Here is a 57,671-nt window from a genome sequence, read left to right on the forward strand (position 1 = left end):
CCGTCCGCCCGCGCCAGCATCACCGCCAGCGCCTGCAGGGTCTTGCCCAGTCCCATGTCGTCGGCCAGGCAGGCGCCGAAACCGGCTTCGGCCAGCGACATGGCCCAGCGGAAGCCGTCCTCCTGGTAAGGCCGCAACTCGGCGGCAAGGTTGGCAGGCAGCCGGGCATCGCCGTCGCGCGCCCGGCGCAGGCGCGCCACGCGCTGGCGGAAATGCGCGTCGGGATCGATGCCCGCGCCGGCCAGCACATCGTCCAGCCAGGGCGCCGCCATCAGCGGCACCTTGATGCCGCCGGGCACGCTGTGCGCCACGCTCGCGAGGTCGCGCAGCCGCGCGCGCAGGCTGCGCGTGAGCGCCACGTAGACGCCCTGGCCCATCGGCATGAAGCGCCCCGCATGGCTGCCGGCCCACGCCAGCAACTGGCCGAGCTGCAGCACCAGCCCCTCGGCCACGCTCAACTCGCCGACCAGCTTGAACCATTCGCTCTCGGTTTCGATATGCACCGCCAGTTGCGGGATGTCGGCGCCCACCACCCGTATTTCCTTGCCCCTGGGCCACTCCACCGCCAGCACGCCAGGCAGCCCGGGCAGCTGCTCGACCACCGACAGCGCTTCCTCCGGGTCGGCCAGGGTCCAGTCGTATTCGCCGCTCTCGGGCGAGCGCGGCACCAGGAAAGGCAGCGCGTCAAAGACTTCGGCCACGTGGGTCAGCTCGGACTTGAGATCGCGCACCGTGGCGAGGCTCTCCCCCTTGACCGCCGCCATCAGCCGTTCGCGCCCGCTGCCCGGCGCCAGCCGTGGCCCGAGCGGACCGAGCGGCGTCACCACCAGGCGCAGGGCCAGGCCCTCGCCCAGCGGCGACAGCTCGGCCCGCAGACGGCTCTCGGTCTCGAGTTCGCGGGCGCTGCCGTCGTGGTCAGAGTGCACCTGGAAATGGCCGGACAGCGCGCGCAGCGTGGCGTCGAGCTGGGCATGCGCTTCGGCTGGCACCGCCAGCCCGTCGGCGATCAGTTGCGCCGCGCCTTGCTGCGCGGGCGTCAGCCGGATCACGCGCAGGCGCTGCGAGCCTTCGCGCAGCACGGTGATCTGGCGCAAGGCCTCGGCATCCGCGCGGCTGCCGGCGGGCAGGAAGCTGTCCAGCGCCGGCGCCTCCCGCACCGGCGGCGAGACCCGCAGCGTATAGCGCCCGCCCTGGCGCACGACTTCCAGCGTGGGCGCCCCTTCCACCACTTCCAGCGTCTGCTCGGGCGCTTGCGCCAGCACGACGCCAGGATGCCCGACCAGGGCGAGCATGGCCGCGGCGCGATCGAGTACGTAGCGCCGGTGATAGGACTGGTCACGGCGGACCGCGCGGGCTACGCGGGCATCCCAGGGCTCCAGGCGGTCGTCCTCGGCGAGCCGGGCCAGCGGCAGCGGCCGCGGCTTGTTCCAGCCGCGCGGACCGCGCAGCTGCTCCAGCGGCTCGATGGTGCCGAGCGCGCCGTCGGCGTCCAGGCTGAGCGCCCACAAGATGCGGCTGGCACTGGCGCCGTCGGGCGCGCGCGCCTCGCCCGCAAGGGTCTGCAGCGCTTCGAGCGCCAGCCGCCAGCTCTCCTGGCGCTGGCCGGCGAAGAAGACGTCCGGCACCGGCTCGCCGGCCTCCAGCATCCGGGCCGCATTGAGTTGCTGCCCGAACCAGCGCAGGCCACAGGCTTGCAGACGGACATGCAGGCCGTCGATGGCTTCGGCGCGGGCCGCCGCTGGCTGGCGGCGTCCGCTGGCTTGCGCCACATCGCCCAGCCAGGCGCGCAGCATCACGCGCCAGAATTGCGCGAGCGGCGGCACTTCGGGACGCAACTCAAATGCGGCTTCGTCCAGGCGAGCGTCGCCGCGATGCACCGCGAGCGCATGACACCACAGCCCCCAGCGCCCGGTAGGCGCAGGGGTGCGCGAGCCGGCTTCCGCCTGGCAGAACTTGCGTGCCTGATCGAGGTGCGCGGGCGTGCGCTGGGCGAGCAAGGACAGCGGGTAGTATGGCGCCAGCGCGGGCGACAGCAAGCCGGTGCGCTGGCCGCGCTCGGTTCGCAGGCTCTTGAGCGCGGCTTCGAAACCGGCCTGGGCCCCCGCCCAGTCGCCATCCCCGGCATGCGTAAAGGCATGCAGCGCCAGCGCCTGGCCGCTGCCGGGCACCGTGGCCAGCACCGCCAGCGCACGCTGGCGCTCGCCGCCATACAGCAAGCCCTCGGCCAGCACCCCGCGTAACCGCCCCGGCACCGTGGCGAATTCGCCGTCGCCGCGTGCCTGCGCATCGGCCAGGTAGTCCAGATAGGGCCGCAGGGCCGGGTCCCAGTCCGCATACAGCGCATCCAGCACCGCGTGCAGCATGCGCCAGCGCCACGGCGATACCACCCGCGCCAGCGCCGCCGGCCCGCCGCTGCCCAGCGCCGCGGATACCAGCAGCCGGGGCAGGCCGGAACCCGTCTCCCATGGCGCCAGCAATTCGTCGATCTCCGCCTCCGGCGCCCCGGCGAAAAGCATCCCGCGCAGCCGTTCGGCGCGCACACCGGCAAGCGGATCGGAATCAGAGGCGGCGGGTCGTGATGATGGCGAAAGGGGCACGGGTGGCGGTGGCGGCATACACAATGTGACGATTTTAGACCCCCGCGAGCCCGCGCCCGCGTTGGCACAAGGGGTCCCGGGGTTTACAATGCCTCCTTTGCATTGCTGACGGCCTCACGGAGAAGAACCATGTCGATGGCGGATCGCGACGGAAAAATCTGGATGGACGGCAAGCTGATCGAGTGGCGCGACGCCAAGATCCACGTGCTGACCCATACCCTGCACTACGGCATGGGCGTGTTCGAGGGCGTACGCGCCTACAAGACGCCGGCCGGGACCGCGATCTTCCGCCTCAAGGAGCACACTCGCCGCCTGTTCAACTCGGCCAAGATCTTCCAGATGCAGATGCCGTTCGACGAGGCCACGCTGGCGGCGGCGCAACGCGAGGTGGTGAAAGCCAACCAGCTCGAATCCTGCTACATCCGCCCGCTGGTCTGGATCGGCTCTGAAAAGCTCGGCGTCTCGGCCAGGGGCAACACCATCCACGTGGCGATCGCCGCATGGCCCTGGGGCGCCTACCTGGGCGAAGAAGGCATGGAGCGCGGCATCCGCGTCAAGACCTCCTCCTTCACCCGCCATCACGTCAATGTCTCGCTGGTGCGGGCCAAGGCCAGCGGCTATTACATCAACTCGATCCTGGCCAACCAGGAAGCCACCAGCCTCGGCTACGACGAGGCCCTGCTGCTGGATACCGAAGGCTATGTGAGCGAAGGCTCGGGCGAGAACGTGTTCGTGGTGCGCAACGGCGTGATCTATACGCCTGACCTGGCCTCGTGCCTGGACGGCATCACCCGCGACGCGATCCTCACCATCGCCCACGATCTCGGCATCGAGGTGCGCGAGAAGCGCATCACGCGCGACGAAGTGTACTGCTCGGACGAAGCGTTCTTCACCGGCACCGCCGCCGAAGTCACGCCGATCCGCGAACTCGACGACCGCGTCATCGGCGAAGGCCGGCGCGGCCCGGTGACCAAGCGCATCCAGGATGCCTTCTTCGCCGCCGTCGGTGGCACCAGCGAACAATACAAGCACTGGCTGACCCTGGTCTGAACACCGGCCAGCCACTTACCTAGTCCTGACAAAAGACCAAGTCCATCCCCGCAACACCATGACGCAAACCGCATCCGTAATCGAAATCGGCGCAGAAGATCTTCCCCTGCACTGCCCCACCGGCAATACGCCCGCCTGGAATTACCATCCGCGCGTCTTCCTCGACGTGACCGACACCGGCGAGGTGAAATGCCCATACTGCGGTACCGTCTACAAGCTCAAGCCAGGCACCGTCATCAAGGGTCACCACTGACACGGCTCGCGTTTCACCGCACCACCCCGATGCTCCGGCCCGCCAAGCGGCGCGCCGGAGCGTTGGCGTGCGTGGCGCGCGCAGACCGCGCCACGCCCATTCTTCCGGCAGCGCCCCATTCATGAAAAAAGCCCTCGTCATCGCCCCCAACTGGATCGGCGACGCCCTGATGGCGCAGCCGCTCTTCGCGCTGATGAAAGCGCGCCATCCGCGCCTGCAGATCGACGCACTCGCCCCCAAATGGGTGGCGCCGGTGCTGGCACGCATGCCCGAGATCCACCAGGTATTCCCCAGCGAACTGGCGCACGGCAAGCTGCAACTCTCCGCACGGCTGATGTTCGCCCAGCAGCTCAAGAACGAAGGCTACGACGCGGCCTACGTGCTGCCCAATTCGCTCAAGTCGGCCCTGATTCCCTGGCTGGCCGGCATCCCGCTGCGCGTGGGCTATCGCGGCGAAGCGCGCTTCGGCCTGCTCAATATCCGCCACGGCAACCCGCCGCGCGACCACCGCCCGCCCATGGTCGAGCACTACGCGCGGCTGGCGCTCAAGCCAGGCGCGCGCCTGCCCGAAGACCTGCCCGAGCCGCGCCTGCGCATCGACCCGGTGCGCATGGCCAAGACCGCGGAGCGCTTCGGCATTGCGCCGCAGACCCGCCTGATCGCCTTCTGCCCGGGTGCGGAATTCGGCCCGGCCAAGCGCTGGCCGGCGGCGCACTTCGCGGAACTGGCGCAGATGCTCAAGCGCTCGTTCCCGTATGCGCAGATCATCACGCTTGGCTCGCCCAAGGATGCCGCGATCGCCGACGAGATCGTCAAAGGCGCGCCGTTCGTGCGCAATCTCTGCGGCCAGACCTCGCTCGACGACGCCGTCGACCTGCTGGCGATGGCCGAAGGCGCCGTATGCAACGACTCCGGCCTGATGCACGTCACCGCGGCGCTGAACCGGCCGCAGGTGGCGGTGTTCGGCTCCAGTGACCCACGCCACACTCCCCCGCTGTCGCAGGCTGCGAGTATCATGTGGCTGCAGCTCGAATGCAGTCCGTGCTTCAAGCGTGAGTGCCCCCTCGGACACTTGCGGTGCCTGAAGGACATCGAGCCCGAAATGGTGTTTGTGGAGCTGCGCAAGCTCCTGCACCGGGCCTGAAGCGCTGACCCGCCGTTCGTAATCATCCGGCCAACGAATCCCTGAGCCCAGTCCACCATGCCTCGTTTTGCCCGCCTGTTCGATTCCGCCGAAGACATCGTAGAAGCCTTTCGCGAGGCCATGAAGCTGCGCGATGCGGACGGCGCCCTGCGCCTGTGGCTGGATGAGGATTCGGTAACGTGCGTGATGCCCGACGGCCAGCGCCTGATCGGCCACGAGCACCTGCGCCAGGCCTTCGCGCAGTTGCTGGCCTTGCAGCCGGTGCTGATCGACGTGATCGAGACCAGCAGCCACACCTCGATGGGGGTCGCCATCTTCGACGTGACCGAAGCCCTGCGCTTCGGCGACGACCGCATCGAAGCCGACCTCTACGTGCACACCACCTATGTGCTGATGCAGAACCACGAGGGCTGGCGACTGGCGCATATCCATTGCAGCCCGGCCAACGCCAGCCAGGTCGCCACCGTCAGCACGGCGCCGGGCCAGGCGCTTCACTAGCGGGATCCGGCGCGGCGCCACGGCCCGGCAGCCCGCCAGCTCCAAGCATCCAGGCATGAGCCAGCTTCCGCCATCGCACCACAGCCCCCCAGGGGCGGTGTCACCCGTTCCGGGCGCCTCCTCGTTCGGCGGCGGCCGCCGCATGCCGTGGTGGCTCTCCGGCGGCCACGCCCAGACCATCATCCCGGCGCGCTTCACGCAGCGCCCTGCGCGCGTGGCCTTCAAGCGCGAGCGCTGGACCGCGCCCGACGACGACTTCGTCGACCTCGACTGGACCACGCACCCGGTGGCGCCCGATACCCCGCTGCTGGTGATGTTCCACGGCCTGGAAGGCGACTCTGGCAGCCACTACGCGCAGGCCATGATGCATGCGCTGGCCGCGCGCGGATGGCAGGGCGTGGTCCCGCACTTTCGCGGCTGCTCGGGAGAGCTGAACCTGGCGCCGCGTTTCTATCACTCCGGCGACTCGGAGGAGGTCCACTGGATCCTGGAACGGCTGCACAGGCAGTATTGCGCGCATGGGCGCAAGCTGCTGGTGGTCGGCATCTCGCTGGGCGGCAATGCCCTGCTGCGCCTGCTCGGCGAACAGGGCAGCGGCGCGGCCTTCATCGGCGCCGCGGCGTCGGTGTCGGCGCCGCTGGACCTGGCCGGCGGTGGCGCGGCGCTGTCGCAGGGCTTCAACATGCTGTACACGCGCATGTTCCTGCAAACCCTCAAGCGCAAGTCCCTGGCCAAGCTAAAGCAGTATCCCGGCCTGTTCGACCGGGAAGCCATGCTCGCCAGCCGCGACCTGTACGCCTTCGACAATATCGTCACGGCGCCGCTGCATGGCTTTCGCGACACCGACGATTACTGGGCGCGCGCCTCCAGCAAGCCCGTGCTCGACCGCATCGCCGTGCCCACGCTGGTGCTCAACGCGCGCAACGACCCCTTCCTGCCGGCGCGCCACCTGCCGGGCCCGGCCGACGTCAGCCCGCAGGTCTGGCTGGAGCAGCCAGAGCACGGTGGTCACGTCGGTTTCATGACGCCGCGCGAAGATAAGCTGCGCGTGTTGCCGGTACTGCCCTATGCGGGGCATATCGAGTGGCTGCCGGCGCGCATCCTGCGGTTTTTCGACGCCGTGGCTTAGCGCGCCGGCGCAGCCCCGCACACCCGTTGCGAACGGATGGCAAACCCGGGCGGCCACCTGAATGAATGCGAGCGGGATGCCCTTCATGGACGGCATGAACGGCCCCGCAAGGAGACAGCGACGATGGATGACACAGTCAAGCAAGCAATGGCCCGCTGGCCCAACGTCCCCAACTGCTACGGCTGGCTGGCGCTGGACCGGCGCGGGCAATGGCGCATGCGCAACGAGTACGCCCAGCAGCACGGCCTGTCCGGCGACCCGATCCGGCACGAAGCGCTGATCGCGTTTATCGAGCGCAACTACCAGCACGACGAGCGCGGTGCCTGGTACTTCCAGAACGGCCCGCAGCGCGTGTTCGTGTCGCTGGCCTACGCGCCGTGGATCGCGCGGCTGCATCAGGGCCAGCTGCGGACCACATCGCAGCACGCCTTCGCGCTGCGCGCCTGCCATGCGGACGAGCATGGCAATGTGCTGCTGGTCGGCGAGGTGGAAGGAGAGAGCGGGAATGCGGGCAAGCCGCAGGTCGCGCTGCTGCACGACCATGACCTCGATGCCTTCAGCAGCGCCTGCACCTGGCACGGTGAGGCGTGCGGCGGCAATCTCGGCGTGTTTCATTTCAACGGTACCGACGTGGCGATCGAACCGATTGTCGAAGACGAGGTGCCGACGCGCTACGGCTTCGTGCGCCAGCCGCTGCCGCCCGCGGGCGAGCAGGCCGCCTGAGCGGCGGCGGCGGGAACAGCGGTAGCGGGCGTGGCCGTCAGTTAGGCATGCTCTTGCTGTCCTGCTTCTCTTCGCGGAACTGGCGCTCCAGCTGGTGCAGGCGCGCATCGACCTCCGACAGCGTGTAGAAATCGCCATCGCCCGCCTTGCGCGCGATCTGCAACTGCTCGATGGCGGCCTGGTAGGCGCCATCGACCGCATACTTCTCCGCCAGCGCCTGGTGCTGCTGTACACGCCGGCCCTGCGCGGCATAGGCCCGCGCCAGCATGTCCCACCACTCGGAACGCGCGACCTCTTCGCGCGTGCGTTCGCGCAGGAAGGTCACCGCCTGGTCCGTCCGGCCGGCACCGAGCAAGGTCGCCGCGTAGCTCAGCGCCACCGCGTGCGACAGCGGAAACGCCTTCATCGATACCATGGCCTGATTCAGCGCATCCTGCTGCCGGCCCTGCGCGCGCGCCAGCTCGATCGCCATCACATCGAGCATGGCGCTGCCGGAAGTGGCGCCGGGAATATTGCCGTACAGCCGGCGGGCTTCGGCCAGGAACTGCTCCGCGGCAGCGTTGCGGCCCAGCCGCTGCTCGGCGAAAGCCATCCCGTAATACAGCGCCGGCAAGCGCACCGGTGAAGCTGCCGCCAGTTGCGTCTGCAGCGCGGCACGCACGTTCTGCAGGTCGCTAGGCGTGGTTTCCTGGATGATGCGCGCACGCATGCGAGCGAACTCGTATTCCGGGGTATTTGGCACCTTGCGCACCGCCACATGGCTTACGCGGTCCTGCATGTCGGCGATCCGCTCCGAGGTGAGCGGGTGGGTGCGCACGTAGGCCGGCACCGAATTCTCCGAGATGCCCATCACCCGCTGCAGCCGCTTGAAGAAGTCAGGCATGCCCTGCGGATCGAAGCCGGCGGCGGTCATGATCTGGAACCCGACCCGGTCGGCCTCCCGTTCCGCCCCGCGCGAGAACGACAACTGGTTGGAGATGGCGGCCGCCTGCCCGCCCATGGCCAGCGCCGCGGCCGCATCGCCGCTCTTGGTGGCCGCCAGTCCCGCGAGCACCATCGATGCCAGCGCGATCCACATCGACTGGTCCTGCGTGGTGATGCCGCGCGCGATATGCCGCTGCATCACGTGGCCGATTTCGTGGCCGAGCACCGAAGCCAGCTCGGACTCGGTATCCGACTGCACCAGCAGGCCGGTGTGCACGCCGATGTACCCGCCCGGCAGCGCAAAGGCATTGATGGTACGGTCGCGCACCGCGAACAGCTCGAAGCCGGTCGCAAAGGTGCCGGCACCGTTGGAGCCGGAGATGTTCTGCCGGCGCGCCGCCTGCACCAGGCGATAACCAAGCATGTTCAGGTAATCGGCCAGCAGCGGATCCGACACATAGTCCGGATCGCGCCGGATATCGCGCATGATGCGATCGCCCAGGCGCTTTTCCATATCGGGCGTCAGCGACGCCGTGGACGGGTCTCCCAGGTCGGGCAACTGCGCGCCGTTGGTCTCTACCACCGTGTTGTTGCTGCGCAGCCCGAATTCGGACTTCTGCCCCGCCTTGACGCTGCGGTTCAGGTTGTCGTAGACCTGGTCGCTGCCACCGCCATCCGTCCCCGTGGTGGCGGCTGCGGCGGTGCGCGCGGGATCGTTCAGCAACACGCGCTGCTGGGGCCAGGCGGGTAACGCCATCGTCAGCGCCAACAGTGCCGCCAGCGAACGGCGCGCAAAGCGCCCCGGTTTCGCGGACGCGCGCAGGGGTACGGCCGCGGGAACGGCATCGGCATGGCGCACGGGGCCCATGCGAGATTTGAGGCGCGCCTGTCGGGCGGGCGAGGAGAGCGCTCCGGCGAGCGTTTGGTTCTTGCGCATATTGCTATGATAGCGGCCTCCGGAGGCCATTCCCACCGGGCATCGCCCGGTCTTGCCACGCCCTGCCCCGGCTAGCGCGGCAAATGCGGCGGACGCCTCCGCCACGCTTTCCTCTCGACTCCGCAGGTCCATGCCATGAGCCAGCTCACCCATTTCGATTCAGCCGGACAAGCCCATATGGTAGACGTCGGCGCCAAGGCCCATAGCCACCGCGTGGCCGTGGCCACCGGCACCATCACCATGCTGCCCGCCACATTCGCGCTCGTGCGGGACGGCACCGCCAAGAAAGGCGATGTGCTCGGCATTGCCCGCGTGGCCGCCATCATGGCCACCAAGCGCACCTCCGACCTGATCCCGCTATGCCACCCGATCTCGCTCACCAAGGTAGCGGTGGACTATGCGCTGGACGAAGCCAGCGGCACCATCCGCTGCACCGTGCGCACCGAGACGCACGGCCAGACCGGCGTGGAGATGGAAGCGCTGACCGGCGTGCAGGTGGCCCTGCTGACCATCTATGACATGTGCAAGGCGGTGGACCGGGGGATGGTGATGGGGGATGTGAAGTTGCTGGAGAAGCATGGGGGGAAGTCGGGGGACTGGGTGGCCGGCGACAGTTAAGCGATTGTTTTATAAGCCTTAGCCTGACGCACGTCATCACCCGCCCTGCTGACCAATTGCCTCATTGCCTTGACGGCAACGGATGCCATGGAGTGACGCAGAATCGATTTTGACCAAATTTTCTCCAAATGGTCACGGGAGATGGAATCGATGCGGCATTGGGAACAAGCGGCAGGCACGGGTTTCGCGCAACGGATTTCCACCGGAAGCAACGACTTCGATCGCGCCCAATTCGTTGAAATTCCCGCTGTCCCCAAGTAATGGTCTCCATAAGTGCTATTTGCCATCGTGCTGGTAAGCAAATCACGGCAACCTATACTCCAGACGGATGAATGGGCAATCGATCCTGTCCCGGGGATGTTGCCGCCCCGTTGCATCGGCAATCCTGTTCGGAGATGACATGATGCCGAATGTAAAGCGGACGAATTTCATTTTACGCTGGGTTGTCCTGGCGGCACATGGAATTGCATTCTCGATTTTTCTCCCCACCGTGGGTCACGCACAATCGGTGGACAACGTCAGATACGCCATGGTGCTGTTGAAGATGAAAGTGCTCAATTTGGGCGCACCGGCGATCAAAGGAGAAGAAGCCGTTGCCGGAAAACCCGCACCGGCCTTGTATTTTGGCGCTAACAAGATGAACAATAACTTTGCCGTGGTTGACGATGTGAAAAACACGGTGGGCGGTACCGCAACGCTATTCGTGAAGAGCGGTGAGGAATTCATCCGTGTGGCAACGAATGTGCAGAAAGACGATGGGTCGCGCGCCATTGGCACCGTACTCGATCCCAACGGCAAGGCTATCGCGGCAATTCGCGGCGGTGGCGCGTACTATGGCGATGCCGACATTCTCGGAAAGTCCTATATCACAGGCTATGAACCGATACAGGATCCCCTTGGCAGAGTCATCGGCATCTACTACGTAGGTTATCTCAAGGCGCAGTGAGTCTGCGTAGGCTCTACTTTATACCCCGCGTCGCCACCCCGGCGACGCGGGGCCCCGAAAGCCCGCTCACAGTAGGCGACACTACCGGCAATGGTCTGAACACTACTCCGAAAAAGCGCTATCCACGATAGCTTTCGGCCAAATTCCCAGGCATTCCGAATAGCACACTAAGCCTTGCTTCTACTTAAGGCACTTCCACCACACTTTCCCCTGACCAGCAATCTATTTCCAGATTTTGTCGGGATGCGCGCGACGCCATTATGGTCCGACGAAATTCCCTTATCAAATCCAAGAACCATCTCCTTGGACGGATCCGATCGAACAATGATTTTCCTGGTATCCAGTTCGATGCCATCAAAATTACCAACAACATCGGTTATCCCCAAGACACAAACGATTGACGGACCGCAGGAGCCCGTTACGTTCTTGGTTTCGACTTCATCCAGGGATTTCTCCCCTCTGCGCTTGCAGGGCGGGCGGTGGCCCACAGCAATCAAAGATGGATCCCGCCGGATCTCTGGCGCGCGCCTGCAAGTATCCGATCCGCATCACAGCCCCCCGCCTCTCTTATCCGCCATGACACACGCTTACGCCGTGGCCCCTTCCGCTGTAACAAGCGTAACGCCGCATTTCGCCAGCAGGGGGCACCGCRCCACATGCGTCAAATTGGTATTCAATGCAGTTAAGGGGGTGCAGGTGCAGCCCCGCGGGACATCGTTCCGCGTCGATCCAGGGTGAGCAACATGAACGGGCGTAGGGTTGGCCAGCTTTTGCTGGTGTTGGCGGCGCTGAGTGCGGGCGGGACGGCCCTGGCAGGCGGCGGCCACGGTGGAGGCGGCGGCGGCGGACATGGCGGGGGAGGCTGGCACGGGGGCGGCGGCTGGCACGGCGGCGGTGGCTGGCATGGCGGCTGGCACGGGAGCGTGGGGATCTATGTCGGGCCCGGCTTTGGGTATGGATACGGTTGGGGCTACCCCTACTCCCCCTACTACTACCCTCCTGGCTACTACTATCCGCCCGCGGCAGTGGGAGTGCCGAGTTCTCCACCGCAATACATAGAGCAGGGCCAGGACGGATCGTGGGAAATGAACAGCGGCGCTGTCGCGGCACCGGCGCCCCGGCAGGAGGCGTACTGGTATCACTGCGCCAGGCCGGATGGCTACTATCCGTATATCAAGGCGTGCCCCGGCGGCTGGCAGAAGGTTCCAGCGCAGCCACCCGCCTAGCGCCTGGAGCGCGCGTTTCCAACCTGCGGCGCGCAGCACCGCTGTGTGCGATGTTTCGATGACCGAGGTACCGAGGTGCCGAGATGAAAGCCTTTGACCGTCCCAGCTTGCCTGGACTCCCGATCTTGCTGAGCCTGCCGCTGGCAGCGCTTGTTCTGGCCGGCTGTGCCGTGATGCCCAGCGGTCCCAGTGTGATGGTGCTGCCAGGCACCGGCAAGAACTTCGACCAGTTCCGGGCCGACGACTATGCCTGCCGCCAGTTCGCCTTCGGCCAGGTGGGCGGCGTGACCGCAAACCAGGCGGCAACCAACAGCGCGGTCGGCAGCGCCGCGGTCGGCACCGCGCTGGGAGCGGCAGCGGGTGCGGCGTTCAATGGCGGCTCCGGCGCGGCAGTGGGTGCGGGCATCGGCCTGCTCACCGGCGCGGCGATCGGCTCGAGTAATGCCCAATACGCCGGCTACGGCAGCCAGCGCCAGTACGACGCTGCTTATGTGCAGTGCATGTACGCCAGCGGTCATCGGGTGCCGGTCTACGGCAATATGGCGGCGGCCCCGCGGCCTGCCGCCCCGACTTACTACTATCCGCCGCCCCCTCCGGGCTACTACCCGCCGCAGTAACCCTGCGAGCCCCGGCCCGGGGTGCCGCAGCCGCGTACGGGCAGACTCCGCGCGCCGCGATCCGCCCGCCGTGGAGCGCTTATTCCGGCTTGCCCTTGTTGCGCGCCTTCACCCAGTCGCAGAAATCGCGCGGCCGCGCCGCCGCGTCGACTTCGGCGCAGAAGCGGGCCAGTTCGGCGARCTGGTTTGCCTCGTCGCCAGCAAAGTAGAAATGCAGGCGCTCCAGCCATGCGCGGCCCTGAACGGGATCGCCGCTCAAGGCCAGCAGCCAGGCGGTGCGGGCAATCAGCGTAGGCGTGGGCAGCAGGTGGACGGCGGCGATATGGGGCGCCAGCAGCTGCGCTGCATTCTCCGGCGTGATCCTGGCATCCTCGGTCGCATCCGCCGCGGCGGCCTGGCGAAACCAGAAATGCGGCATCGGCAGCGCTTTCCGGTGTTCGTCACGCGCATATTCGCGTGCCTCGGCACGCCGGTAGTCCTGCCACATGGTGGCAAGGATGACGGTCGTAGCGCCGATGAACGCCCCAACGGCCAGCACGGCAAGCCAGCGCGGCGTGCGCACGCGGCCGAACCCCGAGGGCTCCAGCCAGCCCAGCATGAAGCAGAACGGCAGCATGAAATACAGGTAGTGCAGCGGGTACTCCAGCATCGAATGTGCGCATAGCATCGCCAGCCACGTGAGCACCACCACCGTCTGCGCCCGGTCCGGCCCGTCTCCAAGCCACAGCCGCCGGTGCGCTACACGCCATAGCCACGCCAGCAATGAGAGCACGACACCGGCGGTGCCGACCAGGCCCGTTTTCGCCAGCAGGTCCAGCAGCGCGTTGTGCGCATGCAGGGACATTTCCACCGTCACGCCGACTTGCGCCAGCTGCTGGAACTGCGCCCAGCCGAACTCGCCCCAGCTCACCCCCAGCCAGGGATGCGCGCGGAACATTGCCCAGGCGTGGGACCACAGCGCCCCGCGCGCCGACACCTGGTCGGCTTGCCCCAACTGCGCCAGCGTATCGAACAGGCGCCAGTCGAAGACGTGCCCGGCGCTCTTCATCAGCGGCTGCAGGATCACCAGCACCACCACCATCGCCACCGCGGCGAAGGCAAGCCCGGCTGGCCGGCTCATGGGGTTGTGACCGGCATGGCCCGGACGTTGCATCGCACCCGGCCCGTCCCGCCCTGCCCCGCGCGCCATCCATGCGGCGAGCAATGCGTAGGCCGAGGCCAGCCCGACATGGAGGACACCGGTGCGCGATCCGGACAACACGATACCGCTCTCCAGCAACAGCACCGCCGCCAGCCAGGCTGGTGGTCGCAGCCAGCCGCGCGCGGCCAGCCACACGGCTGCCGCAAGCGCCAGGCCCTCAACCGTGGCCTGGTGATTGGGCTGGTTGAGGTTGCCCCACAGGCGTCGGTTGTCGTCGTAGAAGTAGGTGGAGACCATCCCGAACGTGTCGGACTCCAGGCCGAAGACCTGGACCCACTGCGCCAGCGTGCCGAGCAATCCGGCCACCAGCCAGGCAATCGCGAGCGCATCGGTCATCGCCTGGCGCTCGAGCGGAGACGCTGTCCGGCCTTGCCGCCAGGCTGCCCATATCACTGCGGCGGCAAGCGCGAGCACGAGTTCGGTGATCAGCCGGCTGCCCGACAGGTCCCTCATGCCGGTTAGCCCTTGCGTGACGCCGGTGGCGATCAGCCAGAGGGCAAATACGACGATCCACGGGAACTGAGCGGGAACGTCCCGATAAGCGAGCCCCGAGGCTTGCGGGTTTGCCACGGCAGCAAGCGCGATGACGGCCAGCGCGAACAGCAATGCCGAGGCCCATTCGCCATAGAAAGTGGCAATGGGGAGCGTGTGACGGGAGACCAGTAGCGGCGCAATCAGTGCGACGGCGAGGAAGCTGAGAGGTATGGCTGACCGGGAGGGCAGCATGCGGGGCGCCTTGTTATGCCTTGTTGGCAAAAGGCGGATGATAGCTCGGGGAGCAGGCAAAGAAAAAGCGCCCGAAGGCGCTTTTTCTTTCCGGACGGGCCGCACGCTGCCGTGCGGCCCGTCCATCGACAGACCGTCTGCCGACGGACTATTGTCCGTCAGGCCGGTTGTACCGACCGTTTCTGCAGCAGCTTGCCCACCACCACCACCAGCGCCGCGCCGATTGCGCCAAACACCAGGTGCGCATGCGGCACATGCATCTCGAACCACGCGGCGTCCACCGGATCGCTCACCAGCATCTCGCCTGCCAGGTAGCCCAGCAGCGCCGCGCCCAGCACGATGATGATGGGGAAGCGGTCCATGACCTTGAGCAGGATGGTGCTGCCGAACACGATCAGGGGAATCGACAGGCCCAGGCCAACGATCAGCAGCATCAGCTGGCTGCCTTCCGGCCCCTTCTGCGCCGCGGCGGCCACGGCCACCACGTTGTCGAGCGACATCACCAGGTCGGCGATCAGGATGGTGCGGATCGCGGACCAGATATTGTCCTTGGCGTCGTGGCCGTCCTCGTCGTCTTCGCCGGTCAGCAGCTGCACGCCGATGTAGACCAGCAGCAAGGCGCCGACGATCTTCAGGTAAGGCAGGCTCAGCAGCTTGACCGCGGCCACCGTCAGCACCACACGCATGATGATGGCGGCGGCACTGCCCCAGAAGATGGCTTTCTTCTGCTGGGCGGGCGGCAGGTTGCGGGAGGCCAGTGCGATCACCACGGCGTTGTCGCCGGAGAGCACGATGTTGGTCAGGATGATGGATCCCAACGCGATCCAGAACGCAGTGGAGGACAGCAGTTCCACGGTAAAGCTCCTCGAGTTTCTAAATTATGATTCGAACGCCACATATGTACCGATTATCACCGGTGCTTACGGAATTTCGGATGTCTGAGTCTTCAGACATGAAGATTTACCGTATCAAGCTTTCGATTCGGTTTCAATCGGCATGTCGCGCGCCTCCGGAGATACCCTAGGTGACTGGCGCTCCAGAATGAGATGCCCCCGCACGGAGGCGGGGGCATCGAGGTCCGATGTGCGGTTGCAGTCATGCAGCCGCACCGGCTCCGGCAATCTCTCCCGCCCGCGGGCGGAAAAGCTGCTGTTCGGTATTACAGGATCGACTTGAGCAGGCGAGCCATTTCCGACGGATTCTTGGTGACCTTGATACCGCAGGCTTCCATGATTTCCAGCTTGGCTTGCGCCGTGTCGGCACCGCCCGAGATCAGCGCGCCGGCGTGGCCCATGCGCTTGCCCGGAGGCGCGGTCACGCCAGCGATAAAGCCAACCACCGGCTTCTTCATGTTTTCCTTGATCCAGTAAGCCGCGTTGGCTTCGTCCGGGCCACCGATTTCGCCGATCATGACCACGGCGTCCGTTTCGGGATCGTCGTTGAACATCTTCATGATGTCGATGTGCTTCAGGCCGTTGATGGGGTCGCCACCAATGCCCACTGCCGACGACTGGCCCATGCCCAGCGCGGTCAGCTGACCCACCGCTTCATAGGTCAGCGTGCCCGAGCGCGACACCACGCCGATGCGGCCCTTGCGGTGGATGTGGCCCGGCATGATGCCGATCTTGATTTCATCAGGCGTGATCAGGCCCGGGCAGTTGGGTCCGAGCAGCAAGGTCTTCTTGTTGCCCTTCACCATCTTGTCCTTGAGCTCCATCATGTCGCGCACGGGGATGCCTTCGGTGATGCAGACCACCAGGTCCAGGTCAGCGTCAACGGCTTCCCAGATCGCGGCAGCGGCGCCGGCGGGCGGCACGTAGATCACGGAAACGGTGGCGCCCGTCGATGCCTTGGCATCCTTGACGCTGGCGTAGATGGGAATGCCTTCGAAGTCTTCGCCGGCTTTCTTCGGGTTCACGCCGGCAACGAAGCAGTTCTTGCCGTTGGCGTAGTCGCGGCAGCCACGGGTGTGGAACTGGCCGGTCTTACCGGTGATGCCCTGGGTGATGACCTTGGTGTCTTTATTGATCAGAATCGACATGCTGTAATCCTTTGCTTGGCTCAAAGCAGCGCGCGAAGGCCTGGCCCCGGCGCGCTGCTGGCGTTCGTGTTCGCGTCTGGCTTACTTGCCCGCGGCAGCGGCCACGACCTTCTGGGCGGCTTCTTCCATGGTGTCGGCCGCGATGATGGGCAGGCCCGAGTCGGCCAGCATCTTCTTGCCGATCTCTTCGTTGGTACCCTTCATGCGCACGACCAGCGGCACGGACAGCGACACGGCCTTGGATGCAGCGATCACGCCTTCGGCGATCACGTCGCAACGCATGATGCCGCCGAAGATGTTGACCAGGATGGCCTTCAGGTTCGGGTTCTTGAGCATCAGCTTGAAGGCTTCGGTCACCTTCTCGGTGGTGGCACCGCCGCCCACGTCGAGGAAGTTGGCCGGCTCGCCGCCGAACAACTTGATGGTGTCCATGGTGGCCATGGCCAAGCCGGCGCCGTTCACCAGGCAGCCGATATTGCCGTCCAGCGAGATGTAGGCCAGGTCGAACTTCGAAGCTTCGATTTCAGCCGGATCTTCTTCGTCCAGGTCGCGGTAAGCGACGATTTCCGGGTGACGGAACAGGGCGTTGGAGTCGAAGTTGAACTTGGCGTCGAGCGCGATCACCTTGCCGTCGCCGGTCAGGATCAGCGGGTTGATTTCAGCCAGCGAGGCGTCCGTGTCCCAGAATGCCTTGTACAGGCCTTGCAGGGCCTGGCGGGCTTGCGCCACGCTTGCGTCGGGCACGCCGATCTTGCGGGCGATGTCGTCAGCGTCCGCGTCGAGCAGGCCGGCCGACGGATCGATGATCAGCGTGTGGATCTTTTCCGGGCTGTGGGCAGCGACTTCTTCGATGTCCATGCCGCCTTCGCTGGAGGCCATCAGGGCCACCTTTTGCGAAACGCGATCGACGACCAGGCTGACGTACAGTTCCTTCTTGATGTCCGCGCCTTCTTCGATCAGCAGGCGGTTGACCTTCTTGCCTTCCGGGCCGGTCTGGTGCGTGACCAGCGTCATGCCCAGGATGTTGCTGGCGTAGGTCTTGACCTCGTCGATGCTCTTGGCCACCTTCACGCCGCCACCCTTGCCGCGGCCGCCCGCGTGGATCTGCGCTTTGACGACCCATACCGGGCCGCCCAGTTGTTCAGCAGCCTTCAGGGCCTCATCGACCGAGAACGCGGGGATGCCGCGCGGAACCGGCACATTGTATTTGCGCAGGATTTCCTTGCCTTGGTACTCATGGATATTCATGCGTGTTTCCTTTCGGGTAGGCGTAAAAAGTGGAGATGGAATCTCGGCGGATAGCAGGCCGGCCTGGCTTAGCCAGAGGTGCCGGTAGGCCTGCGGGACGTGGCGCCGCCATCGGTGGCGGCGAGCGCCTCCGAAGGTTGCGCCGCCGGGATCGGCGACCCTTCGGTCTTGATCCTCGGCTTTGGCTGGTGACCATACCAGCGCGGGTAAAACTGGCGCACCACCTCACCTTCGAAATGCAGGGCATGGCAGCCGTGCAACTGGTAAGGCGGTTCGGGATTGGTGTCTTCGGTGCCGGCGTCACGGATATTGAACACGTCGCCGGCAAAGGCCTGGATCGCGGTGGTCGGCAGCACGCCGGCCAGCTCGGTCAGGTGGGTGCAGCCCGACACGCCGGACAGGCGCTCTTTCACCGCCTTGCGGAAACCCTTCATCAGGTTCAGGCCGATCAGCTTGCGATAGGCCGGGCCGATGGTGTCGCACTGGCCGGGATACGGTACCCAGTCGGAACAGGCGTCGGCGTCCACGACGTTCATGCGCAGGTCAATGGTGATGCGCAGCCACAAATCATGCAGCGGCTCGCCCAACGGGCGCACGCCACCACCGGCAAGCGGGATCTCGCGGGGCTTGGTGTCGGTCAGGCGCGCTTCGATATCCCATAGGCCATCGTCCCTAAGATAGGCCTCGGCCGTGATGGCACGGCGGTGGCGCAGGGCGCGATTGACGGGCGGGGAAAGCGGCATAACACCAGGCAGGAGCGGGAGAAAAGGACGGCTGGGCCGGAAAACCGCAGGATTTTAACATGCCGGACAACTTTGGCCGGGAACAAACTGCACCCAGGGCTGTTGCCGGGAATTGTCGTGTGACGGGCAAGCGCTGTGGAGCGTCAAAATGCGCGGATGCGCGGGACTGAACCGGTGCCCGGATCACATGCGGTCAGCGCGGAATACGCCTACTGGCAAAACAGGTATGCGCACCGCGCCGGTGCAAGACGCCATCGCGGCATCACTTCGGACCGCGATCCGGCAGGTCCGCCCACGGCATCAATCGCTGCCGTCCAGCCACTCATCCGCCCCCTTGATCACCTGGCTCACCACCGAGCGGGAAAAACCGCGCGCCACCAGAAAGCGGATCTGCCTGGCCTTTTCCTCGGGCGTGGCGGGTGGCGTGCCGAAACGCTTCTGCCAGACCGCGCGGCCACGCTCCAGTTCGGAGCCGCGCAGGCGCTCCTGCAGGTCGGCGAGCTGTTCGCCGCCGAGCTGGTGGGTGCGGGCTTCCTGCATGACGCGGGCGGCGCCATAGCGGCTGGCGCGCCGGTGCACCAGGCTATCGACGAAGCGCTCGTTGGACAGCCAGTTCTCGCGCTCCAGCGCATCCAGCAATTGCTCAAGGGCTTCGGGCGATTCGGCGTGCGGGGCCAGCTTGCGTGCCAGCTCCGCCCGGCTGTGCTCGCGCCGCGACAGGTAGCCTACGGCGCGGGCCTTCAGGGAAAGAGGGGGACGGGTGGCCATGAGGATGGAGCTCGGCAGTGTGAGCTCGACATCGAGCTGTGAAAATGCGCTTCAAAAACGCAAACCGGGGCGGCGCGCGTCGCTGCGCGTGCCGCCCCGGGCGGGGTTCGCGGCCGGGAGCGCCCCGGCCGGCGAAGCTCAGTCTTCGGCGGTGGCCACAGCGGCGGCCGGCGTGCCATTCATCAGCACCACGCCCAGCGATTCGCGCACCTTGTTTTCGATCTCGTCGGCGATATCGGGATTTTCGCGCAGGTATTCACGCGCGTTGTCCTTGCCCTGGCCGATCTTCTCGCCCTTGTAGCTGTACCAGGCGCCGGACTTCTCGACGATCTTGGCGTCCACGCCCAGGTCGATGATTTCGCCCTGGCGCGAGATGCCCTGGCCATACAGGATGTCGAAGAAGGCTTCGCGGAACGGCGGCGAGACCTTGTTCTTGACCACCTTGACCTTGGTTTCGTTGCCGATCACCTCGTCGCCCTTCTTGATCGAGCCGATGCGGCGGATATCCAGGCGCACCGAGGCGTAGAACTTCAGCGCATTGCCGCCGGTGGTGGTTTCGGGCGAACCGAACATCACGCCGATCTTCATGCGGATCTGGTTGATGAAGATCACCAGGCAGTTGGTGCGCTTGATGGTGCCGGTCAGCTTGCGCAACGCCTGGCTCATCAGGCGGGCCTGCAGGCCAGGCAGCGAATCGCCCATCTCGCCTTCGATTTCGGCCTTGGGCACCAGGGCCGCCACCGAGTCGATCACGATCAGGTCGACCGAGCCCGAGCGCACCAGCGCATCGGTGATTTCCAGGGCCTGCTCGCCGGTGTCCGGCTGGGAGATCAGCAGATCGCCAACCGCCACGCCCAGCTTGCTGGCGTAGTTGACGTCGAGCGCATGCTCGGCGTCGATAAAGGCGCAGGTGCCGCCCAGCTTCTGCATCTCGGCCACGACCTGCAGCGTCAGGGTGGTCTTGCCCGAGGATTCCGGACCGTAGATTTCCACCACGCGGCCGCGCGGCAGGCCGCCAACGCCCAGCGCGATGTCCAGGCCCAGCGAGCCGGTGGACACGACCTGGATATCCTGCTCGACTTCGGCATCGCCCATTTTCATGATCGAGCCCTTGCCGAACTGCTTCTCGATCTGGGCCAGCGCGGCCGCCAGCGCCTTCTGCTTTTCGGCGCTTACGCCAGCACTCGCCTTCTTGCCGTCATCCATGGTCGTCCTTCCGTCAATGGTGTATAAATAGGCCGCATGTGGCGCGCCACCCGCTTTTTTCGGGCAACCGCCCAGCCCGCGCCGCGCCGCGAACTCCTGATGACGATGAACCTGGCAGCAGGGGCAAACATTGGGGCGAACGTTCGGTAAAAAACCAGTACAAATTCGGTAAAGCCCGGTTTGCATCGGAGACAAATCGAATGCGACCGGCATAAGCGGGTACTGTATAAAAAAACAGTATGCTTGGCAAGTCCCGCCCGCGTCATTTGATGGAAAGGGGCGACACAGCCGGGCCAGGGTGGAGACAACCATGCGTATTCTGATCGCCGAAGATGACGATGTGCTGGCAGATGGCCTGACGCGCTCGCTACGTCACTCGGGCTATGCCGTCGACCATGTGGCCAGCGGGGTCGAAGCCGATTCCGCGCTGTCGACCCAGACCTTCGACCTGCTGATCCTCGATCTCGGCCTGCCGCGCATGCCGGGGCTGGAAGTGCTCAAGCGGCTGCGCACGCGCGGCGCCATGCTGCCGGTGCTGATCCTGACCGCGGCCGATGGCGTTGACGAACGTGTCAAGGGCCTGGACCTGGGCGCCGACGACTACATGGCCAAGCCCTTCGCGCTCTCGGAGCTGGAAGCGCGGGTGCGCGCGCTGGTGCGGCGCGGCACGGGCGGCGGCGCCACGCTGACCCACCACGGCCCGCTCGCCTTCGACCAGGTCGGCCGCATCGCCTACCTGAACGATCAGATGCTGGATCTCTCGGCGCGCGAAGTGGGATTGCTGGAGATCCTGCTCACCCGCACCGGGCGGCTGGTGTCGAAGGAGCAGCTGGTCGACCACCTGTGCGAATGGGGCGAGGAAGTCAGCAACAACGCCATCGAAGTCTACGTGCACCGGCTGCGCAAGAAGATCGAGGTGGGTGGCATCCGCATTGCCACGGTACGCGGGCTGGGCTACTGCCTGGAGAAATTCCAGGCCGCCGTGGCGCACGACTAGGAGTCGCCATTAGAATCGGAATCAGCAACAGAACCCGCGCCATCCTTGCTTCATTGCCTGCCGGCCACGCCGCCAGGCCCTGCCACACCTTTTCCCAATGAGCCTGCTGCGACTGCCCCGGCGGCGCCAGCGGCCCGCGCGCGCCGCCCCTCCTCCCTCCGCGCCTGACGAGATCGTCAGCGACGAAGCGCTGGCCGGGGCCCTGCCACACCTTGAAGACAGCGCCGGCCACCCGTCGCCGCGCTCGCTGTTCGGCGAGATCCTGGACTGGATGCTGGCGCCGCTGCTCCTGCTGTGGCCGATGAGCATTGCGGTGACTTACCTGGTGGCAAAATCGATCGCCAACGGCCCTTTCGACCGCTCGCTGGAAGCCAGCGCCATTGTGCTCTCGCAGCAGGTGCGCGAGGTCAACGGGCGCGTCACGCTGCAACTGCCGCTGTCCGCGCGCGAGATCCTGCGCGCCGATGAAACCGACAATATCTACTACCAGGTGGTGGGCACGCATGGCGAATTCGTCGCCGGCGACAACGACATGCCGCTGCCAGGCGAAGACGACCGCGGCCATGCCGGGCTGGTCTCGCTGCGCGACGACCGCATCGCGGGCAACGACGTGCGCGTGGCCTACACCTATGTCGATCTCGAGCAGGGCGGCGACGCGCAGCCGGTGTTGGTGCAGGTTGGCGAAACCCTCGACAAGCGCGCGCGCCTGGCCAACGAAATCATCAAGGGCGTGATCCTGCCGCAGTTCGTGATCCTGCCGCTGGCGGTGGTGCTGGTGTGGTTCGGCCTGACGCGCGGGCTGGCCCCGCTGACCGCGATCCAGCAGCGCATCCGCGCACGCAATCCCGGTGACACCAGCCCCATCGACGAACACGCCGCACCGCAGGAAATCACGCCGCTGGTGGCCTCGTTCAACGACCTGCTGGCGCGGCTCGACGTTTCCGTGCAGACGCAAAAGCGCTTTATCGCCGATGCCGCCCACCAGATGAAAACGCCGCTGGCCGGGCTGCGCATGCAGGCGGAACTGGCGCAGCGCGAACAGTCGCCGGAGGAACTGCGCAAATCGCTGGCGCAGATCGCCGGCAGCTCGGAGCGCGCCGCCCACATGGTGACGCAGCTGCTGTCGCTGGCACGCATGGAAAACCTGGCCGGCGCGGGCAACATGGCGCCGCTTGATCTGGCCGCCCTGGCGCGCGAAGTGGTCAAGGACTGGTTGCCGCAGGCCTGGGCGCGCCGCATCGATCTGGGCGTGGATGCCGACGACCACCCCGTGATGGTGCAAGGCAACCGCCTGATGCTGACGGAGATGCTCAACAACCTGATCGACAACGCCATCCGCTACACGCCCGCGGATGGCCACGCTACCGTGCGGGTCAGCGCCGATGCATTCGAGCCTTTCGCGTATCTCGAAGTGGAAGACACCGGGCCCGGCATCCCGGTGTCCGAACGCGAGCGCGTGATGGAGCGGTTCTACCGCGTACTCGGCACCAAGACCCAGGGCAGTGGCCTGGGCCTGGCCATCGTGCGAGAGATCGTGCAGCAGCATGGCGGCGACGTCAGCATTCTCGACCACGTCTACCAGACGGAGCCGCGCCTGGCCGGCGCCTGCTTCCGCATTACGCTGCGCCGGCCCTCCATCCTGGAGCCAGCATGAACGATCCCGATCACACACGCGGCGGGCGCGACCAGGCCGACCAGTCCGAACGGCGCGCCTGGCATCGCAACCTGCGCTGGATCGCCGTGCTGCTGTCGATCTGGTTCGTGGTCACCTTCGGCGTGGCCTGGTTCGCCCGCGAGCTGCGCTTCGATTTCTTCGGCTGGCCCTTCTCCTTCTGGGTCGGCGCGCAGGGGGCGCTGGTCGTCTACGTCCTGATGGCGGCGCTATATGCCTGGCGCATGAACCGCGACAATGACGAAGATGCCGACAACGGTGGCGCGCCCGCCCGGCAGCATGACGATGCTGCATAGCAAGAAATACAGACGCGCCCCTTAACACTGGTTCCGGTGCGATTTTCCGCGGCCGCGCGCGTCGCGGCGCAGCAATGCCAAGCCCGTTTTTTGCCTAGCGTATACCCCGAGCACTTTGCGGCGTACGGCGCGGAAATTGTCAGAACGCAGTAAGTTTCACCACCCACAATCCATTGCAACTTCGGAGGTAATCGTGCGTGCTAGAGCTGGAGCGCGCATGCGGCCCCGAAAGATTCCGATCACAAACGGAGGAGACAATGGCTAATGCACAGAACGTGGCGGTGCCCGGAAGCAGCGCCCAGAGCTCGGCAATGACCGCCGAAGAGAGGAAGGTGATTTTTGCCTCCTCGCTCGGCACGGTGTTCGAGTGGTACGACTTTTACCTTTACGGTTCGCTGGCGGCCATCATCGCCAAGCAGTTCTTCGCCGGGCTGGATCCGACCGCGGCCTTCATCTTCGCGCTGCTCGCCTTTGCCGCTGGCTTTATCGTGCGCCCGTTCGGCGCGCTGGTATTCGGCCGCCTGGGTGACATGATCGGGCGCAAGTACACCTTCCTGGTGACAATCCTGATCATGGGGGTCTCGACCTTCATCGTGGGCCTGTTGCCGGGCTTCAACACCATTGGCTGGGCCGCCCCGATCATCCTGATCGGGCTGCGCATGCTACAGGGCCTCGCGCTCGGCGGCGAGTACGGCGGTGCTGCCACCTATGTGGCCGAGCACGCGCCGCACGGCAAGCGCGGCGCGTACACGGCCTGGATCCAGACCACCGCCACGCTCGGCCTGTTCCTGTCGCTGATCGTGATCCTGGTGTGCCGCAACCTGACCGGTCCGAACTTCGACGTATGGGGCTGGCGCATTCCGTTCCTCGTTTCGATCCTGCTGCTCGGCGTATCGGTGTATATCCGCCTGTCGATGAGCGAATCGCCCGCCTTCCAGAAAATGAAGGCCGAGGGCAAGACCTCCAAGGCACCGCTGACCGAGTCGTTCGGCCAGTGGCGCAACCTGAAGATCGTGATCCTGGCGCTGGTGGGCCTGACCGCCGGCCAGGCCGTGGTCTGGTACACGGGCCAGTTCTACTCGCTGTTCTTCCTGACCCAGGTGCTGAAGGTCGACGCCACCACCGCCAACCTGCTGATCGCGGGCGCCCTGGTGATCGGCACGCCCTTCTTCATCTTCTTCGGCTCGCTGTCGGACAAGGTTGGCCGCAAGTGGATCATCATGGCCGGCTGCGCGCTGGCGATGCTGACCTACTTCCCGCTGTTCAAGGCCCTCACCCACTACGCCAACCCGGCGCTGGAACGCGCGCAGCAAAGCGCCCAGATCGTGGTGACCGCTGATCCGAAGCAATGCTCCTTCCAGGGCAGCCCGATCGCCCGCGAAATCGATTTCCGCAGCTCCTGCGACATCGTCAAGCGGACCCTGGCACAAGCCTCTGCCAGCTATGAAGTCGTGGAAGCCCCGGCCGGCACGGTGGCATCGGTGAAGATCGGCGACAAGGAGATTGCCTCCTTCAACGCCGCACTGGTACCGGCGGGCCACAGCTTCGACGACGCCAGCAAGAAACAGATCGCCGCGTTCAAGAAGCAGGTGGGCGAATCGATGGCCTCGGCCGGCTACCCGACCAAGGCGGACCCCGCGCAGATGAACACCATCATGGTGCTGGTGATCCTCGTCATCCTGGTGATCTACGTGACCATGGTGTACGGCCCGATCGCGGCCATGCTGGTGGAAATGTTCCCGACCCGGATCCGCTACACCTCGATGTCGCTGCCGTATCACATCGGCAATGGCTGGTTCGGCGGCCTGCTGCCCACCATCTCGTTTGCCCTGGTGGCCCAGAACGGCAACATCTACTACGGGCTCTGGTACCCGATCATCATCGCTGGCATCACCCTGGTCATCGGCTCGCTGTTCATCCGCGAAACCAAGGATGTGAACATCTACGCCAACGACTGATCCTGGCATCCAGGGCAACGAGCTCATGCACGACTGATCCGGTAATCAGTCGCTCCACCCGGCGGGCCACAAGGTCCGCCGGTTTTTTTTTGGGCGCGGCGAAGGCGCCTTGCACCCCCACAAAGTTTTTAGGAGAGGGTGTTGACAGGTCCAAATCCACATGTATAATAGCGGTCTTCGTTGGCGAATTAGCTCAGTCGGTTAGAGCGACGGAATCATAATCCGCAGGTCCGGGGTTCGAATCCCTGATTCGCCACCAGTATTTCTGTAGGAAATCAGTACTTGCCAGCCCCTTCAGGCCTCAGACCTGAAGGGGCTTTGCTTTTGGCCCTCCCGAAGTTTTCACTTTCGGAGCGCCAGCAATGATCAAGTTCTGCATGTTGTCCACCAAGGGCGGGGTCGGCAAGACCACGCTCGCCGCCTCCCTCGGCGGTCTGCTCGCCGATATGGGTCTGCGCGTCCTCCTCATCGACGCCGATATCCAGCCCTCCCTCTCCAAGTGCTACCCCGGATCCTGGAGAGCCGCCGGCACCTGCATATCGGCATGACCGCCAGCTACGTCGCCGACGATCTCATCCAGCCGCTGCGGCAGGGCCGTATCCTCGAGCTGCGGCAGACGCAGGCCGTGGTCGAGGACACCGCCACGCGCCGGCGCTGGGCCTTGCCCTATGCCGCGGTCATCGCCGATGCCACCGCTGCGGCCCAACCGTCACCGCAAACCTCTCCATCCCCGCCCCGTGCGCAACGTGCTGACTTCATGGTTGGTGACACGGTGGCCTTCACGGATCAGCACTTGCACGAGCGCATCGGCACCATCGTACGCATCAGCCAGAAGACTGCTTCTGTGCAGTGCAATCCCGATGAGGCCACTGGCGTGTCTCGTTTGCACTTCTGCACAAGGTCGTCGACCTCTGAGCTTCCAGCCTTCCATCAACATCTGTACGACAAACATGTCTAAACGCAAGATCGAGCCGGACCGCGAACAGCGAATCGAGATGGAGGTGGTCGTCGACGCCTACAACTCAGAGGAGCGGTCTATGGCATGGTACGACTACCTCGAGGAGCAACTCACCATTCCGTTTGAAGCTGAGGTTCGCAAGAGATCGCCAACCTCACCGCTCAGCCCCGGCGACCGGGCTCAGGTGATCGCAATAGCGCCGGAGGAAGTGTGCGAGACTGAAGCCTTCATGTGCATACGATGGAACAAGCGCAAGCTTGCTGTACCACTAGCGCAACTCGTGCCACTGGCGAGCGACGAGCTGACGCAGCAGTATTCCAAAGTCAACATGGGCTCTGCTGACGGATACGTTTCAATCGCAGATGACGCTGCATATGAGCCAGTGCCGGACAATCGATTTCACTGGCTACCTCGGGTATGGCCGCTTCCCATCTTCGAGGAATAGATCGATAAGCATCAGATTCAGAACAGACGGAAGGTCGCCGCGCCCCACACTGCATCAATCCGGGACGCGCAAATGCGGCTTAATTTGTAGCCGATGAGCCGCCGTTTGGCTCGATGCGACTCAATGAACGTCCACGGAAGACTCTGAACTTCGATACACCGGCTGAACGATTCCATCAATCCGTTGCATCGACCGGTTGAATCCTCAGTCCAAGAGCCGTCATTCACCGCTATGTTCGCCGGCCCCGCAGCCGGTACGCCCGGTGCGCCAGGGCCTGCCTTGCTTTGTKGCCGGTGGGCGCCGCAAAGCGCAAGCGGCTCAGAAAAGAGACAGCCCTGCGCGTCCGGTCGGCTATCATGCTGATCCTCTCCGAAGTGGCTCCTTATGATTTCCGTCCGTAATGTCACGCTGCGCCGCGGCGTCAATGTCGTACTCGACCGCGCGTCCGTCACTTTCACCCCCGGAGAAAAGATTGGTCTTGTCGGCCGCAATGGCGCCGGCAAGTCATCCTTCTTCGGCCTTCTCAACGGCACGCTGCACGAAGACAGCGGCGAGTTCTCGATTCCCGCCGCATGGAAGATGGGCCAGGTCGCGCAGGAGATGCCGGAGACCGAGCAGAGCGCGACCGACTTCGTAGTCGAGGGTGACACCGGGCTGCTGGCCGCGCAGGCCGAAGTAGCCGCCGCCGAGGCCAGCGACGACGGCATGCGCATGGCGCACGCCTACATGGCCCTGCACGACGCCGGTGCACACGATGCCCCCGCACGTGCCCAAGCGCTGATCCTCGGCCTTGGCTTCAGTGCTGAGCAGCTTAGCCAGCCGGTCAACAGTTTCTCCGGCGGCTGGCGCATGCGACTGCAGCTGGCGCGCGCGCTCATGTGCCCGTCCGACCTGCTGCTGCTCGACGAGCCGACCAATCACCTCGACCTCGACGCGCTGGTCTGGCTGGAAGCCTGGCTCAAGCGCTATCAAGGAACCCTGGTAATGATCAGCCACGACCGCGAATTCCTCGACGCGGTGACGCAGGTGACGGTGCACGTCGACAACGCCAAGCTCGTGCGTTATGGCGGCAACTACAGCAAGTTCGAAGACATGCGCGCTGAGCAGCTCGTGTTGCAGCAGGCCGCGATGGCCAAGCAGGTGGAAAAGATCGCCCACCTGCAGAAATTCATCGACCGTTTCAAGGCCAAGGCCTCGAAGGCGAAGCAGGCGCAGAGCCGGGTCAAGGCGCTCGAACGCATGGAGAAGATCGCACCGGTGCTTGCCGATGCGGAGTTCAACTTCGAGTTCAAGGAGCCCCTCAACGTCCCGAACCCGCTGTTGTCGATGCTGGACGCGAGCTTCGGCTACCCCGCGCCGGCCGGCGCACTGCCGGGCACGCCGCCCACGGTCATCGTGCGGGGCATCAACCGTTCCGTGCTGGCAGGGCAGCGCATCGGCATTCTCGGTGCCAACGGCCAAGGCAAGTCCACGCTGGTGAAGACGGTGGCGCACGCGCTGGCGCCGATTGCCGGTGAAATCAGCGAAGGCAAAGGCCTGAACATCGGCTACTTCGCACAGCAGGAACTCGACGTGCTGCGCCCGCTCGACACGCCGCTGGAACACATGATCCGCCTTGCCAAAGAGACGCCGGCGCACATGCGCGCCCCTGGCCAGAGTGGCACCGAACAATCGCTTCGCACCTTCCTCGGCACATTCAGCTTCAGCGGCGACATGGTCCATCAGGCGGTTGGCACGATGAGCGGCGGCGAAAAGGCGCGGCTCGTGTTGTGCATGATCGTGTGGCAGCGTCCCAACCTGCTGCTGCTCGACGAGCCTACCAACCACCTCGACCTGGCCACACGCGAAGCGCTAGCCATGGCGCTCAACGAATTCGAAGGCACGGTGATGCTGGTCAGTCACGACCGGGCCCTGCTGCGCGCCGTATGCGACGAGTTCTGGCTGGTCACCAAGGGCGGCGTCGAGCCCTTCGACGGCGATCTGGACGATTACCAGCAGTTTCTGCGCGACGAAGCGCGTCGCATGCGCGAGCAGGCTGCCGCAGAGCAGAAGGTCTTCGCCTGAGATTTACCGCTGGCGGGCGGCGGGCGTTGCATGGGAGGCGAAGCGCGGACGTTCGCCAAGGACTTCAGCAATCGTGCGGACCGGCGCGCCAGCTGCCGGCGACTAACGCCAACGCATGGCGAGCCCGACGATACTTGGAACGCATGGCGCGAATAGGCTCAAGGCTGTCTGCAGTCTGATCGGTGGCGACGTGGGCAATGCGGCCACCAGTGCACAACGTCGTTCCGAAATCGCCCGCCAGGAGGCGCTGGCAGGTGGCGCGGATGCAGCCGGCTCGTGCTGAGACAACGCCGCGCTGCGCGTGTTGGAGAGTTCCGACCCGTTCCCGCGCGATGAGAACGGCAAAGGGCCGGTTAGCCTCATCATCACATTCCGTCCCAACGACTAATAAGGCACCTCCAAGTGGGCAGCACGCTACGCAGCCTGTGCCGCCCCCCCTGGCGCTGCCCAGAATATCGCCATGGCGTGACGTTCCAGCCACGTCCTGCGCAAATTGCGTTCGCCTGTCAAATTATCCGTATGCGACGGCGCTTGTAGAAAGCATCGATATATTACAATGCACCAGCGCGGCGTCGGATAATAGCGGTCGCATCATTTTGAGCACCATTTTGGAATTACCCCCATGGAAATTAAGGTCAACTTTCTCGATAAGCTACGTCTTGAAGCCAAGTTCGATGACTTCACGGTGATAGCCGACCAGCCTGTCCGCTATAAAGGCGATGGCTCCGCGCCGGGTCCGTTCGATTATTTTCTGGCCTCGTCGGCATTGTGTGCGGCTTATTTTGTTAAGTTGTACTGCGTAACTCGCGACATTCCGACCGATAACATCCGCCTGTCGCAGAATAATATTGTTGATCCGGAAAACCGATATCAGCAGATTTTCAAGATTCAAGTTGAGTTGCCGGCGGATATTTCCGCCAAAGACCGCCAGGGTATTTTGCGCTCCATCGATCGCTGTACGGTAAAAAAAGTGGTGCAAGCCGGACCCGAGTTTGTGATCGAAGAGGTAGAGAACTTGGATGCCGATGCTCAGTCGTTGCTGGCGCTGAAGCCGGCGTCTGGAGCCAGCACCTATATTGCGGGCAAGGATCTGCCATTGGAGCAAACCATCGCCAATATGTCGGGCATTTTGGCGGACTTGGGGATGAAGATTGAAATCGCTTCATGGCGTAATATCGTTCCCAATGTCTGGTCGCTGCATATCCGTGATGCACACTCGTCAATGTGTTTTACCAATGGCAAGGGTGCGACCAAGGAAAGCGCGTTGGCGTCGGCGTTGGGAGAGTTTATCGAACGTCTGAATTGCAACCATTTTTATGCCGGTACGTTTTGGGGCGAAGACCTCGCCAATGGGGCGTTCTTACATTATCCGAACGAGCGCTGGTTCAAGCCTGGACGCAAAGATGCGCTACCGGCTGAAATTCTCGATGAATACTGCCTGCCCATTTACAATCCCGATGGCGAGTTACGTGGCTCGCACCTGTATGAAACCAACTCGGGAAATGTGCAGCGCGGTATTTGTTCGCTGCCGTTTGTACGGCAGTCGGACGGCGAAGTGGTGTATTTTCCCTCCAACCTGGTCGAAAACCTCTACGCCAGCAATGGCATGAGTGCCGGTAATACACTGGCCGAAGCCCAAGTGCAATGCTTGTCCGAGATTTTCGAACGGGCGGTAAAGCGCGAAATTCTGGAGGGCGAAATGGCATTGCCTGATGTGCCCCATGAAGTGCTGGCGAAATACCCAGGCATTCTGGCTGGCATTCAGGGGCTAGAAGAGCAAGGTTTTCCGATATTGGTGAAGGATGCTTCGTTGGGTGGAATTTATCCGGTGATGTGCGTCACCTTGATGAACCCACGAACCGGCGGTGTCTTTGCTTCATTCGGCGCGCACCCAAGCCTCGAGGTGGCGCTGGAACGGAGTCTGACAGAATTGCTACAGGGTCGCAGTTTTGAAGGCCTGAACGATTTGCCACAGCCCACCTTTGTCAGTAACGCCGTGACTGAGCCGAACAATTTTGTTGAGCACTTCATTGATTCCAGCGGCGTGGTGTCGTGGCGCTTTTTCAGCGCCAAGGCGAATTTCGATTTTGTCGAGTGGGATTTTTCTGCCCAGGGCGAGAACTCCAATGCCGAGGAAGCAGCAACCTTGCTCGGCATTCTTGAGGACATGGGCAAAGAGGTGTACATGGCGGTGTATGACCAGCTAGGCGCCGTAGCTTGCCGGATTTTGGTTCCGGGCTATTCGGAAGTCTATCCTGTAGAAGATTTGATCTGGGATAACACCAACAAGGCACTGTCGTTCCGCGCAGATATCTTGAACTTGCATTGCCTGGACGACGCAAGCCTGGAGGCCCTGCTTGAGCGTCTGGATAACAGTGAGCTCGATGAATACGCCGACATCGCCACGCTGATCGGCATCGAATTTGACGAGAATACGGATTGGGGGCAGCTGACAGTTTTGGAGTTGAAGCTGCTCATTCATCTCGCCTTGCAGCAATTTGAAGCGGCGCACGAGCTGGTGGGCGCCTTCTTGCAGTACAACGACAACACGGTYGAGCGCGGACTGTTTTACCAGGCATTGAATGTGGTGCTGGAGGTGCTGTTGGATGACGACCTGAACCTGGACGACTACGCGGTCAACTTCCGTCGGATGTATGGCAATGCGCGGATGGACGCAGTGCTGGGTTCAGTGGACGGCAGCGTGCGTTTCTTTGGTTTGACGCCAACCAGCATGAAATTGGAGGGGCTCGACAGGCACCACCGCTTGATTGACAGCTACAAAAAATTGCACTCGGCGCGGGCAAATGTGGCGGCTACAGCCAGTTAGGGCTAAGGGTCAAGAAGGCGGTGAAGGCCGCCATCGGGAAGCACTCGCCTTTAGTGTCCGCTTTCGAGAAAGCTCAAAGCCCGCTCAGGGTCGAGGCCGTGTGGAAACGTCTCTCGAATCGCACCGATGCGCGTCCCCTCCGGGGCGTAGACTTCTTGTCGAGCGTCTTTAGACATGACGTGGCTTGTTGACAAAAGCTTCCGTCTTCGGCAACATTCGCCGCTCAGGGGGGCAAGGCAGCAACGGGTCTTGGTTCCCTACAGAAACACGCAAAATCTTTGGCGAATTAGCTCAGTCGGTTAGAGCGACGGAATCATAATCCGCAGGTCCGGGGTTCGAATCCCTGATTCGCCACCATATTCGTTGGCGCCTGGCAACGGGCCACAACAAAAACCCCTCCCGATCGCAAGATCGGGAGGGGTTTTGCTTTTGGGCGCTCGAAACACGCGATTCGGCGGCATGTTGAAAATGCCAGCCAGATCGGACCACTGCCGAAATGTCCCATGTCGGCATGAAGCGCCAGACGGCAGGCGTCAGCACGCATCACCATGGAAGAGCGGGCGCCGAACAGTCCCACGAGCAGGATCGGCGTGAGCGTGCATCAGTCTCTCGTGTGACGCCCGAGGTTTATGGACAAATGAATGCCGCCGCGAGATACAGCAAAAGCGCTATCAGCACCACCGCGGTAAAGCCAAGATGGATTGCTAACAGCGTGGCCAGGACTGCAGCCACCACCGAAGCACAGGCGTTGATGCCCCAGGCCCATGGCACGAGCGGTTCAACGCGGGAGGCAACGCGCCCGAGTCCCAGCGGAAACGGCATTCCCATCGCGAACGCGAGCGGCGCGACCAGCAATGCGGAGATGGCGATCCTGGCCGGGTCCGGGAGGGAAATCAGCAGCCGAAACAAGGTTGGCAGGATCGCCAGGTAGAGCAGCGAGATAAGACAGATCGCGCAAACGACCCACCCGAGCGGGTACCACCGCCCCGTCCTCCGGCCCGGATCCGGCGTGGGGCCGCGTGAAGGCGGGCCACCCGCTTGCAGGCGCTGTGAGTATCGGCTTCCCAGTCCGGCAAACGACAGGAAGGCGCATAACACCACCGCCACCGTATAGAGCGGGTGACTCAAAAACAGGATGAACTTCTGAATAAACGCGATCTCGACGAACATGAAGGCGGCGCCGACCGCCAGGAAGTAGAGCACGACGCGCCGGCCCGACAGGCCCTTTGCTTCTGTGCCATCGCCGGCAAGGGATGTCGCCGGCGGCGACGGCTCATGAACCAGCCCGGGACGGCGTCTTATCACCCAGAGCGGAAGGACGATCAATACCAGGGTTGCGAGTACGGCCTGAAGCAGCGTCGCGACCAGCACGGGATAGCCCCACTCCAGCAATGGCAGGCTTCCTTGCGCCTTCAGGGCGAGGAGTTCGGGTAGCGAGCGCCATTTGAAGAAGTGGAAGAAGTACGGCTTATCGTCGGTGGCGGGCCGGACATCGAACTTGTAGCGCGCCCAGAATCCGTCGCGATCGGTGCCCTGCAAGGCTTGCGCCGCGTCGAAGAAATACGGTTCCTCGAGCAGGTTGTACTGGTTTGCCTCCGCGGCCGCCATGCCGGAGTAGTAGTCGACGTCGAACGAACGGGCACGGCAGAATTCGTGCAAGGCGGCGATTTCCGCACCGCTGATGTCCCCGTTCTTGACCACCAGCGTTGCCGTCTTCCAGCCACGAATCAGCGCGAGCCGGCGCGACGGCTGCGACACGCCGTTGCGTTCCATCGCGATCAGCGCGGTGCCGAATAATTTGGGGATATCGCGCGGCGGTAGCGTGACCCAGCGCGTGATTGCCAGCAGGCCACCGGGATTGAGATGGCGGAGGTAGTCCTGGAACGCTTCCACCGTGTACAGATAGCTCTCGGAAAGCGCGTAGAGGCCGGCCGACGAGGCGCCAAACGAATCCAGCAGCGCGACCTGGATAAGGTCGTAGTGTTCGCCGCGACCAGCCATGAAGCCGCGCGCTTCGCCCACGAAGACACGGACGTTGGGCGCGCTGTAGGGCTTGCCGGAGAAGCCGGCAAAGCGGTCCTGCACCAAGTCGATCACCTGCGGATTCAACTCTACCGCGTCGATGGCGCCCGCCTGGTGGTAAATCGCCTGCAACACATCGGCCCCGGCGCCGCTTCCAAGTATCAGGACCCGGGGGCGCTCCAGCAGGTGATAGGGAAGCGCGGAGGTGAGGTAGTCCAGATAGCCAAGTGGCTTTCGCCGCCCGTCATAGCGATTGAGCGCGGAGAGCCCGTCACCATCCGTAAACACGCCCAGCTGTGGCGGCGGTTCCAGGGCCGCGTTGAGGCTCAGCCCGGGTGCATGCCGGAAAGGGATCGAAGCGTTTTCCACCACCGTGATGAGACCCAATGGGCTTGAGCTTTCGGCGGCCACCCGTGCGCCCTTGATGCGCAGGGTCTGACTCAATTCCTTGTAGTCGGAGGGCCGCAGTGCGATCCAGTCGCCTGGCAGGCTAGCCGGCACAATGACCGCTGCGGCCACAAGCAGTACCGGCAACCAGCGCCGATGCCAATGGCACTCGATGCTTGCCAGCGCGGCCGCCGCCAGACCCGCGCTGCCCACAAGGCGGAGCGCATTCACAGGCGTCAAGCCAAATAGGGCAACGATGATGGCAATGCAGCCTATCCCGGCTCCCAGAATGTCAAAGCTGTAGATGCGGTGGACCTGATGATGGAACCGCGTGAAGGTGAGACAGACACACGTCGCAGCGCAGAAAAAGGGAACGAACAGGAGCAGATAGATCAACAGCAAACGCAGCGCCTGCCGCGGTTCCCACAAGATCTCCAGAGGATTGAATGCGACGCGCTGGGCGAGCGCGAAACAAGCGATCGCAGAAACGCCGAACAACAGTGCGCCGGTCACGAACACCGCTGCAAACCTCGGCGTGATCGTGCGCTGCATCAGGGCCACGATCGCACCGGCCGCGCCGTAGCCCAGCAGGGCGACACTGATCATCATGTAGGCGAAGTGGTGCCATTGGATGATGGAGAGCAGGCGCATCAGCAGGATTTCGTAGCCAAGCGCGGATGCGGAAAGCAGGGAAAGGGCGAAGAGCGGCGGGGAGAGCATGATGGCGTGACGACATCAGCGCCCACCGACCAACGGCACGAACCTGACAGGCAAGATCTGTTTGGTGGAAATCGTGCCGTCCCCCGCTTTCTCGATCAGCAGCAAGTACTGGGTCAGGAACTGGGCGCCCACCGGGACCACCATCCTGCCGCCGGGTTTCAGTTGCCGGATGAGCGGGGGCGGAACATGACTTGCAGCTGCGGTGACGATGATGGCGTCATAGAGTGCGTTGTCCTCCCAGCCGTAGTAGCCGTCGCCCACCTTGGTCTTCACTTGCGTGTATGCGAGGCGTTTCAAGCGTTCCTGCGCCTGTGCCCCCAGCGGCTCGATGATTTCGATCGTATAGACCGCTCGCGCCAGCTCTGCGAGGATCGCCGCCTGGTAGCCGGAGCCGGTGCCGATTTCCAGCACGACGTCGGTGGGCTTGACCCTCATCAGGTCGGTCATCAGGGCAACGATGTAAGGCTGCGAGATGGTCTGGCCGTAGCCGATGGGCAGCGGGCGGTTCTCATATGCGTTGCCCTCCTGCTCCGGTGGAACAAACTGGTGGCGGGGCACCTTCTCCATGGCCGCCATGACGCGCGCATCAAAGGCATGCCTGCCCGTTTCGGCGCCGGTATGAACCGATAGCGCTGCGATTTCCTTGACCATCAGAGTCCGGAGCGACGCAAAATCATCGGCGGCGCGGACGCCGGCGGACGCCACCGCCAGCGCGATTGCCGGAATCAACATGTGCAGCAGGAGCGTCGCTGGTTTCACAATGGCCTCCCTGCTTGCGCACGCACGGGGTGCTTCGCGTCTGCGCCTTCCGCGCAGCGTTCAAGCAGCGCCTTGCCACTCGTAACCGGCGTTGCACAGGTGCGATGCCGGCATACGTAGGCTGCCGGCCGGCCCTTGACGGGGTGCCGCCCCCGGCCGTTCGGGACGTCTTCGGCAAATGCCAGGACGCGTGCCGGCAGGTACGCGCGGTGAACGCTTTCCACGAGAGCCGCTGYCGCCGCCTTGTCGCCAGCAAAAATGATCTCGAACGGGCCGCGCTGCGCGAAATCCCGGGCGGCCAGCAGGTGTGGGAAGCCGGCCGGGGCCGCGGCGGCGGCGGCCCGGTATCTGTCGAATTCTTGCTCGGCGATGTCACGATAGAAATCGAGGCCGGTGAGCGCATGCAGGCGCAGGAAGGCGAACACGCTGGTTGATATGCCTGACGGCCAGGCGCTGTCGTGCGGCGCCCGGGGCCTATGCACCAATGGCTCGCCATCGCGGGGCGTGAAAAACAGTCCGTCCTCGCGGAACTTGTCGAGGATGAGCGCCACGAGTTCGACCGCGCGATCCAGGTATCGCTTGTCGAAGCAGGACTCGTAGAGGTCGATCAGCGCGTTGGCCAGGAAGGCATAGTCTTCGAGGAACCCAGGCACCTTGGCTACCCCGTCCTTCCAGGCCCGGTACACGCCACCGTCCGGCATGGTGAGTTTTTCCTCGATAGCGCTGGCGGCACGCCTCGCGGCAGCGAGGTACGCAACGGCGCCCGTCGCTTGGTAAGCCGCACAGAGTCCCTGGATCATGAGGCCGTTCCAGCCCGTGAGAATGTTGTCGTCACGGCCAGGGCGCGCGCGTTGGGTACGCGCCGCCAGGAGCCGCTCGCGCCAGTCTTCGAGGCGCGCCTCGTCCAATGCGTCCAGCGCGGCAGCACGGTGGAGCACCGATGTACCGTGTTCGAAGTTCCCGCGATCGGTCACGCCGTAGGCCAGGCAAGCCCGCGCGCCCTCGGAATCGCCCAGGACCGCCTTCACCTCGGCCGGCGTCCAGACATAAAACCGGCCTTCCGCCCCTTCGCTATCGGCATCTTCGCCAGCGTAAAAGCCGCCATCGGGATGCGTCATGTCGCGCAGAATGTACGCGATGGTGTTCTCAAAGACACGGCGCCAGGATGGCTTGCCAGTCAGGCGATAGGCGTTGGCGTAGAGCGCGACGAGCTGGCCGTTGTCATAGAGCATCTTTTCGAAGTGGGGCACGCCCCAGCGTTCGTCGACGCTGTAGCGCGCAAAGCCGCCACCGAGCTGGTCATGGATGCCCCCCGCCGCCATGCTGTCGAGCGTGCGCTCCAGCGCTTCAAGCAGCGCGGGTTCACCGGTACGGTGATAGATCCGCAGCACGAGGTCGTAGCCGCTCGCGTTGGGAAACTTGGGGGCGCCGCCAAATCCACCATGGACCGGGTCGGTGCCTCGTGCCAGGGCGCGAGCTGTCTCTGCGGGCAGGTCCTCGACTTCAGCGGCTTCACGGCGCAGGTCCGCCTGGTCGAGCCGTCTGAACTCCGACTGAAACTGCTTGACCATGTCGTGCAGTTCGTCGCGGCGATGCGTCCAGGCATCGCTCAGGCTCAGCAGCAGCCGCACGAACCCTGGCCGGCCGTAGCGGTCATCGGGCGGGAAGTAGGTGCCGCCGAAGAACGGTTCGCCTTGCGGGGTCAGGAACACCGTCAGCGGCCAGCCGCCGCCCTGCCCCATCATCAGGGGGACTTTCTGGTAAACGTCGTCGATGTCGGGACGCTCCTGCCGATCTACCTTGATGCTGATGAAACGTTCATTCAACAGGCCGGCGATCCGGGAGTTCTCGAACGATTCGTGTGCCATGACGTGGCACCAGTGGCACGCGGCGTAGCCGACGGAAAGCAGAACCGGCTTGTCTTCGTCGCGCGCACGGCAAAAGGCCGCTTCGCTCCAGGGATACCAGTCGACTGGATTGTCCGCGTGTTGTCGGAGGTAAGGCGAGGTTTCTGTGGCGAGCCGGTTTCTCATCATCGTCTCCAGCCTGATCCGATAGAACAACTGTGGCGCAGAGCAAGGCGTCCTGCAAGCGCGTGTTCGGGTCGTTTGACGTGCGGCCTTCGGCACCTATACTCACTTCAGGAGGCGGGCGACTGGAGGCAACCAATGGGGCCTTGCGCTTTCGATTGTCGCCTTGCCATCGCACGCCTTCCGGCGCGAAAACGCAACCGGCTCCATGAGCCCCGAAGCGGGGTACAAGGAGAGCAGTATGTTTACGCACCTTCTGCTGGCGGTTGACGGTTCCCCCCTGTCCGACGCGGCATTCCACAATGCGCTCCTGTTGGCGCAGGAAATGGAAGCGCGGATCACTGCGCTGCGAGTCGGGCCCAAGTACCACCTGTTCGCCTATCACACCGAAATGCTGACGGACAGCCGGGAGCTGTTCGCGGAAGAGATTGGGGAAGCAGCAAAGAAGTATCTGGAAAGGATCGCGCTGGAGGCAGCCGAGGCTGGTGTGACTTGTGCGACGACCTTTCTGGTCGACGATCACCCGTACGAAGCCATCATCAAGACTGCCGAAGACAGGGGCTGTGACCTGATCGTGATGGCGTCTCATGGAAGGCGCGGCGTGCAGGGTGTGCTGCTCGGCAGCGAAACACAGAAGGTGCTGACCCACAGCAAGATCCCCGTGCTGGTTTACCGTTGACACCAGCGTTTTCGCGTTCGCCCCACGTGCGCGAGCCGGACACGTCCGAGTGGAACTTCACCAGCGCGCTGCTCGGTTCGTTTGAACGCAGRCAAGCCAAGGTGTTCGCGCTCGAGCCTTGAGCGAGCCAGCAGCATGGCCTGGCGCAAGATGCGCGACGCCGGGCATGGGCTATGGTTCTATATCCGCCTGGAACCCCGGTGTGTCGCGCGCAAGCCATCCGGCTCGCCGCAATAGTGCAGGATCTCTGTGCGCGCGGTATTGCGCAGGCGCACGGCGGCGGGCCAGTCGTCGCCATCCGGCCACAGCGGGCTGCCGATGACCACACCGATCGGTCCGCGCCGCGGCAGCCATTGTCCGTCCCGCAGTACGGAGCGCGTACCCCGGATGGCGACCGGCACCACCGGCGCGCCGGCGTGCGCGGCGGCCAGGAATGCGCCCGTGCGGAAGCTTTGCAGGCCGGGCGTGCGCCCAAACGTGCCCTCCGGAAAAAACAGGACAGAGTGCCCGGCGCGCACCGCCGCCACGATCCGCTCCACGTCCTCGTGCTCTCGCCGCGGATCAAGGCGGTCGATGAAATCCGCGCCGATGCTGGCCAGGTAGGCGCCGGGTATGCGCTGGGATTGAAGCTCGCGCTTGGCCACGAAGCAGATCGGCCTGGGCAGGGCCGCCACCAGGACGATACCGTCCAGGTAGCTGGCGTGGTTCGATACCAGGATGCACGGCTGGTCGCGCGGCAGGCGCTCGGCCTCGTCCACGAACCAGGGTATCGCGCTCAGCCTGAGCAGCAGCCTTGCGGCGCGGTGGCTGACGGCCCAGCCCAGTTGCGGCCGATGCAGTACTACCGAGGCCAGCCAGGTCGCCGGGGTCAGCGCGGCGAACAAGGCCCAGGCGTAGCAGGCATAGGCCAGGCCTGCGCCGGTCTGCCGGATGCGCCGCAGTTGGGGAAGCATCGCCTGCCATCCGAAGCGGGCGATCTGCAGCCAGGGAGCGCCCTGCCCCCGGCCGAGCCGGCCTTGCTCGAAGCGCTCCCGGCAGGCGGCGCGGCGGATCTTGCCACTCGAGGTCTTCAGGATGCTGTGCGGCGAGACCAGGGCAATGTGGTCGGGAGGCAGGCCCAGCACGTCGATGGCCGTCTTCAGCACCTGCCGGTGCAGCATCCGGCGCGCATGTAGATCCTTCACGGCGGTTTCGGCCATCACCACGATGCGTTCCGTGCCGCTGCTGGGGTCCGGGCAACCGAAAACGGCAACACAGCCCTTGCGCATGCCCGCGATGGCGCCGATCGCCTGCTCGAGCTCGTACGGGTAGATATTGCGGCCGCCGCGCACGATCATCTCCTTGGCGCGGCCGGTGATGAAGACATCATTGCCGGCGACATAGGCGTAATCCCCGGTGTTCACCCAGTCGTGATCAAAGAGCAGGCGCGTCTGCTCCGGATTGCGGAAATACCCGCTGGTAGCCGACGGGCCGCGGAACTGCAGCAGCCCCTCGTGGCGCTCGGCCAACTCGTGCCCGCTGGCATCGACGATGCGCACTTCATGGCCCGGGAGCGGCCGGCCGCAGGCGGGGAACTCCAGCACATCGCTATCCTGCTCCGCCGCGGCGGCTGCCCTGGCGGCGCGCATGAATTCGGTCCGGCCGATGCGATCGACCAGCAGGCCGCGGTCCAGCGGAGGAAAGCTGAGGCCCAGCGACGCCTCGGCCAGCCCATACACGGGGGAAATGGCCTCCGGGCGCAGGCCGTAGCGTACAAAGCGCTGCGCAAAGGCGCGCATGGTCTGCACGCTTACTGGCTCGGCACCATTGAAGGCGAAGCGCCAACTACCCAGGTCAAGTCCGGCCAGCGCCGCATCGGCCAGCTTGCGCAGACAGAGTTCGTAGGCAAAGTTGGGGCCGCCCGACAGCGTGCCCCGATACTTGTGGATCGCCCAGAGCCAGCGCTCTGGCCGCGCAAGGAAGGCCAGCGGCGACATCACGACCAGGGGATAGGCGTAGTAGAGGCTACCCAGCCACGCCCCGATCAGCCCCATATCGTGGTACAGCGGCAGCCAGCTGACGAAGACATCCTGGGAGCCAACGCCCAGGGCCTGCCCCATCGCCCGCAGGTTGGCCAGCAGGTTGGCGTGGGTCAGGACGACGCCCTTGGGCGAGCCGGTGCTGCCAGAGGTGTACTGCAGCAGGGCGATATCGTGCGCACGCACGATCGCGTGCACCGGCGCGCCGCCACCCGTGCAAGCCTCCAGTTCCGTCGGCGTCACCACGTCGTGCAGCGTACCGGTGCTGGCCTTGAGCAGTGCGGCCAGCGGCTTGGCTTGCGCGACCGTGACCAGGATGGGTGCCTGGGCATTGGCCAGGATGCCGGCATGGCGCTGCAGATGATCGCCGATCTGCGCCAGCCGCGCCGGCGGATAGAGCGGAACGGGGATGCCACCGGCAATTAGCACGGCGCAGAAACTGTAGAAGTACTCAGGGCTGGTGGGCAGCATGATGGCCACGGCCGTGCCCGGACGCAGACCCCGTTCGGCCAGCCCCGTGGCCATGGCCGTCGCGCGCTGGTGCAGTTGGGCAAAGCTGATCGGGATGTCGTCGCTGCTGCCGTCCTGCAGGATGATATGAGTTCGGTCCGGATGGCGGCGCAGATGCCAGCCGAGCACATCGGTCAAGGTGACGGCACTCTCCGGAGCCTGGGCCGCAGGGAACGGGCGGGCACGCCGCGGGAGCGTTCCGCCCGTGCCAGGCGGCAGATCCTTGGCGGCCAGCAAGGCGCGCAGCAGGGCGCGCGGCGTGTCGGCCTGGGCCAGGACTTGCTCGGGCAGGCTGACGCCAAACCGCTGCTCGACGCGAGTGAGGAGTTCGACGCGCGTCAGGCTATCGAAGCCCAAGTCGCCTTCGAGCGTGCTGTCCAGCGAGACCGGCATCTCGGCGGTCCCCTGCTGCTGCACTGCCGACGACATCTCCCGGACAATGTCGAGCAGCGCGTTGTCGTAGCTTTCCCGGGAGGGTGAATTTGGTCCCATGCGCATGGCAGCCGTTCCGTCCAAGCCGGCGGCGCGCCCGCCGCTACTGAGGGGATGCGGCAAATGTGGCGTACAGGGTGCTCGGATAGCGGCACAGAGTGACACACCCTTAAGATAGACCGCCTGCCAGCTTTGTCGAGGCGGGCAGGGCCGGACCCGGCGCGCTTGGCCACTCCGGCGCCGGCTCGCTATCCTTGGAAGTGGCGCAGTTGCGGATTCTCAAGGAAGTGCGAGCCATGAAGGAGCACGCCGATCTGGCCGACAGGATTCTGGAGGTCGCGCTGAGACTCGCCGAGCGCGGCGGATGGGATGCATTGCATCTCCATGAGATTGCCGCGTCCATGGAGATCGGTCTGGCCGACATTTACCGGCACTACCGGCAGAAGGACGATCTGGCAGAGGCCTGGTTCGGCCGGGCCGACTTCGCGCTGGTTTGCGCAACCCAGCGCGAAGGCTGGCATGGCCTGTCCACGCGCGAGCGCCTCTCGCTAGCCATCCTCGCCTGGCTGGAGGCCCTGGCGCCGCATCGGCGGCTCACCGCGGAGATGCTGCGCTACAAGCTGCAGCCGGAGCACTTGCATCTGCAGGCGCAAGGCCTGCTGCATATCAGCCGCACCGTGCAATGGATCCTGGAGGCCGCCTGCCTGCCGGCGGCCGGCTTGCGCCGGGAGGCGGAAGAGGTCGTGCTGACCGGGATCTTTCTCTCCACATTTGGCGTCTGGCTACACGACCCGTCACCGGAGGCCAGCCGCACGCAGGCCTGGCTAGACCGGCAACTACGGCTTGCCGAGCGGCTGGCCTTGCGCACGCCCGGCGGCGCGGGGGGCGCCCGCCCAATTGCGATGACCATTCGGCAAACTCCGACCGGTCCACATGCGCCCTGGTCGTTTCCCCGCTCCTAGCGGGTGATCCAGCCCCAGCGAACGAAAACCGTCAAATCCGGCAATGCCAACGACGGATCAACCCCACTGCAGGCAGCCTCACGCACACCCGCGCAACGCCGCGTAGCTAACCCTCCACACTCACCCCTCAAAACTATCACTTGATTAAATTCATCCAAACAATTCATCGACCGACCGGTCGGTTTATAAATATACTGCGGCATCGCCTCACAGGAAATCTCCATGTACACCCAATCTCTCGATCTCCCGGGCAACGCGCAACAGCCCGGCACGGCGCCGGCCGATACCTCGCCGCAGCAAGCGCATTTCGACGCCCTGATGGCGGCTGACGGCAAGATCGAGGCGCAGGACTGGATGCCCGATGCGTATCGCAAGACGCTGATCCGGCAGATTTCCCAGCACGCGCACTCGGAAATCATCGGCATGCAGCCCGAGGGCAACTGGATCAGCCGGGCCCCGAGCCTGAAGCGCAAGGCGATCCTGCTCGCCAAGGTGCAGGACGAGGGTGGGCATGGCCTGTATCTGTATAGCGCAGCCGAAACGATGGGCGTGTCGCGCGACCAATTGGTCGATGCCCTGCACGCCGGCAAAGCCAAGTACTCGAGCATCTTCAATTACCCCACGCCGACCTGGGCGGACGTGGGCGTGATCGGCTGGCTGGTGGATGGCGCGGCGATCATGAACCAGATCCCGCTGTGCCGTTGCACCTACGGCCCGTATGCCCGCGCCATGATCCGCATCTGCAAGGAGGAGTCCTTCCACCAGCGCCAGGGCTTCGACGCCCTGCTGTCGATGATGAAGGGCACCCAGGCGCAAAAGGACATGGTGCAGCAGGCGGTGGACCGCTGGTGGTGGCCGGTGCTGATGATGTTCGGCCCGAGCGACAAGGATTCCATCCATAGCGGCCAGTCGTTCCAATGGGGCATCAAGCGGATCTCSAACGACGACCTGCGCCAGAAGTTCGTCGATGCCACCGTCGAACAAGCCCGCATCCTCGGCGTGACGCTGCCCGATCCGGACCTGAAGTGGAATGAAGAGCGCAAGGCGCACGACTACGGCGCGATCGACTGGGAAGAATTCTGGCGCGTCGTGAACGGCGACGGGCCTTGCAACAAGGAGCGCCTCGCCACCCGGGTGAAGGCGCACAACGATGGCGCGTGGGTGCGCGAAGCCGCGCTGGCGTATGCCGAAAAACAGGCCGTGCGGGCTCACAAGCAAGCCGCTTGAACAGGAGATGAAGATGAACAAGGAATGGCCGATCTGGGAAGTATTCGTGCGCAGCAAGCAGGGCCTGGACCACAAGCACTGCGGCAGCCTGCACGCATCCGATGCGAGCGCCGCACTGCGCATGGCGCGCGACGTCTACACGCGCCGGCAGGAAGGCGTAAGCATCTGGGTGGTGCCGTCGGCGGCAATCACGGCATCCGATCCTGCCGACAAGGAGTCTTTCTTCGAGCCGGCCGGCGACAAGATCTATCGCCATCCGACCTTCTTCGTGCTGCCTGCCGAAATCGACCACATGTAAGACGAGACGCAATGATGACCACGCCCCAACATTTGTCGTACGTGCTGCGCCTGGCCGACAACGCGCTGATCCTCGGCCAGCGCAACAGCGAGTGGTGCAGCCATGGCCCGGCGCTCGAGGAGGACATCGCGCTGGCGAATATCAGCCTCGACCTGATCGGCCAGGCGCGGCTGCTGTACTCGCACGCGGCTACGCTCGACGAAGCGCTGAGCGGCGCGAAGAAAACCGAAGACAGCTACGCCTACTTCCGCTCCGAGCGCGAGTTCGCCAACTACACGATGGTGGAGTTGCCGCACTTCGGGCCGTTCGCAGGCACCGCTCGCACCGAACGCGACTATGCCGTCACGATAGTGCGCAACTTCCTCTACTCCGCGCTGATGGCCCATCTGTGGACGGCATTGCAATCGTCCAACGACGAGCAACTGGCGGCCATCGCCGCGAAATCGCTGAAGGAGACGCGCTACCACCTCAGCCATGCCAGCGAGTGGCTGATCCGCTTCGGCGACGGCACGGCGGAGTCGCACCGGCGCGCACAGGCGGCGCTGGACTACCTGATGCCGTACACGCGGGAGTTCTTCGCAACCGATGCGGTGGAAATCGCGATGGCCGAGGCCGGCGTCGGCCCCCTGGTGGCTGGCCTCGAACCTGCATGGCAGGCAGACGTTGAGCAGGCCATTGCCCAGGCCACCCTCAAGCTGCCGTCGCCGGTGAAACACGTTACGACCGGCAAGCACGGCGAACATTCGGAACACATGGGCTTCCTGCTTGCCGAAATGCAGTCCCTGGCACGCCAGCATCCCGGCGCTACCTGGTAGATCGCGATGACCGCCGCCACATTGATGCATGCCGACACCACGCTGGAACGTGCCTGGACCGTACTTGAGGCGGTCCCGGACCCGGAGATCCCCGTGGTATCGATTCGCGAGCTGGGCATCCTGCGCGACGTGCGCCGCGGCGCCGACGACGCCGTCGAAGTCGTCATCACGCCAACCTATTCGGGGTGCCCGGCGATGTCGCAGATTGCCGAGGATATCGGACAGGCGCTGGACGCCGCCGGGATCGTCCCCCATCGCATCGTCACCGTGCTTGCCCCTGCGTGGAGCACCGACTGGATGACCGGCGAAGCGCGCGACAAGCTGCGCCGCTATGGCATTGCGCCACCTGCCGGCAACTGCGGCAGCGCGGATGCGCCGCAAGAAAAGACCATCCGCTTCGTGCCTCGCGCGGCCGCCCGGGACAAGCCGGCCTGCCCGCAATGCGGCTCGGTGCACACCGAACTCCTCGCCCAGTTCGGCTCGACGGCATGCAAGGCGCTGTACCGCTGCATCGATTGCCGCGAGCCGTTCGATTACTTCAAACCGTACTGACCGTACTGACCTGGACCGACATTATGGCGACTCCACAATTCCATCCTTTGCGTATCCGCGAGGTACGGCCCGAAACCGCCGATGCCGTGACCGTCTCCTTCGAGGTGCCCGAGGACCTGCGCGATGCGTACCGCTTCACGCAAGGACAATTCGTCACGCTGAAGGCGCATCTCGATGGCGAGGAAACCCGGCGCTCGTATTCGATCTGCGTGGGCGTCACCGACTACGACCGCGATGGCGAACTGCGCATCGGCATCAAGCGCGTGCGCGGCGGGCGCTTTTCGAACTTCGCGTTCGACACGCTGCAACCTGGCCATGAGATCGAGGTGATGACGCCCGATGGCCGCTTCTTCACGCACCTGAACGCCGACCTGTCGCGGACCTACGTGGCGTTCTCGGGAGGCTCGGGCATCACGCCCGTGCTCGCGATCATCAAGACCACGCTTGAGACGGAGCCGACCAGCCGGTTCACGCTGGTGTACGGCAACCGCAGCGTCGACGCGATCATGTTCGCCGAGGAACTGGAAGACCTGAAGAACCGCTATATGAGCCGGTTCTCGCTGTATCACGTGTTGTCCGACGATTTGCAGGAAGTCGAACTGTTCAACGGCGTGCTGGATCAGGAGAAATGCCGGGCATTCCTGGAAACGCTCACGCCGGCCGACGAAATCGATGAAGCGTTCATCTGCGGCCCCGGCCCGATGATGGATGCAGCCGAAGCCGCGCTAAAGGCAGCCGGCGTGGCGCCGGAGAAAGTGCACGTCGAACGCTTCGGCACACCGCTGCCGCAAGCGGGCGTGCCGCCCATCGAAATCACCGACGACATGCCGGCGGCGGACCTGGAAGTGATCATCGACGGCAAGCGGCGCAAGCTGCGGCTGCCTTATGTGGGGGTCAGCGTACTCGATGTCGGCCTGAAAGCGGGCCTTGCCCTGCCCTACGCCTGCAAGGGCGGCGTGTGCTGCACGTGCCGCGCGAAAGTCCTCGAAGGCGAAGTGAAGATGGAAAAGAACTACACGCTCGAACAACATGAAATCGACGATGGCTTCGTCCTCACCTGCCAATGCCATCCGGTGTCGGATCGGGTTGTCGTCAGCTACGACGAACGGTAAACGCTAATCGCAGTCCTGCAACCTCTAAAAAATACGCCCCCCGCAATGAATCATTCCCTCTTCAGCAAACACGAAAAGACGCTCGAGCGCGCCCTGGAAGCCATCCGGACGCGCGGCTATTGGAGTCCCTTCAACGAGATGCCCAGCCCGCGCGCCTATGGTGAAACCGCCGCCGCCGACGGCGAAGCGGCATTCAAGGCACAGCTTGGCCAGCCCTTCACACTCGATCAACCCGGCAGCAACGGCACGATCGGCGAAGAGCGCTCGCCATTCGGCCAGACCTTGCATATCGGCTACCCCAAAGCGGATCCGGACGCGCTGATCGCGGCGGCACAAAAGGCGCAGGCACAGTACCGCAAGGCCGGTCCGAAAGCCTGGGTGGGCGTGAGCCTGGAAATCCTGGCGCGGCTGAATCAGGCCAGCTTCGAGATCGCGCACAGCGTCATGCACACCACCGGGCAGGCGTTCATGATGGCGTTCCAGGCCGGCGGCCCGCACGCGCAGGATCGCGCGCTCGAGGCCATCGCCTACGCGTGGGACGCGATGCGCGACATTCCGGAGACGGCCTACTGGGAAAAGCCGCAGGGCAAGAATCCTCCGCTAGCCATGGAGAAGCGCTTCACCGTCGTGCCGCGCGGCATCGGCCTGGTGATCGGCTGCTGCACGTTTCCCACCTGGAACAGCTACCCGGGGATGTTCGCCGACCTTGCAACCGGCAATGCCGTCATCGTCAAGCCACATCCGGCCGCGATCCTGCCGCTCGCCATCACCGTGCGTATCGCGCGGCAAGTGCTACAGGACGCCGGCTTCGATCCCAACGTCGTGACCTTGCTGGCGACCGCACCCAACGACGGCCCGCTTGTGCAGTCGCTGGCCACGCGCGACGAGATACGGCTGATCGATTTCACCGGCAGCACCGCCAATGGCGACTGGCTCGAGACACATGCGCCGCAGGCCCAGGTCTACACGGAGAAGGCTGGCGTCAACCAGATCGTGATCGATTCGGCGGACGAACTCAAAGCGGTGGCCCGCAACATCGCGTTTTCTCTCGCGCTGTATTCCGGCCAGATGTGCACCGCGCCGCAGAATATCTATGTGCCGCGTGGCGGCATCAAGACAGCCGAAGGCACCGTCCCGTTTGAAGAGGTCGCCCGATCCATCGCCGGCGCCGTGCAGAAGCTGACTGCCGATGCGGCCCGTGCCGTCGAACTCACCGGCGCGATCCAGAACCAGGGCGTGCTCGCCCGGATCGACGAGGTCGCCGCGCTCGGCACGCCGCTGCTCGCCAGCCAGCGCCTCGTGCATCCCGAATTCCCCGACGCAACGATCGCCACCCCGGTCCTGCTGCAACTCGACGCCAGCCGCGACGATGCTACCTTCACGCAGGAATGGTTCGGCCCGATCGCGTTTGTGATCGCGACCGACTCCAGCGCGCAGTCGCTGGCACTCGCGGCGCGCATCGCCCGCACGCGCGGTGCCCTGACGCTGTCCGTCTACAGCACGGACGAAGCGGTGCTCGATGCCGCCGGGGAGGCTGCCGTGGAAGGCGGCGTCGCCTTGTCCGTCAACCTGACGGGCGGCGTCTTCGTGAACCAGTCCGCAGCGTTCTCGGACTTCCACGCAACGGGTGCAAACCCCGCGGCCAACGCCAGCCTTGCCGATACCGCGTTTGTTGCCAATCGCTTCCGCGTCGTGCAAAGCCGCCGGCATGTCCCGCAGCGCGAGCCGTCGTAAGCGTCGCTGACGAAGCCGCGGATTCGCCCGTCCCGGGCGTTCAGGTGGCTTCGCATCGTCATCCGCAGTCAAGCCAGGGTGCCCGCTATCCGGCCGGCCGGCGCGCATGCGTCGGCCGGGTGGGCGCCGCTATGGAGTTATGGAGTTATGGAGTTCCGGATGCTTGACGACCCGGCACGGCACCACGGCAAAGACCGTTGCCGCGCATAGCCGGGTTGCCGAGCCGTCGTGTGGCGCCCCCAATCCCGCCACCGTTCCATCCTATTCAGTCGCTTCACCATCAGGAGACAACCGTGGTCCAGCCAATTCCCCAACCGGGCGAACTCGAGCCCATCGAACTCGCCAGCCGCGACGAACTCCAGGCGCTGCAACTCTCACGGCTCAAATGGTCGCTCCGTCATGCGTATGACAACGTTCCGCACTACCGCAGCGCCTTCGACGCCGCCGGCGTGCACCCGGACGACCTGCGCCAGTTGTCCGACCTGGCGAAGTTCCCCACCACCTCGAAGAAAGACCTGCGCGACAACTATCCGTTCGGGCTGTTTGCCGTGCCCAGGGACGAGGTCGTGCGCGTGCATGCATCTAGCGGCACGACCGGCAAGCCGACCGTGGTGGGCTACACCGCGAAAGACATCGACACCTGGGCCAACGTAACGGCCCGCTCCATCCGCGCGGCGGGCGGCCGCCGCGGCGATACGCTGCACAACGCATTCGGCTATGGACTGTTCACCGGCGGCCTGGGCATCCATTACGGCGCGGAGCGCCTCGGCTGCATGGTCGTGCCGATGTCCGGCGGACAGACCGAGAAGCAAGTCCAGCTGATCCGCGACTTTGAGCCGTCGATCATTCTCGTCACGCCCTCCTACATGCTCAACCTGCTCGACGAGATGGCGCGCCAGGGCATGGATCCGGCGGCGTCATCGCTGAAGATCGGCATCTTCGGCGCCGAGCCGTGGACGCAGGGCATGCGCGCCGAGATCGAGACGCGCGCGGGCATCCAGGCCATCGATATCTACGGGCTCTCGGAGATCATGGGCCCCGGCGTTGCCTGCGAATGCATTGAAAGCAAGGATGGACCGGTCATCTGGGAAGATCACTTCTATCCCGAGATCATCGATCCGATCTCCGGCGAAGTGCTGCCCGACGGCAGCCAGGGCGAGCTGGTATTCACCTCGCTGTCGAAGGAGGCCATGCCCATGATCCGCTACCGCACGCGCGACCTGACCACGCTGCTGCCGCCGACATCGCGCTCGATGCGCCGGCTGGCGAAGATCACCGGGCGTTCGGACGACATGCTGATCATCCGCGGCGTCAACGTGTTCCCGAGCCAGATCGAGGAGCTGATCCTGGGCATCGGCCGCCTGAGCGGCAACTACCAGTTGTGCATCACCCGCGAAGGGCATATGGACTCCCTGTCCGTCTCGGTCGAGGCGCGCGCCGGGGTCTGCGACGCGCTCACCGACAGCGACCGTGCGCAGCTGGGACGCGAACTGCAGCACCGGGTGAAGACCATGGTGGGCGTTTCCACGGCGGTACGCGTGCTGAACGCCGGTGAGATCAAGACTACAGCCACCGGCAAGGCCCAGCGCGTGCTCGACCTGCGCCACGTCGGCGCCTGAGTCCGGGCAACGGTGCCGCCCGCGCCGGATGAACGGCGGCAGGCGGCCCGGCAGATAAAAAGGAAAGCAAAAAAGCGGAAAACAACACCGCAAGCAAAATTCAAAACAGGAGACAAGATGATCACCATCCGCAAATTGATGGCAGTTGGCCTCGGCCTGGCTGCCCTGCCCTGGACCGCGGCAACGGCTGGCGCGGAACCCGCCTTCCCGAGCAAGCCCGTGCGCTGGATCGTGCCCTACCCCGCCGGAGGCGGTTCGGACTTCCTGGCGCGCTCCATCGGGCAGCCGCTCTCGACCCGCCTGGGCCAGCCGGTCGTGGTGGACAACAAACCCGGCGGCAACACCGCCATCGCCGCGGCGGAAACCGCTCGCGCGCCGGCGGATGGCTACACAGTGCTGTCGGCGGACAACGGCACGCTGGTGTTCAACCCCGCGCTGTACAAGTCCCTTTCCTACAATCCGTTAAAAGACCTGGCGCCGGTTACGCTGCTTGGCCGCTTCCCGATGATCCTGGTGGTGGGTCCGGGGATACGTGCCAGCAACGTGCAAGAATTCATTGCCGCGGCGAAAGCCAAGCCGGGCGGCATCGACTATGCTTCCGCGGGTGCAGGCAGCCCGCATCATCTGGCGATGGAACTGCTCAAGGTGGAAGCTGGCCTGACCATGGTCCACGCGCCGTATCGCGGCGCGGCGCCTGCGCTGGCCGACGTTGCCGGCGGGCAGGTCCCGGCCATGATGGTGGATCTTGCCTCGGGCGCCGGTTTCATCAAGGGCGGCAAGGTCAAGGCACTGGCCGTGGCCAATCCCACCCGCCTGCCGCAGTTGCCCGATGTGCCGACCTTCGCCGAGGCAGGTTACAAGAACGTGGAGGCCGCCGCGCTCGTCGGAATGGTGGCGCCGTCGGCCACGCCTCCCGAGGTGATCGCCATCCTGAACAAGCAGGTCGTGGCTACCATCAGGGAGCCGGCAGTCAACAAGCGGCTGGTGGAGTTCGGGGTGGAACCCGTGGGCAGTACGCCGGCGCAGTTTGCCGATCTGCTGCGCAGCGAGACCGCTCGCTGGCACAAGCTCATCCGGGATCTGAAGATCAAGCTGGATTAAGGCGGAGACGAGCGGTGCCGCCGCCCGCTACCGGCGGCACCGTGCCATTGCCCGTTGCCCGCCTGTAGCCTGTACCGTTCGATGTTGCGCACAAAAGCTGCGTTGTCGCATAGCATGGTGGCAATGCACTCGCCGAGCTGCACGAACATCGATCTCTTGAGCAGAAGGGGCAACCATCATGGACCAGGGCTTTCATCACTTTTCCGAACTGTTCGCGCAACTGGGATTGCCGGCCAGCGAAGCGGAGATCCGGACCTTCATCGCCACGCATTCCCCGCTCGCCGACGACGTGCCGCTCGCGGACGCACCGTTCTGGACGCCCGCCCAGGCGGCGCTGCTGCAGGACGAAATCCTTGAGGACGCCGATTGGGCGGAAGTGGTGGACCAGCTGAATGTGGCCCTGCGATGCTCGAAATGACAAGATCCCGGCACGCGGGGTGAATCTACCCTGAAGAATGCGTACGGCCCGTGGCAGTGCGGCGCTCGCGGCCTCTCAATGCGCAGGCATGCACCTGAGCACGGAGGCGAAGTGATCCATCGAGATCTCAACCTCGTCCTCCAGCCTGACTCCGCCGAATTCCGCAAGCCGCTGGCCGGCTCGCTCGATGCTGAAGACCACAGCCTTCCAGGTGCCGTCGGGCACCGAGAGCGTCAGGCGCGTATTAAATTCCACCTGGGGATCGATCCGGCTTCGCACTGTCACAAGGTCGCCCGCCTGCGGGCGGATGGCGCCAACCGCAACCACGTCGCCGACAACCGGTTGCCCTGCCGGGTATGCTGCGCTCGCCATGTCTTCGTGATTCATGGTCCCAAACCCTCCTTTGCGTTAATCCTACAAAATGGCCGCCGCTTTTTCAAAGCGGGGAACCGTGCGGAAGCACCCGATGGCACGCGCCGCCAGCGCCACGCGCGGCGGGCATTCACTGCGGCTGCAGCTTCCGGTATGCGTTGAAATGCCGGATCGCACGCATATCGTCCCCCAAGGTTTCATACAGCCGCGCTGCATTGAAGTGGGCATCCGCGAACTCCGGGGCGAGTTCGATGCAGTGCCCATAGCTGGCCAGCGCCTCTGCCTGCAGCCCGTCGTCTTCCAGCGCGACGGCCAGGTTGAAGTGCATCAGCGGTTCGTCCGGCAGATGCGCAAGCCCGCAGCGGTAGAGCGCGATCGCCTCTCCGAAGTGGCCGGCGGCGCAGAGCATGCACCCCAGGTTGAGATAGGGTTCGAGATAGCTCCCATCGGCTGAGAGCGCACGGCGGTATGCCTGCTCCGCTTCGCCAGGCGCCTCGGCTTCCAGCTTGCAACCGGTCTGGAACCAGATGCTCGCTTCGGCGGACGGGGCTTGGTGCAGGGAATGGACGGCGGCAGCGCCGGCCTCCTCTGGCTCGAAATCCATCAGCAGCTGGCCCGATTCCGCCTGCCACTGCCTGACGGTGTCGCGGGTCGCCACCTCATTGCCGATCGCGCGAATTCGCACGCCGGTCAGCGGCGCTTCCTGCCCTCTGGACGCCTTCAGTTTCGAAAGCGCGCGCGAGATGCGGCGGCTCGGGATCTGCGCCTCGCGCAATGAGTTCGCGGTGCGCAGCATCACCATGTCCTGGAAGGTGAAGAGGTATTCGCGGCGCGCGCCGCGGCTTGGCGTGACCACGCCATCCGCGATCAGCCTGGCGGCAACCGAGCGCGGGATGCCGAGCATGGCCTGGACCTCGCGCAACGTATATAGCGTCATCTGCCGGTCACTTCTTGCCTGCCGCTCGGCGCGCGGGTGCCGGCGCGGGCGCGGTGGCGCGGCGCGCGGTCTTGCGTGCCTTCGGCGCATCCGGCGCCGCGGCCGTTTTCCCGGCTGCGCGTTTGCGCTGCTGCACACTGGCGCGCAATGCTTCCATCAGGTCGATGACTTCCGCGCCCTGCGTGGCTTCGCGTTGTTCCGTCACGGTGATCTTCTTGCCGGCGATTTTCTTGTCGATTGCCGCGAGGACCCGCGCCTTTTCTTCGTCGGCGTAGGCGGCGGGATCGTAGCTGCCCACCGAATTCTGCTCGATCAGTTGCTGCGCCAGCGCCAGTTCCGCGGGCTGTACGTCCGCCTTCTCCACATGCAGGTCGGCCATGGGGCGCACTTCGTCGGCATAGAGCAACTGCTGCAGGATCAGGCCATCGTCGCCTGGCCGCACCTGGACCATGTACTGCTTGCCTTTCCACACCCATCGGGCCAGCGCGCAGGTGCCGGTCCGGCGCATCGCTTCGGTCAGCAAGGCATACGGCTTCGCTCCGCGCTTGTCCGGGCCGAGGTAATAGGCATTGTCGAAGTAGATCGGATCGATCGCGCCGGCCGGCACGAACGACACGATGTCGATCGTATGGCGGCCCTCCGCCTCCAGCGCATCCAGTTCTTCCGGCTCGAAGACCACATAGTGATCCTTCTCGAACTCGTACCCCTTCACCATCTCGGAGCGCTCCACCACCACATCTTCGCGCAGGCAGATGTACTGCTGTTTCAGGCGCGATCCGCACCCTTTGTGCAGCAGGTTGAAGCTCACCCCGGATTGGCTTTCCGTCGCGGTGTACACCTTGACCGGAATCGAGACCAGCCCGAAGCTGAGGGAAAGCGAAGCGAGGGAACGAGCAGCCATGGCGAATCACCCTGCGAGGACGGGAGCGGGATCTTTCGCATATAGCTTAGACCGTGCCCGGCAAAGGGTTGAATGCATGGACGCCCGCGGAGGCAGAGTCGCCACTTTTTGGGCCTGTAGGCGATTTTTTGACGTGCAAGCTCGGCGGACCGGACGTGTAAATTCTGCGATGGACGGAGTCCGGCATGGCGCGGCGGCAGCCCCACGGAATCTCGCTTGCCTAGGCAGCCAATGCCGACCTAAGCTCCATACAGAGGATCCTAAGCGCGGGTTGGCGCACAAACCATCGCGAAGTGTCCTTTCATATCGATGTCAGAGTGATGCCAGAGCTATGCCGCGTGGAACACCTGCGGCCTCTGGCCAGCCCGCGCCATGGAGCCCATCGCCTATCCGTATCAACTGGTACAGGAGCGGGGAACGCTGAAATGTTTCCTGCTGGCTCTGTTCATGCATCTGCTGCTGGGCATCTTGCTCTACTACGGCGTGCACTGGCAAAGCCGCACGCCGGCAGGCGTGGAAGCCGAATTGTGGGACAGTGTTCCCGACATTGCGCAGCCCCAGCCGGTGGTCCAGCCGAACCCCGAATCCGTGGTCAAGCCGGAGGAAAACGCCGATATCGCGCTGCAGGCGCAGAAGCGCCGCCAGGCCGCGGCGGCGGCGGCGGAAGCCAGACAGGCCGAGCAGCGCGAGCGTCAGGCGGCGCTCAAGCAACAGCGCCAGAGCGAACTGGCACGCCTGCAAGCCATGGCCAACAGCGCCCCCACCACCGGTGGCGTGGGCAACCGTGCGGGCACCGGCGCCGGCGCGGGCGGCGCTGCGTCGCCCGGCTACGCGGACCGCGTGCGGCGCCGCGTCAAGCCGAACATCATCTTCACCGAAGAGGTGGCCGGCAACCCGGCCGCGGTGGTGACGGTGCAACTGGCGCCGGACGGCTCGTTGCTGTCGGCCCGCCTGACCAAGTCCAGCGGCAATGCCGGCTGGGACAACGCGGTGCTGCGCGCGGTGGAGCGATCCGATCCGCTGCCGCGCGACGAGAACGGCCTGGCGCCCGCCAAGGTCATCATCACCTTCATGCCGAGGGAATAGGCAGGCAGCCAGACTGCAAGGCCCAACGAAAAACCCCCTCCGGATCGCAGGATCCGGAAGGGGTTTTGTCCTGGCAAGCCAGCGCGGGACCAATGAAGCCCCCGCATCGCCCGCGCACTCAGAACGAAGGCACCATCGCGCCCTTGAACTCGTTCTTCATGAACTGCTTCACCTCTTCCGACTGGTAGGCAGCCACCAGCTTCTTCACCCACGGCTTGTCCTTGTCCTGGGTGCGCACCGCGATGATGTTCGCGTACGGGCTGTGGATGTCTTCCAGCGCGATGGCGTTGCGGGTCGGCTGCAGGCCGGCGGCCAGCGCGTAGTTGGTGTTGATCACGGCCGCCGCCACATCGGGCAACGCGCGCGCCAGTTGCGCCGCGTCGAGTTCGACGATCTTCAGCTTCTTCGGATTGTCGCTGACGTCCAGCGGCGTCGCGTTGACGCCATTGGTGCCCACCCCGCTCTTGAGCTTGATCACGCCTTGCGCGGCCAGCAGCAGCAGCGCGCGGTTCTCGTTGGAGGGATCGTTGGGAACGGCCACCCTGGCGCCTTGCGGCAGGTCCTTGGGCGACTTCAGCTTTTGCGAGTAGATGCCCAGCGGCGAGATGTACGTGTAGCCCACGCTGACCATCTTGTAGCCGCGCTGCTTGACCTGGCTGTCGAGATAGGGCTGGTGCTGGAAGCTGTTGGCGTCGAGGTCGCCGGCGTCGAGCGCGGCGTTGGGCTGCACGTAGTCGTTGAACTCCACGACCTTGATATTCAGGCCTTCGCGCTTGGCGACTTTCTGGACCACTTGCCAGACCTGCGCGTCCGGACCGCTGACCGTGCCGACGCGCAAGGTCTGTTCCTGCGCCGGCGCGGCGCCCGAGGCCACGATGCCAAGCGTGGCGATCGCGATGGACAGGGTTTTCTGGATCGAGGGATAAAACATGGTGCTGCTATTCCTTTGTGCTCTTTGTACGCTTTGTACTGGTTCGGCTGATCCGGCGGGTTCGGCCCGTTTGCCCAATTCGGTCAAGCAAGATGCCGGGCATGAGAGTGTAAACGGACGCACGCCGCGCGCTCAATCCCCGCCCATCGCCTGCGTCTTCACTTTCGGCGCATCCTGCCAGCCGCCGCCGAGCGCGAGGAACAGGTTGATCTGATCCAGCGCGACCTGGCTTTCCGACGCGGCCAGCGAGGCTTCGGTGCTGGCCAGCGTACGGTCCGCATCGAGGCTGGACAGGTACGGCGAACGTCCGGCCTGGTAGAGCTGGCGGTTTTGCCGCGCCACCTCGTTGGCCTTGTCGCGGGCATCGCGCAGGGCCGCGGTGCGCTCCAGTTCACGCGTATAGCTGCTCAGCGCGGACTGCGTTTCGCGCAGTGCCTTGAGCACCACGCCGTCGAAGCGCGCGAGCGCCGCCTCGGCGCCGGCTTCGGTGCCATGGATGCGCGCGCGGGTGCCGCTGGTCGGAATGTTCCAGGTGATCAGCGGGCCGAAGCCCCAGTGCGCCGTCGGCGCCTGGCCAAGATGGTCCAGGATGCCGGTAAAGCCGGCGGAAGCGCCGATACGGATGGACGGATAGAGATCCGCCGTGGCGACGCCGATCTTTGCCGTGGCCGATGCGAGTTCGCGCTCGGCCTGGCGCACGTCGGGCCGGCGCTTGAGCAGCGCTGCGCCGTCGCCCACGGGCAAGGCCTGGCTCAGCCTGGGTTCTTCATGGCAGGCATATTCCGTCAGCGACGCGGCGGTGGGCGGCTTGCCCAGCATCACCGCCAGGCGGTACGCCGCGCCTTCCTGCTCGGCCTTGAAGCGTGGCAATGCAGCGCGCAGCGTGTCGGCCTGGGCCTGGGAGCGCAACAGGTCGACCGGCTGGCCGCGCCCCGCCTCTACCATCTTGCGCGCCAGTTCGACGCCGCGGCGCTGCAACTCGAGCTGGCGCTCGGCGACTTCCAGTTCATGCGTGGCGGCGCAGCCCTGCACATAGGCCCGCACCGTCTCCGCGGCCACGCCCACGCGCGCCTGGTCGAGCGCGGCCTGGCTGGCCTGCGCGCCGGCCAGCGCCGCTTCGTCCGCGCGTGCGAGCTTGCCGAAGAAGTCGATCAGGTAGGAGACGTTAAGGCCGACGTCGCCAAAGTTCATCACCGGAATCTTCTCTTCCTTGAGCAGCGGCTCTCCGGCGATCTGCCCGCGCTGCGCACCGGCCAGGAAACGGGCCTCGGGCAGGTTCTCCGCCTCCACCTCGTGATAGACCGCGATGGCGCGCTTGAGATTGGCGGCGGCGACGCGCAGATCCGTATTGGCGGTCAGCGCTTCCTGCACCAGCTTGTCGAGCCTGGGGTCGTCGTACAGGCGCCACCAGCCGTCGGGCACGGCGCCGATCGACACGGCCGGGTTGTCCGTGCCGAGCAAGGGGCCATTGGCGGCGGGCGCGTTCACGGTCGCATTTTCCGGCACGTGGTAATCGGGGCCGACGGTGGTGCAGGCGAACAGCAGCGGCACCAGGGCCGGCAGCAAGGCTAGGCGCAAGGCGTTCACTGCACGGCTCCGTGGGTTGCGGCAGCCTGGCCCGAGGCCGCGAGCTTGTCCTTGCCGGCCGGCTCGCGCACCGATACGGTGGCCGTGCGGCCCGCCACCAGCCGCAGATCGGCGGGCGGATTGTCCAGCACGATGCGCACCGGGATGCGTTGCGCGAGGCGGACCCAGTTGAAGGTCGGGTTCACGTTCGGCAGCAGGTTGGACCCGTTGCTGCGGTCCCGGTCCTCGATGCCGGCGGCAATGCTTTGCACATGGCCATGCAGCACGCCGGATTCGCCCATGATGCGGATCTCCACCGGATTGCCGATATGGATGCCATGCAGCTTGGTTTCCTCGAAATAGCCTTCCACGTGGAAGGAATTCGCGTCGACCATCGACAGCACCGGGCGGCCCGTGTTGACGTAGTCGCCAAGGCGCGGCAGCCGGTCGTTCAGGTAGCCATCCACCGGGCTGAGCACGATGGTGCGCTCCAGGTTGAGCCTGGCGATATTGACCGCCGCCTGCGCCTGCGCCAGCGCGGCTTCGCCTTGCTGGACCTTGGCCAGACCTTCTTCCACCACTTCCTTGGAAACCACCTCGGACAGCGCCTGGCTGCGCCGCGCCTCGCGGCGGGCCTGGGCCAGCGTGGCGCTTTGCGCGGCCACCGTGGC

The 57,671-nt window shown here is 64.8% G+C and carries 49 protein-coding genes, 2 tRNA genes and 1 pseudogene (2 of these 52 only partly in view); 33 read left to right on the top strand and 19 right to left on the bottom strand.

Annotation, left to right across the window (positions count from 1 at the left end):
* A protein-coding gene (locus tag AC1DT6_RS02070) for a DEAD/DEAH box helicase (protein ID WP_477103318.1) crosses the window boundary here: on the bottom strand, positions 1 to 1,646 show its 5' portion. Its footprint begins 1,294 nt before the window's first position; the window shows 1,646 of its 2,940 coding nt (coding positions 1-1,646); its start codon is at positions 1,644 to 1,646; its stop codon lies off the left edge, out of view.
* A gap of 1,080 nt (positions 1,647 to 2,726) precedes the next feature.
* Between AC1DT6_RS02070 and AC1DT6_RS02075 the strand changes: the two genes are divergently transcribed.
* The 6 genes from AC1DT6_RS02075 (at position 2,727) to AC1DT6_RS02100 (ending at position 7,394) form a co-directional block, all read left to right on the top strand.
* Entirely contained in the window at positions 2,727 to 3,647 is a 921-nt protein-coding gene (locus AC1DT6_RS02075; RefSeq protein WP_441629313.1) for a branched-chain amino acid transaminase, read from the top strand.
* Positions 3,648 to 3,705: 58 nt separating this feature from the next.
* Entirely contained in the window at positions 3,706 to 3,900 is a 195-nt protein-coding gene (locus tag AC1DT6_RS02080) for a zinc-finger domain-containing protein (protein WP_035869287.1), read from the top strand.
* Positions 3,901 to 4,021: 121 nt separating this feature from the next.
* Positions 4,022 to 5,044, top strand: a complete 1,023-nt coding sequence (waaF, locus tag AC1DT6_RS02085; protein ID WP_441629311.1) for a lipopolysaccharide heptosyltransferase II — start codon at positions 4,022 to 4,024, stop codon at positions 5,042 to 5,044.
* Between the two features lie 57 nt (positions 5,045 to 5,101).
* Positions 5,102 to 5,542: a YybH family protein gene (locus tag AC1DT6_RS02090; protein WP_035869293.1), complete on the top strand. Its 441-nt coding sequence runs from the start codon at positions 5,102 to 5,104 to the stop codon at positions 5,540 to 5,542.
* Between the two features lie 55 nt (positions 5,543 to 5,597).
* The gene (locus AC1DT6_RS02095; protein ID WP_441629309.1) at positions 5,598 to 6,671 is read left to right on the top strand and encodes a YheT family hydrolase; all 1,074 of its coding nucleotides are present in this window, start codon (positions 5,598 to 5,600) and stop codon (positions 6,669 to 6,671) included.
* Positions 6,672 to 6,794: 123 nt separating this feature from the next.
* Entirely contained in the window at positions 6,795 to 7,394 is a 600-nt protein-coding gene (locus AC1DT6_RS02100; RefSeq protein ID WP_441629307.1) for a DUF2946 family protein, read from the top strand.
* Between the two features lie 37 nt (positions 7,395 to 7,431).
* Here the strand turns inward: AC1DT6_RS02100 and AC1DT6_RS02105 are convergent, their stop codons facing one another.
* Positions 7,432 to 9,186 (bottom strand): M48 family metallopeptidase, encoded by a 1,755-nt coding sequence (locus tag AC1DT6_RS02105; RefSeq protein ID WP_477103317.1) that lies wholly within the window; start codon positions 9,184 to 9,186, stop codon positions 7,432 to 7,434.
* Between the two features lie 204 nt (positions 9,187 to 9,390).
* Between AC1DT6_RS02105 and moaC the strand changes: the two genes are divergently transcribed.
* The 4 genes from moaC (at position 9,391) to AC1DT6_RS02125 (ending at position 12,662) form a co-directional block, all read left to right on the top strand.
* A complete protein-coding gene (gene moaC, locus AC1DT6_RS02110; RefSeq protein ID WP_441629305.1) occupies positions 9,391 to 9,873 on the top strand; it encodes a cyclic pyranopterin monophosphate synthase MoaC in 483 nt (160 codons plus the stop codon).
* Between the two features lie 400 nt (positions 9,874 to 10,273).
* The gene (locus tag AC1DT6_RS02115; RefSeq protein WP_441629303.1) at positions 10,274 to 10,819 is read left to right on the top strand and encodes a Cache 3/Cache 2 fusion domain-containing protein; all 546 of its coding nucleotides are present in this window, start codon (positions 10,274 to 10,276) and stop codon (positions 10,817 to 10,819) included.
* A gap of 743 nt (positions 10,820 to 11,562) precedes the next feature.
* The gene (locus tag AC1DT6_RS02120) at positions 11,563 to 12,045 is read left to right on the top strand and encodes a hypothetical protein (RefSeq protein ID WP_441629301.1); all 483 of its coding nucleotides are present in this window, start codon (positions 11,563 to 11,565) and stop codon (positions 12,043 to 12,045) included.
* An 83-nt stretch (positions 12,046 to 12,128) separates the two neighbouring features.
* On the top strand, positions 12,129 to 12,662 hold the full coding sequence (locus tag AC1DT6_RS02125) for a YMGG-like glycine zipper-containing protein (protein WP_441629299.1): 534 nt from the start codon (positions 12,129 to 12,131) through the stop codon (positions 12,660 to 12,662).
* A gap of 79 nt (positions 12,663 to 12,741) precedes the next feature.
* Here AC1DT6_RS02125 and AC1DT6_RS02130 read toward each other — a convergent pair whose 3' ends face one another.
* The 7 genes from AC1DT6_RS02130 to recA all read right to left on the bottom strand — a co-directional run bounded on the left by AC1DT6_RS02130 (position 12,742) and on the right by recA (position 20,595).
* Entirely contained in the window at positions 12,742 to 14,589 is a 1,848-nt protein-coding gene (locus AC1DT6_RS02130) for a PglL family O-oligosaccharyltransferase (protein WP_477114428.1), read from the bottom strand.
* Positions 14,590 to 14,747: 158 nt separating this feature from the next.
* Entirely contained in the window at positions 14,748 to 15,443 is a 696-nt protein-coding gene (locus AC1DT6_RS02135; protein ID WP_276291409.1) for a TerC family protein, read from the bottom strand.
* 305 nt (positions 15,444 to 15,748) lie between these two features.
* Entirely contained in the window at positions 15,749 to 16,630 is an 882-nt protein-coding gene (gene sucD / locus AC1DT6_RS02140; RefSeq protein WP_035869320.1) for a succinate--CoA ligase subunit alpha, read from the bottom strand.
* Between the two features lie 81 nt (positions 16,631 to 16,711).
* On the bottom strand, positions 16,712 to 17,878 hold the full coding sequence (gene sucC / locus AC1DT6_RS02145; RefSeq protein ID WP_441629294.1) for an ADP-forming succinate--CoA ligase subunit beta: 1,167 nt from the start codon (positions 17,876 to 17,878) through the stop codon (positions 16,712 to 16,714).
* 68 nt (positions 17,879 to 17,946) lie between these two features.
* Positions 17,947 to 18,621, bottom strand: a complete 675-nt coding sequence (locus tag AC1DT6_RS02150; RefSeq protein WP_441629292.1) for a DUF2889 domain-containing protein — start codon at positions 18,619 to 18,621, stop codon at positions 17,947 to 17,949.
* 300 nt (positions 18,622 to 18,921) lie between these two features.
* A complete protein-coding gene (recX, locus tag AC1DT6_RS02155) occupies positions 18,922 to 19,389 on the bottom strand; it encodes a recombination regulator RecX (protein ID WP_035869328.1) in 468 nt (155 codons plus the stop codon).
* Between the two features lie 138 nt (positions 19,390 to 19,527).
* Positions 19,528 to 20,595: a recombinase RecA gene (recA, locus tag AC1DT6_RS02160; RefSeq protein WP_045237253.1), complete on the bottom strand. Its 1,068-nt coding sequence runs from the start codon at positions 20,593 to 20,595 to the stop codon at positions 19,528 to 19,530.
* A gap of 310 nt (positions 20,596 to 20,905) precedes the next feature.
* Between recA and AC1DT6_RS02165 the strand changes: the two genes are divergently transcribed.
* The 11 genes and pseudogenes from AC1DT6_RS02165 (at position 20,906) to AC1DT6_RS02215 (ending at position 32,169) form a co-directional block, all read left to right on the top strand.
* The gene (locus AC1DT6_RS02165; RefSeq protein ID WP_035869333.1) at positions 20,906 to 21,592 is read left to right on the top strand and encodes a response regulator; all 687 of its coding nucleotides are present in this window, start codon (positions 20,906 to 20,908) and stop codon (positions 21,590 to 21,592) included.
* A gap of 97 nt (positions 21,593 to 21,689) precedes the next feature.
* On the top strand, positions 21,690 to 23,246 hold the full coding sequence (locus AC1DT6_RS02170) for a sensor histidine kinase N-terminal domain-containing protein (RefSeq protein ID WP_477103311.1): 1,557 nt from the start codon (positions 21,690 to 21,692) through the stop codon (positions 23,244 to 23,246).
* Complete coding sequence (locus AC1DT6_RS02175; RefSeq protein ID WP_441629286.1) at positions 23,243 to 23,560, top strand: DUF4212 domain-containing protein; 318 nt, start codon at positions 23,243 to 23,245, stop codon at positions 23,558 to 23,560. Before AC1DT6_RS02170 ends, AC1DT6_RS02175 begins: the two co-directional genes overlap by 4 nt.
* A gap of 257 nt (positions 23,561 to 23,817) precedes the next feature.
* Positions 23,818 to 25,518 (top strand): MFS transporter, encoded by a 1,701-nt coding sequence (locus AC1DT6_RS02180; protein ID WP_477103310.1) that lies wholly within the window; start codon positions 23,818 to 23,820, stop codon positions 25,516 to 25,518.
* A gap of 182 nt (positions 25,519 to 25,700) precedes the next feature.
* Positions 25,701 to 25,777 (top strand) — tRNA-Met (locus AC1DT6_RS02185).
* Positions 25,778 to 25,880: 103 nt separating this feature from the next.
* Positions 25,881 to 26,042, top strand: a pseudogene (locus AC1DT6_RS02190) (ParA family protein); the annotation flags it as partial.
* A gap of 20 nt (positions 26,043 to 26,062) precedes the next feature.
* Entirely contained in the window at positions 26,063 to 26,476 is a 414-nt protein-coding gene (locus AC1DT6_RS02195) for a hypothetical protein (protein WP_477103309.1), read from the top strand.
* Positions 26,469 to 26,921, top strand: coding sequence for a calcium-binding protein (locus tag AC1DT6_RS02200; protein ID WP_477103308.1), 453 nt, complete (start codon positions 26,469 to 26,471; stop codon positions 26,919 to 26,921). Before AC1DT6_RS02195 ends, AC1DT6_RS02200 begins: the two co-directional genes overlap by 8 nt.
* Positions 26,922 to 27,305: 384 nt before the next feature.
* Positions 27,306 to 28,985, top strand: a complete 1,680-nt coding sequence (locus tag AC1DT6_RS02205) for an ABC-F family ATP-binding cassette domain-containing protein (protein ID WP_441629278.1) — start codon at positions 27,306 to 27,308, stop codon at positions 28,983 to 28,985.
* Between the two features lie 622 nt (positions 28,986 to 29,607).
* Complete coding sequence (locus tag AC1DT6_RS02210; RefSeq protein WP_477103307.1) at positions 29,608 to 31,812, top strand: OsmC domain/YcaO domain-containing protein; 2,205 nt, start codon at positions 29,608 to 29,610, stop codon at positions 31,810 to 31,812.
* 280 nt (positions 31,813 to 32,092) lie between these two features.
* Positions 32,093 to 32,169: transfer RNA gene (locus AC1DT6_RS02215), tRNA-Met, on the top strand.
* Positions 32,170 to 32,439: 270 nt separating this feature from the next.
* Here AC1DT6_RS02215 and AC1DT6_RS02220 read toward each other — a convergent pair.
* From AC1DT6_RS02220 to AC1DT6_RS02230, 3 genes are read right to left on the bottom strand one after another with little or no spacing between them, the layout of a single operon-like run.
* Positions 32,440 to 34,941 (bottom strand): spermidine synthase, encoded by a 2,502-nt coding sequence (locus AC1DT6_RS02220; protein ID WP_441629274.1) that lies wholly within the window; start codon positions 34,939 to 34,941, stop codon positions 32,440 to 32,442.
* A 15-nt stretch (positions 34,942 to 34,956) separates the two neighbouring features.
* Positions 34,957 to 35,673 carry a protein-L-isoaspartate(D-aspartate) O-methyltransferase gene (locus AC1DT6_RS02225; protein ID WP_441629328.1) on the bottom strand — a complete coding sequence of 239 codons (717 nt, stop codon included), beginning with the start codon at positions 35,671 to 35,673 and terminating at the stop codon, positions 34,957 to 34,959.
* Positions 35,674 to 35,696: 23 nt separating this feature from the next.
* Positions 35,697 to 37,733 carry a thioredoxin domain-containing protein gene (locus tag AC1DT6_RS02230; RefSeq protein ID WP_477114430.1) on the bottom strand — a complete coding sequence of 679 codons (2,037 nt, stop codon included), beginning with the start codon at positions 37,731 to 37,733 and terminating at the stop codon, positions 35,697 to 35,699.
* A 238-nt stretch (positions 37,734 to 37,971) separates the two neighbouring features.
* Here AC1DT6_RS02230 and AC1DT6_RS02235 point away from each other — a divergent pair, with 238 nt between their 5' ends.
* Positions 37,972 to 38,409, top strand: coding sequence for a universal stress protein (locus AC1DT6_RS02235; protein ID WP_441629272.1), 438 nt, complete (start codon positions 37,972 to 37,974; stop codon positions 38,407 to 38,409).
* Positions 38,410 to 38,588: 179 nt separating this feature from the next.
* Here the strand turns inward: AC1DT6_RS02235 and AC1DT6_RS02240 are convergent, their stop codons facing one another.
* Entirely contained in the window at positions 38,589 to 41,435 is a 2,847-nt protein-coding gene (locus AC1DT6_RS02240; RefSeq protein WP_441629268.1) for an AMP-binding protein, read from the bottom strand.
* A gap of 194 nt (positions 41,436 to 41,629) precedes the next feature.
* Here AC1DT6_RS02240 and AC1DT6_RS02245 point away from each other — a divergent pair, with 194 nt between their 5' ends.
* The 10 genes from AC1DT6_RS02245 (at position 41,630) to AC1DT6_RS02290 (ending at position 51,207) form a co-directional block, all read left to right on the top strand.
* Positions 41,630 to 42,331, top strand: a complete 702-nt coding sequence (locus AC1DT6_RS02245) for a TetR family transcriptional regulator (RefSeq protein ID WP_477114431.1) — start codon at positions 41,630 to 41,632, stop codon at positions 42,329 to 42,331.
* 222 nt (positions 42,332 to 42,553) lie between these two features.
* Entirely contained in the window at positions 42,554 to 43,558 is a 1,005-nt protein-coding gene (gene paaA / locus AC1DT6_RS02250) for a 1,2-phenylacetyl-CoA epoxidase subunit PaaA (protein ID WP_477103305.1), read from the top strand.
* A gap of 13 nt (positions 43,559 to 43,571) precedes the next feature.
* Positions 43,572 to 43,856: a 1,2-phenylacetyl-CoA epoxidase subunit PaaB gene (gene paaB, locus AC1DT6_RS02255; RefSeq protein ID WP_035869507.1), complete on the top strand. Its 285-nt coding sequence runs from the start codon at positions 43,572 to 43,574 to the stop codon at positions 43,854 to 43,856.
* A gap of 11 nt (positions 43,857 to 43,867) precedes the next feature.
* Positions 43,868 to 44,671, top strand: coding sequence for a 1,2-phenylacetyl-CoA epoxidase subunit PaaC (gene paaC, locus AC1DT6_RS02260; RefSeq protein ID WP_441629264.1), 804 nt, complete (start codon positions 43,868 to 43,870; stop codon positions 44,669 to 44,671).
* Positions 44,672 to 44,677: 6 nt separating this feature from the next.
* Complete coding sequence (gene paaD, locus AC1DT6_RS02265) at positions 44,678 to 45,223, top strand: 1,2-phenylacetyl-CoA epoxidase subunit PaaD (RefSeq protein ID WP_441629262.1); 546 nt, start codon at positions 44,678 to 44,680, stop codon at positions 45,221 to 45,223.
* A 23-nt stretch (positions 45,224 to 45,246) separates the two neighbouring features.
* Positions 45,247 to 46,335, top strand: a complete 1,089-nt coding sequence (paaE, locus tag AC1DT6_RS02270) for a 1,2-phenylacetyl-CoA epoxidase subunit PaaE (RefSeq protein WP_035869387.1) — start codon at positions 45,247 to 45,249, stop codon at positions 46,333 to 46,335.
* Positions 46,336 to 46,380: 45 nt separating this feature from the next.
* A complete protein-coding gene (gene paaN, locus AC1DT6_RS02275) occupies positions 46,381 to 48,069 on the top strand; it encodes a phenylacetic acid degradation protein PaaN (protein WP_477103304.1) in 1,689 nt (562 codons plus the stop codon).
* A gap of 293 nt (positions 48,070 to 48,362) precedes the next feature.
* Positions 48,363 to 49,688 carry a phenylacetate--CoA ligase PaaK gene (gene paaK, locus AC1DT6_RS02280; RefSeq protein ID WP_477103303.1) on the top strand — a complete coding sequence of 442 codons (1,326 nt, stop codon included), beginning with the start codon at positions 48,363 to 48,365 and terminating at the stop codon, positions 49,686 to 49,688.
* 117 nt (positions 49,689 to 49,805) lie between these two features.
* Complete coding sequence (locus AC1DT6_RS02285; protein WP_477103302.1) at positions 49,806 to 50,789, top strand: Bug family tripartite tricarboxylate transporter substrate binding protein; 984 nt, start codon at positions 49,806 to 49,808, stop codon at positions 50,787 to 50,789.
* Between the two features lie 178 nt (positions 50,790 to 50,967).
* Positions 50,968 to 51,207 carry a DUF2789 domain-containing protein gene (locus AC1DT6_RS02290; protein WP_441629254.1) on the top strand — a complete coding sequence of 80 codons (240 nt, stop codon included), beginning with the start codon at positions 50,968 to 50,970 and terminating at the stop codon, positions 51,205 to 51,207.
* A 75-nt stretch (positions 51,208 to 51,282) separates the two neighbouring features.
* Here AC1DT6_RS02290 and AC1DT6_RS02295 read toward each other — a convergent pair whose 3' ends face one another.
* From AC1DT6_RS02295 to ku, 3 genes are all read right to left on the bottom strand, one after another.
* Positions 51,283 to 51,594 (bottom strand): hypothetical protein, encoded by a 312-nt coding sequence (locus tag AC1DT6_RS02295; protein WP_441629252.1) that lies wholly within the window; start codon positions 51,592 to 51,594, stop codon positions 51,283 to 51,285.
* A 115-nt stretch (positions 51,595 to 51,709) separates the two neighbouring features.
* A complete protein-coding gene (locus tag AC1DT6_RS02300) occupies positions 51,710 to 52,516 on the bottom strand; it encodes a MerR family transcriptional regulator (RefSeq protein WP_441629250.1) in 807 nt (268 codons plus the stop codon).
* A 7-nt stretch (positions 52,517 to 52,523) separates the two neighbouring features.
* Positions 52,524 to 53,417 (bottom strand): non-homologous end joining protein Ku, encoded by an 894-nt coding sequence (gene ku / locus AC1DT6_RS02305; RefSeq protein ID WP_441629248.1) that lies wholly within the window; start codon positions 53,415 to 53,417, stop codon positions 52,524 to 52,526.
* A 372-nt stretch (positions 53,418 to 53,789) separates the two neighbouring features.
* On the opposite strand from ku, the gene tolA reads away from it, so the two are divergent.
* Positions 53,790 to 54,503 carry a cell envelope integrity protein TolA gene (gene tolA, locus AC1DT6_RS02310; RefSeq protein WP_441629246.1) on the top strand — a complete coding sequence of 238 codons (714 nt, stop codon included), beginning with the start codon at positions 53,790 to 53,792 and terminating at the stop codon, positions 54,501 to 54,503.
* A 118-nt stretch (positions 54,504 to 54,621) separates the two neighbouring features.
* On the opposite strand, the gene AC1DT6_RS02315 is transcribed toward tolA, so the two are convergent.
* The 3 genes from AC1DT6_RS02315 to AC1DT6_RS02325 all read right to left on the bottom strand — a co-directional run.
* Entirely contained in the window at positions 54,622 to 55,434 is an 813-nt protein-coding gene (locus AC1DT6_RS02315; protein ID WP_441629244.1) for a MetQ/NlpA family ABC transporter substrate-binding protein, read from the bottom strand.
* Between the two features lie 132 nt (positions 55,435 to 55,566).
* Entirely contained in the window at positions 55,567 to 57,021 is a 1,455-nt protein-coding gene (locus AC1DT6_RS02320) for an efflux transporter outer membrane subunit (RefSeq protein WP_441629242.1), read from the bottom strand.
* Positions 57,018 to 57,671, bottom strand: the 3' portion of a protein-coding gene (locus AC1DT6_RS02325; RefSeq protein WP_441629240.1) for an efflux RND transporter periplasmic adaptor subunit. 273 nt of this gene lie beyond the right edge of the window; only the last 654 of its 927 coding nucleotides appear in the window; its start codon lies beyond the right edge, outside the window; the stop codon is at positions 57,018 to 57,020. Before AC1DT6_RS02325 ends, AC1DT6_RS02320 begins: the two co-directional genes overlap by 4 nt.

This window comes from Cupriavidus sp. 01L45 (assembly GCF_056399885.1).

Coding starts and splice junctions, on each gene's coding strand:
- AC1DT6_RS02105 (WP_477103317.1), bottom strand. CDS start 9,186: ATGGGCCCCGTGCGCCATGCCGATGCCGTTCCCGCGGCCGTACCCCTG.
- recX (WP_035869328.1), bottom strand. CDS start 19,389: ATGGCCACCCGTCCCCCTCTTTCCCTGAAGGCCCGCGCCGTAGGCTAC.
- paaC (WP_441629264.1), top strand. CDS start 43,868: ATGATGACCACGCCCCAACATTTGTCGTACGTGCTGCGCCTGGCCGAC.
- AC1DT6_RS02205 (WP_441629278.1), top strand. CDS start 27,306: ATGATTTCCGTCCGTAATGTCACGCTGCGCCGCGGCGTCAATGTCGTA.
- AC1DT6_RS02090 (WP_035869293.1), top strand. CDS start 5,102: ATGCCTCGTTTTGCCCGCCTGTTCGATTCCGCCGAAGACATCGTAGAA.
- AC1DT6_RS02150 (WP_441629292.1), bottom strand. CDS start 18,621: ATGCCGCTTTCCCCGCCCGTCAATCGCGCCCTGCGCCACCGCCGTGCC.
- ku (WP_441629248.1), bottom strand. CDS start 53,417: ATGGCTGCTCGTTCCCTCGCTTCGCTTTCCCTCAGCTTCGGGCTGGTC.
- AC1DT6_RS02100 (WP_441629307.1), top strand. CDS start 6,795: ATGGATGACACAGTCAAGCAAGCAATGGCCCGCTGGCCCAACGTCCCC.
- paaE (WP_035869387.1), top strand. CDS start 45,247: ATGGCGACTCCACAATTCCATCCTTTGCGTATCCGCGAGGTACGGCCC.
- AC1DT6_RS02195 (WP_477103309.1), top strand. CDS start 26,063: ATGACCGCCAGCTACGTCGCCGACGATCTCATCCAGCCGCTGCGGCAG.
- AC1DT6_RS02115 (WP_441629303.1), top strand. CDS start 10,274: ATGATGCCGAATGTAAAGCGGACGAATTTCATTTTACGCTGGGTTGTC.
- paaN (WP_477103304.1), top strand. CDS start 46,381: ATGAATCATTCCCTCTTCAGCAAACACGAAAAGACGCTCGAGCGCGCC.
- AC1DT6_RS02240 (WP_441629268.1), bottom strand. CDS start 41,435: ATGCGCATGGGACCAAATTCACCCTCCCGGGAAAGCTACGACAACGCG.
- AC1DT6_RS02285 (WP_477103302.1), top strand. CDS start 49,806: ATGATCACCATCCGCAAATTGATGGCAGTTGGCCTCGGCCTGGCTGCC.
- sucC (WP_441629294.1), bottom strand. CDS start 17,878: ATGAATATCCATGAGTACCAAGGCAAGGAAATCCTGCGCAAATACAAT.
- moaC (WP_441629305.1), top strand. CDS start 9,391: ATGAGCCAGCTCACCCATTTCGATTCAGCCGGACAAGCCCATATGGTA.
- AC1DT6_RS02180 (WP_477103310.1), top strand. CDS start 23,818: ATGGCTAATGCACAGAACGTGGCGGTGCCCGGAAGCAGCGCCCAGAGC.
- AC1DT6_RS02200 (WP_477103308.1), top strand. CDS start 26,469: ATGTCTAAACGCAAGATCGAGCCGGACCGCGAACAGCGAATCGAGATG.
- recA (WP_045237253.1), bottom strand. CDS start 20,595: ATGGATGACGGCAAGAAGGCGAGTGCTGGCGTAAGCGCCGAAAAGCAG.
- AC1DT6_RS02125 (WP_441629299.1), top strand. CDS start 12,129: ATGAAAGCCTTTGACCGTCCCAGCTTGCCTGGACTCCCGATCTTGCTG.
- AC1DT6_RS02080 (WP_035869287.1), top strand. CDS start 3,706: ATGACGCAAACCGCATCCGTAATCGAAATCGGCGCAGAAGATCTTCCC.
- AC1DT6_RS02295 (WP_441629252.1), bottom strand. CDS start 51,594: ATGAATCACGAAGACATGGCGAGCGCAGCATACCCGGCAGGGCAACCG.
- AC1DT6_RS02175 (WP_441629286.1), top strand. CDS start 23,243: ATGAACGATCCCGATCACACACGCGGCGGGCGCGACCAGGCCGACCAG.
- AC1DT6_RS02235 (WP_441629272.1), top strand. CDS start 37,972: ATGTTTACGCACCTTCTGCTGGCGGTTGACGGTTCCCCCCTGTCCGAC.
- AC1DT6_RS02220 (WP_441629274.1), bottom strand. CDS start 34,941: ATGCTCTCCCCGCCGCTCTTCGCCCTTTCCCTGCTTTCCGCATCCGCG.
- paaD (WP_441629262.1), top strand. CDS start 44,678: ATGACCGCCGCCACATTGATGCATGCCGACACCACGCTGGAACGTGCC.
- AC1DT6_RS02095 (WP_441629309.1), top strand. CDS start 5,598: ATGAGCCAGCTTCCGCCATCGCACCACAGCCCCCCAGGGGCGGTGTCA.
- tolA (WP_441629246.1), top strand. CDS start 53,790: ATGGAGCCCATCGCCTATCCGTATCAACTGGTACAGGAGCGGGGAACG.
- AC1DT6_RS02165 (WP_035869333.1), top strand. CDS start 20,906: ATGCGTATTCTGATCGCCGAAGATGACGATGTGCTGGCAGATGGCCTG.
- AC1DT6_RS02075 (WP_441629313.1), top strand. CDS start 2,727: ATGTCGATGGCGGATCGCGACGGAAAAATCTGGATGGACGGCAAGCTG.
- AC1DT6_RS02170 (WP_477103311.1), top strand. CDS start 21,690: ATGAGCCTGCTGCGACTGCCCCGGCGGCGCCAGCGGCCCGCGCGCGCC.
- AC1DT6_RS02120 (WP_441629301.1), top strand. CDS start 11,563: ATGAACGGGCGTAGGGTTGGCCAGCTTTTGCTGGTGTTGGCGGCGCTG.
- sucD (WP_035869320.1), bottom strand. CDS start 16,630: ATGTCGATTCTGATCAATAAAGACACCAAGGTCATCACCCAGGGCATC.
- waaF (WP_441629311.1), top strand. CDS start 4,022: ATGAAAAAAGCCCTCGTCATCGCCCCCAACTGGATCGGCGACGCCCTG.
- AC1DT6_RS02300 (WP_441629250.1), bottom strand. CDS start 52,516: ATGACGCTATATACGTTGCGCGAGGTCCAGGCCATGCTCGGCATCCCG.
- paaB (WP_035869507.1), top strand. CDS start 43,572: ATGAACAAGGAATGGCCGATCTGGGAAGTATTCGTGCGCAGCAAGCAG.
- AC1DT6_RS02225 (WP_441629328.1), bottom strand. CDS start 35,673: ATGTTGATTCCGGCAATCGCGCTGGCGGTGGCGTCCGCCGGCGTCCGC.
- AC1DT6_RS02290 (WP_441629254.1), top strand. CDS start 50,968: ATGGACCAGGGCTTTCATCACTTTTCCGAACTGTTCGCGCAACTGGGA.
- AC1DT6_RS02315 (WP_441629244.1), bottom strand. CDS start 55,434: ATGTTTTATCCCTCGATCCAGAAAACCCTGTCCATCGCGATCGCCACG.